We start from the raw sequence: 55,783 nt of genomic DNA on the forward strand, positions 1-55,783 counted from the left end.
GCTTCGGCCTGGCCTGCGTATCGGATATCGCCCTTTGCCAGCAGGACGCCAAATTCGGCCTGCCAGAAACCACGCTGGGCATTCTCCCGGCGCAAATCGCGCCCTTTGTGGTCAAGCGCATCGGCCTGACCCAAACCCGCCGGCTGGCCCTGACCGCCGCCCGTTTCAATGGCAGCGAGGCCGAACGCCTGGGCCTGGTGCATTTCAGCGAAGTTGACAGCGAGCACCTCGACGCCCGCTTACAGCAGGTACTGAGCCAGGTACGCCAGTGCGCGCCGCAGGCCAACGCACACACCAAAGCCCTGCTGCTGGCTGCCGAACACGAAGCCCTCGGCCCGCTGCTCGACCGAGCCGCCGAGCAGTTTGCCGCCGCCGTCACCGGAGCCGAAGGCATCGAAGGCACCATGGCCTTTATGCAAAAACGCCCACCGACGTGGGCCGCTGAATAAGCCCCTCTACAAATGACCTGATCGCCAGGCTTACTACCCAGCAGGAGCACCCAGATGCCCGCCTTCAATAAGATTCTGATCGCCAACCGCGGGGAAATCGCCTGCCGGGTGATGCGCACCGCCCAAGACCTCGGCTACCGCACCGTGGCTGTGTATTCCGAGGCCGACAGCGATGCGCGCCACGTGCACGTCGCCGACGAGGCGGTCTGCATCGGCCCGGCGCAGGTCAACCAGTCCTATCTCGTCATCAACAACATTATCAAGGCAGCACAAAAAACCGGGGCCGACGCGATCCACCCCGGCTACGGCTTTCTCTCGGAAAACGCCGACTTCGCCCGCGCCTGCGAAGCCGCCGGTATCGTGTTTATCGGCCCGACCGTGGAAGCCATCCACCTGATGGGCAGCAAGCGCCTGTCGAAAATCGCCATGCTCGAAGCCGGCGTGCCGTGCATTCCCGGCTACGAAGGGGCGGCCCAGGATGACGACACCCTGAGCCGCGAGGCCGAGCGCATCGGCTACCCGCTGATGATCAAGGCCAGCGCCGGTGGCGGCGGCCGTGGTATGCGTCTGGTGCATGAATCCAGCGAGTTGCTGGCGCAAATCCGCACGGCGCGCTCGGAGGCGCAGAACGCCTTCGGCAGCGGCGAGCTGATTCTCGAACGTGCAGTGATCCAACCGCGCCATGTGGAAATTCAGGTGTTCGGCGATCAGCACGGCCACATCGTCTATTTGGGCGAACGCGACTGCTCGGTGCAGCGTCGCCACCAGAAAGTGGTCGAGGAAGCGCCCTGCCCGGTGATGACGCCCGAGCTGCGCCAAGCCATGGGCGAGGCCGCCGTCAAAGCCGCCGCATCAGTGAATTATGTCGGCGCTGGCACCGTCGAGTTTCTGCTCGATCAGAGCGGCGAATTCTTCTTTCTGGAAATGAACACCCGCTTGCAGGTCGAACACCCAGTCACCGAACTGATCACCGGGCAAGACCTGGTCGCCTGGCAGATTCGCGTCGCCGAAGGCCAGCCGCTGCCACTCAAACAAGACGAAATTCGCCTGACCGGCCACGCCATGGAAGTGCGCCTGTACGCCGAAGACGCCGCCCATAATTTTCTGCCACAAACCGGCACCGCCCTGCGCTGGGAGCCGGCGCTGCGCGACAGTATTCGCATCGACCATGGTCTGCTTGAAGGTCAGGTGATAAGCCCGTTCTACGACCCGATGCTGGCCAAGGTGATTGCCTACGGTGCCACCCGCGAAGAAGCCCGGCGCAAGTTGGTGCGTGCGGTTGAGGATTGCGTGCTGCTGGGCGTCAACGGCAACCAGCGTTTTCTCGCCAACCTACTCAGCCACCCCGAGTTTGCCGCCGGCAATGCCACCACCGCGTTTATCGCCGAGCATTTCGCCAGCGACCCTAGCCTGAGCCCACAACCACCAAAGGTGGCCGAGTTAGCCACCGCCGCTGCCCTGCTGTTCCAGCAGTCGGCCAATGCCCGCGCCCACCAACCGGGCCTCTCCGGCTGGCGCAATGCCGGCAGCGCGCCCTGGCGCTTTCTGCTCAAGCAGGGCGAGCAGACCTTCAGCGTGGAGCTGCACGTGCAGGCCGACGGTCCACAGCCCAGCCTGCTGGCGAGCATTGCCGAGCAGCAGGTCAGCCTCAAACTGCTGGCCAGCGACGGCCGCTGGGTCACTCTGGAGCTGGATGGCATTCGCCAGCGCCTGGCCTACCACCTGGCCGGAGAACAGCTCTGGCTGTACGGCCATAACGGCAACCTGCAGCTCACCGATATCACCCACCTGCCCGTCAGCAGCGCCGCAGGTGCCGGCTCGGGCAGCGTGAAAGCACCGATGGACGGGGCAATTGTCGAAGTGCTGGTCGAAGAAGGCACCACGGTCAGCAAAGGCCAACTGCTGGTGGTGCTGGAAGCGATGAAGATGGAACACCCGCTCAAGGCCAGTATCGACGGCGTGGTACGCCGCATTGGCGTGAGCCGCGGCGATCAGGTGAAGAACCGTCAGTTGCTGGTGGAAATCGAAGCCAGCGAAAGCTGATCGCATCCCGTGGGAGGGGCTTTAGCCACGACTAATTAGTTACTTGTCGCGGCTAAAGCGGATCGCCGCCCGGCACCTCCCACAAAAACCATAAAAAGCGAGAGAACACATATGTCACTGCAAGGCAAAACCCTATTTATCACCGGCGCCAGCCGTGGCATCGGCCGTGAAATCGCCCTGCGCGCCGCGCGTGAGGGCGCCAATATCGTGATTGCAGCCAAAAGCGCCGAGCCCCACGCCAAACTGCCAGGCACCATTCACTCGGTAGCCGCCGAAGTCGAAGCTGCCGGCGGCAAAGCCCTGGCCCTGCAATTGGATGTGCGCGACGAGGACGCGGTAAAGGCGGCCATGGCCAATGCCTTCGAGCACTTCGGCAGCATCGATGCTGTCATCAACAATGCCGGCGCAATCAAGCTGATGGGCGTTGAGCACCTACCGCCCAAGCGCTTCGACCTGATGTTCCAGATCAACACCCGTGCGGTGATGGTCTGCAGCCAGGCGGCGTTGCCCTACCTTAAGCAGAGCAAGGGCCATATTCTCAGCCTGTCGCCTCCGCTTAACCTCGACCCCAAGTGGTTCGCCACCTACGGCCCCTATACCAGCACCAAATACGGCATGAGCATGCTGACCTTAGGTATGCATGAGGAATTCAAAAAGTACGGCATCAGCGTCAACTCGCTCTGGCCCAAAACGGTGATCGCCACCGCCGCCATCGAATTCGAAGCCGGCGGCCCGGCCGTGATGAAGGCCGCACGCCTGCCGGCGATCATGGCCGATGCCGCCCATGCCATCCTGTCCAGCAGCGAACGCAGCATCAGCGGGCGCCTGCTGATCGACGAAGAAATTCTCCGAGAGCAGGGCCAGCAAGACTTCGAGCAGTACCGCTTTGATCCGGCCGGCAAACTGATGAACGATCTGTTTGTCGACTGAGGCCTGCTGAATACACACCGGCCTCAAGGTCGGTGTGTGTTTCGCCTCGTACAGGGTTGAGCGTGTGGATAGCGGATACAACTGGAGATTCGGACGCGGCTCAACCCAATGTGTTGGCGTTGCACAAAGGGCTGTTCGCTTGAAGCCCGACTACCGCCCCATCGGCGAGCAGCACCTAGCCTCGCCTCTCCAAGGTTGCCTGAACGGGCAACGTACAGCTCGAATCATACCCGCAGGCCGCCAAACGCAGGCTAAGGCGGAAGCAGATGACCTCACCCCCGCCAAAACTAGTCAGCGTCGCATCGCCACCGTGAAGCTGAGCGATGCGTCGCACCATATACAACCCCAAGCCTGCCCCCGTCGTGCTCTGCGCATGGCGTCCACGGTAATACTTGTGGAAAAACCGACCACGCTCATCCTCGGCGATAAGCGCGCCAGGATGGCTCACACTGATCAGGATTACCCCGCCCTCTTCACGTACCACCAGCCTTACCGGTACGCCCTGGGGCGCATAGCGGTCGGCATTCGCCAGCAGGTTGCGCACCGCCACGTGTAACAGGCCCACATCACACCAGTAAGTCTCGGCGCTCAAACGCTGATCGAACAGAATACGCTCGGCTGGGAAATCGGCCCGTAGACCATTCAGCAGTGCCGCCAGGTCGCACGCTGCGAAGCGGGATATCGGCTGCGGCTCAGCCATACGGTCGTGGGTCAGGTAATCGTCTACCAGCGCCAGCAGGCGCGCGGCAGCATCGCGAATGTTCTGGCAACGGCGCAGGTTCTTTTCTGCAGGTGCATCCAGCTTGCGCCCCAGCTGCTGCGCAGAAGTGGCAATGATCGCCAGTGGCGTACGGAACTCATGGGAAACCATGGCGACGAAGTCGCTCTGCTCTTCACGCACTTGCTGTTCGCGCCTCAGCGTAGCGCGCAGTTCCTGTTCCAGTTGCTCGCGGCGCAGCAACTCCTGATTGAGTTCAAAGGTGCGCAAGGCAACCTGTGACTCCAAATGCGCATTCTGCTGCTGAATCAGCGCAGTGTTCTGCGCCTGAGCCAAGTGCTTGTCCCGCTTGAGACGGTTGTAATGACTGATGATGCGCAGGCTCATTGCACCCATGTGCAACAGCGTGCCAAGTGCCACCGCATGATCTGTCCATAAATTCGCCGGTACCACGCCGAAATTGCGCAAGAAGGCCACCAGGACGCCTGCATAAAAAACGCCGAAAGCCAGCAGGTAAAAGCGCGCCGGTCGATGACCGCGCCACAGCAGCCAGGTAGCGACTGTCACCATGAGAGGAATGCTTGCCAGCGAAACGCTCAGCACCACGGGCACCGCCTGGCGGAAAAAACCGAGCAGAACGGCTATGGCGGCCAAGCCGCCCAGCAGCCAGGATAAAGCGACCAACCCGTTAGCTAATCTGTTGTAAACCTGAGCCAAGGCTAATTGGCGACAGGCAAAAACAGTTCCGATCGGCAGACTCAGTGCCATTGCTACGCCCAGCAAGGGATCGCTCAGCTGAACCGGAATGCCAAGCAATTGCTGGGGCAAGCCTATCGTCAACCCCTCAATCCATACGCAACAGCCCACGTAGGCCAGATACCAGCCGCTCTCTGGCGCTTGAGTCATGCGCCAGAAAATCACATGAAAACCAAACAGCATGAGGTAAATGCCGAAATACAGCCCATAGGCAATGTACTCGCGCCGCCCGGCTTGGCCGAACTCCGTCGCCTCCATGAAGTCCAGGCTGACTGACAAGGCATTCTTGGTCTGCAAACGTAACAGCACCACCTCGTTCTGCTGACCTTGCAGGCGCAGGGGAAATACCGCTGAGCGATAGTCGATGGGCCATCGCTCACGCGCCAGGTTCTCGCCTGAACGCCTTTCCTGCCATGCGCCATCAGCACCGCGCTGATACAAACGCACATCGTCGAGCAAGGCATTACTCAGGCGCAGCATCCAGCGCTGCTCACCTGCATCGGTTGGCCTAACCTCCAGGCGTAACCAGACATAGCCGCTGGTGTAGCCGGCACTGAGGCTCGATGGCAGTGCCTGCCAGCCTTCGGCTTGCAAAGCCTGCTGCGCGCTCAACACGGCGTGGGGGTCATCCAGACGCTGCAGATAACCGCTGACCGGAATTGCACCGCCCCCCGTCTGCAATTGTAACGCCGCGGCCTGAACAAAACCCGGCAGCCCAAGCAGCCAGAAGAGGAGGAAATGCTGAATTGTTTTCATGGCGGGCGATGCTACCATGCGCCCGCTCAAGCGTTGTCAAGCCACCGACGCCCTGCCCCGAGATGCCTTGCGATGACCGGCCTGATCCTCCTCGAAGACGACCCCATACTGCGCCAGGAACTCTGCGAGTTTCTCGATGATTGCGGTTACACCACCACGGCAGCGGCCGATCTTGAAGCGTTTCAGCGTCTGTTTCAGCCCCAGCAGCACAAGCTGGCCGTGCTCGACCTAGGGCTGCCGGATGGTGACGGTCTGCACTTAATCCAGCGCCTGCGCCAGTCTGGCCACCGCTCGGGCATTCTCGTATTCACCGCCCGTGGTGGTGGTGCTGCCGCACGCATTCAAGGGTTGGACATCGGTGCCGACCACTACCTGAACAAAGGCTGCGACCTCGATGAACTGGCCGCCACCCTGGCTTCATTGCAACGACGCCTGGCGTTTGATGCCGAAGAGCAGTCCTGGACCTTGCAGCTTGGCCCGCGACGCCTTACCCCGCCCAATGCGCCACCGGTGCCACTCTCCCAGCAAGACCTGCGCGTGCTGCACTGTTTGATGGCGCAGGCCGGGGAATGCGTCAGCCGCCAGCAGATCGTCACGGCCCTGGGTGAGGACTTTCTTGCCTATGACCAACGTCGCCTCGACACGCAGATACGCCGCCTACGGCGCAATGTGGAACAGGCCAGCGGCCTGCCGCTGCCCGTCAAGACCCTGCGCAACCAAGGTTATTGCTTCTACGCCCAAGCCTGCCTGCTCGACTGAAAGCGGCCTATTTGCTCAGATTTGCTCAGTTTCGCCCTGTGCACTCACTGATAGCATCGCGCCATCTCAAACCGGTGCCCGCAACCTGACAATGCTGTGGGCACGCCTCTGACTGTCGATGGAATCACCATGAGCCGCACACTGTATCCGCTCTTTCAATTCAAGAAATGTGCCCTGGCCACAGGCCTGCTCAGCGCCTTGCTGCACGCGTCCATGAGTCATGCCACGCCCAGCGTTTACACCTTCAGCGTCAACGGGGCTACGGCCACCACCGGTACGATGCAGCTGACTCCGAATTCTCTGGGTTCTGGAGTACTTGCCAATCCCAGCGCCCTGACGAGCGGCGTCAATCCCTTCAACTATGCGGTGGCTTATTTCGTTCCGACCCTTAGCAGTGCCTCCTTTATTTTCGGTCAGAGCCAAGCGCCGATTGACTCGGTGATGATTGTGTACAGTGGCTTCTTCAACCCAAACACACCGGGTGCAGGTGCGTTGGCGGGTAACGACGATACCGTCTTGGGCGGCCATGAAAGCATTCTCGGTGCGGGTGCCAACGTCAGTTGTGGAGGCAGCCCTGACCTCTGCCCGCAAGTGGGTCTTAGCGTCACCGGTGGGCAGATTTACAGCATCGTCATTTCCACCTTTGGCACGGGCGATACTCTGGGCACCCCACTGAACCTGGTCTTTTACACCAATGGTGACGGCCAGTTCTATGCGGCACCGCCAGCACCACCGGCAACAGTCGGCGGAGTACTCAACTCTGCCACCCTGCAGGGTAACAACCCCGCTTTGGCTGGTGCCCGCGTGATTGATGCGACGCCGCAATTACTCGCCCTGTTCAGTGGCCTAAACACCAATCAACTGCGCTCCGACGCCGCCAGCCAGACCTTGCCGCTGCTAACCGGTGCCAGTACCAACGCCATCAGCAACAGCCTTGCCGCTATCAATGATGTGATTCAGGCCCGCCAGGGCAGCACCAGCGGCCTGTCTTCAGGCGATTCGCTGCTCAGCGAACAGCAGTTATGGATCAAGAGCTTCGGTTCTTGGGCCGACCAAAATCAGCGCAATGGCGTGGCCGGCTTCGACGCCGACAGCAAAGGTTTGGCGCTGGGTCTCGATACTGCTGTCTCGGACAATGCCCGCCTCGGGTTGGCCTTCGCCTATGCCACAACCGACATCAATAGCGACTCCACCATTGCCCCGCAAAGCGCCGAGATCGACACCTACCAGTTGATCGGCTACGGCAGCTACGCCCTGACGCCTGCCACCGAATTGAACTTCCAACTCGATGTTGGCCAGAACCGCACCGAGGGGCAACGCAGCATCGGCTTTGCCGGCACCACAGCCAAATCCGACTACGACGGCTACAGCGCCCATGCCGGCGTTGGCATTGCTCACGACCTGCGTCTGACCGAGCAGCTGACCTTCACCCCCTCGGCCCGCGTCGATTACACCTGGATCGGCGATGACTCCTATGCAGAAAAGGGCGCCGGACTGCTCAATCTGGATGTCAACAGCCGTGATACTGAAGCACTGCTTATGAGCCTCGACGGCAAGCTCGATTACGCCCTGAACAGCAGTACTGTGCTAAGCGCTAACCTGGGTGGCGGCTATGACGCCATCAACGAGAGCAACTCCATCACGTCTGCCTATGCTGGCGCAGCGACTGCCACTTTCAGCACTGAGGGGCTTGAACTCGAGCCTTGGCTGGCCCGTGCCGGTCTTGGCCTGAGCCACACCCTGCCCGGTGGCACCGAGGTCAGCCTGCGTTATGACGCCGAAGTTCGCAGCGACTTTACTAACCAGGGTGCATCGCTCAAGGCACGCTGGGCGTTCTAGGTCCGGTAACGTTCAAGGCCACTACATAATATGCCGTGGCCTTGATTTCCAAGGGCGTGAGCGAACATGACTCAACTATCCTGCCGAAACCGGCACGACCTTAAGCCCATCTGGTTACCGGGATTAGCCGCCATAGTACGGTTTACAGAGGCCAGCCCCTCTACACGCCCGGGACTTCGCCTTGCATGGTGCCTGGTGCTTCTGCTCACGGCCTGTAACACACTCCCCAGCCCAGAGGCGCGCCGCCAGAATGCCAATGCGCTGGCCAGCAGCCATCACTGGCAGGCCTCAGAATTGCAGGCTGGCGCCTTCCGCTTGCAGGCCTATACACCGCAGCGTCAAAGTGAAGAACTAACTCTATATCTGGAAGGTGACGGCCTGGCCTGGATCAACCGTCACCAACCCTCCGTCGATCCAACTCCGCTCGACCCACTAGCTTTGCGCCTGGCACTGGCCCACCCTGACGGCAACGCGGCCTACCTGGGTCGGCCATGCCAGTATCTGGGAGCCGCTCATTTACCCTGTCATCCAGATTACTGGACCGGAGCCCGCTTCGCCGAAGAGGTGGTACACAGCATCAATCTGGCCACCGAGCAACTCAAAGCCAGGGCCGGTGCACGACGCTTGGTGCTGGTCGGCTACTCCGGTGGCGGTGCCGTGGCTTTATTGTTGGCGGCACGCCGGGATGATGTCGTACGTGTAGTCACCGTCGCGGGCAATCTTGATCACGCGGCCTGGACAGCTCATCACCGGCTCACCCCCTTGCTGGAGTCACTCAATCCTGCACAGATGCGTCAACGATTAGCCGTGGTAGAACAGATACATCTGCTAGGCGAGCACGATCAGATCGTGCCACCCGAACTGGGCAAGGCCTTTGTTGCAGCTTCGTCTACCGCACATAAGTCCCGGATATGGGTACTCCCGCAGTATGACCATCACTGTTGCTGGGCCCAGAATTGGCAAGACCTCTGGCAACGGCTGGCAAACCCGCCCAAGTAAATGCCCCCACACACCCCGAGCACATTTGCGCAACAAGACTAAGGCAGCCTGTGCTGACGGAAGTCCTACTGTCCTATCACCTCAGTCTGCGCTTGCTCATAACGCTGCATATAGCGTTCAGCCGCTGAGCGGGAAAATGCGAATACAGCCGCATGTGTTCCTGGGGCAAAGGCAGCATAAGGATGCTGCCCTGCATACCCAGGTGCTGCACCTGATAGCGTACAGCCAGGCCATGGGGATGATAGAACGCCTCCAGACGCCCGGCCTGAAGCATTTTCAGGCTCTGGCTCAATACATTGCTGCTCAGGGTTTGCACCTATAGGCGCAGGTCTCGCAACATGGGTGAGCGGTAACCATCCTGCCAGGCACCTAAACGCAAGGGCAGCCGTTGTTCGACCAAGTCCACTTGTTGCAGGGGGCCCGCGGGCCACCAGCAACAGCGGCTGAACCACCACAAAGGGCTGCGCCGGTTAGACCAGCGTAGTTCCACGCTCCGGGGTCTTGGCCAGGATCCGTGCCATATCCAGCTGATGACGTTGCAGCATCTGCAATAGACGTGACACGGATAACGCTGATAACTCACCACACTGAGTTGCATGCGCTCGGCAATTTTCGCGAAGTAGGCTATAGCCGCCCCTTCAGTATCGGCCTGCCCTGGCAACCGCGTATGGGGAGGCCGATCGAAGTAGCCAACGCGCCGGTTGTCGGCACTCGCCAACAGGACCAGGGCAACGAAGATAAGTGCAAACGAGGCAGCTGAAATACGGCGAGTTGTTCTCTGCACAGACCTTTGGGTAAAACCTGTTGAACTGAATGCAGAGGGAGGGGCTAGCCGCAGCCCGCCTTCAGTGACCTGCAAACCAGCAAAAATCCCCCGACCTGGCGTGTCAGCTCAGCCGCCAGGGTGGATTCAGACGGTTGGCTCCGGCATGGTAGAGGCACAGCGGATTGCCGTCGGGGTCCTGTAAATAGGCTTCGCGCCACAGCCAGGGCTGATCAGTCGGTGGCATGCTGAACACGATGTCCAGAGCCTGCAGGCGGGCGACGGTCTGGTCCAGTTCAGCGCATTCGAAGTAAATCAGCGTCTGGCTGGCAGGCACCTGTTCGACCCGACTCAGGGAAAAACTGGACTGACCATCCGGGCAGCAGAACCGCGCATAGTCCGGCAGGCTTTCGACGATCAGTTGCAACCCCAGCTGCTGGTAAAAGCGGATCGCGCGCGGCACGTCGCTGACCGCGACAGTGACTTGATTCAGGTTCATCGCCGGCTCCATAAAAATCAGTGTTCGCTGTAATGCCACAACCCAAAGGGCCCGACAACCCGTCACAGTGGTATTTGCCGATCTGCCCTGTATCGCTTGCGCCAGAGTCATGGCAGGGATGCGCCCTGACAACTAGAGTTGCGCTTCGCCCCCGCATAACAACCATAAGCGCGAGAGCCATGAGCCAGACCGACCTGATTTCCCCACTGCGTTTTCTGACCCGCCTGCCCCAGCATCTGCCGCGTGTACCGCGCCTGTTGCGCGGCCTGTATTACGCCGGTATCCGCAACCGCGAGAAGAACCTCTCGCTGGCCTGGGCATTGGAGCGCGCGGCGCAGGAGCACCCGGAGCGCCCGGCGCTGCTCGATGAATCGCGCAGCCTCAGTTATGCGCAATTTAACGCTTGGGCCAACCGCCTGGCCTGGGCCTTCAAGGCTGAAGGTGTGCGCCATGGCAGCGTGGTGGCGGTGATGCTGGAAAATCGCCTGGAGTTGCTGGCCATTCTCGCGGCGTTGAGCAAGCTCGGCGCAGTCGGGGCGCTGGTGAATACCACACAGCGCGGCAAGGTGCTGGCGCACAGCCTGAATCTGGTCAAGCCGGGTTTTATGCTGATCGGCGAAGAACTGCTGGCCGCCTTCAACGAGGTTGCCGAGCAACTCAATAACCCGCAGACACCGCGTTACTGGGTGGCCGATCAGGACTGCCTGCAGGACGCCGGCCAGGCACCCGAGGGCTGGACCAATTTGATGCAACTGGCGCGCAGCCAGGCCAGCGATAACCTGCCCGACAGCGCCAAGGTGCAGATGAAGGACCCTTGTTTCCTGATCTACACCTCAGGCACCACCGGTCTGCCCAAGGCCTCGATCATGAGCCACGGCAAGTGGATCAAGGCCTATGGCGGCTTCGGCCACTCCGGGCTGACCCTGAACAACCTGGACGTGCTCTACCTGACGCTGCCCTGCTACCACAACAACGCCGTCACCGTCTGCTGGAGCGCCGCACTGGCCGGTGGTGCTGCCATCGCCCTGCGCCGCAAGTTCTCCGCCAGCGCCTTCTGGCCGGATGTGCAGCGTTATCAGGCCACCTGCTTCGGCTATATCGGCGAGCTGTGCCGTTACCTGCTTAACCAGCCAGCGACTCCGGCCGAGAAGAACAACAGCCTGCGCTGCATGATCGGCAACGGCCTGCGGCCCTCGATCTGGGCCGAGTTCAAGGCACGCTTCGGGGTCGAGCAGATCACCGAGTTCTACGCCTCCAGCGAAGGCAATATCGGTTTTACCAACGTGTTCAACTTCGATAACACCGTGGGGTTCTCCCCCGCCACCTACGCCATCGTGCGCTACGACTTGGAGAACGACCAAGCGGTGCGTGGCAAGAAAGGCTTTCTGGAAAAGACCAAGAAAGGTGAAGCGGGCCTGCTGATCAGCGAGATCAGCGCCAAATGGCCGTTCGACGGCTACACCGACCCAGCCAAGAGCGAGGCGGCGATCCTGCGCAACGTATTCAAAAAGGGCGATGCCTGGTTCAACACCGGCGACCTGATGCGCGATATTGGCTGCAAGCACGCGCAGTTTGTTGATCGCCTGGGCGATACCTTCCGCTGGAAAGGCGAAAACGTCTCAACTACCGAAGTGGAGAACGTCCTGGGCGCCTTCCCCGGCGTGGAAGATGCGGTGGTGTATGGCGTAGAAATCTCCGGCACCAATGGCCGTTGTGGCATGGCCGCACTACGCCTGAGCGAAGGCCAGCAACTGGACAGCGCCGCCCTCGCCGCGCACCTGGATGCCGAATTGCCGGTGTACGCCGCGCCGCTGTTTATCCGCCTACTCGGCGAGGTGGAAACCACCGGCACCTTCAAATACAAGAAGGCCGACCTCAAGCAGGCCGCCTACGATCCGAACCGGGTGCAAGAACCGTTGTGGGTGCGTCTGCCCGGCGAATCCTGCTTTACGCGGCTGGATCACAGCCTGTTCAATGCCATCAGTAAGCAGGCCTACCGCTTCTGATGGGCTGTGGCCGGCGAGTGTTGGCAGTCGCCGGCTATTGCTTGAACTCGAACTGCAACTGCGCCCCTTCAACCGACTGCCAATAGTCGTCACCGCGCTCGTTGGTGATCAGCTTACCGTTGAGCTGAAAGGGACTTTCCGGCTCAGTTTTCTCGACAAACAACGGCGGTAACAACGGCGTCGACAGGTCGTTGAGTGGTTCCAGCGGCTGCAGTGGATCGAATACATCAGGGCGCAGGCTCAACTCCAGTGGGGCTCTTTTCTCCGGCACCGGCTCAGCGGGCTTGGCTTTAACGAGAGCGGCAACTGGCTTGGCAGGCGCCGAGTTTCTCACCGGTTTGGGCGCCTCAAGTGGTTCAACCTGAGGCGCAGGGCTGACGGGGGCCGGCGGCGTCTGGGTACTCATGGGGGAATCGGGCTGCACGTGCACAGCCGGTGTTTTGGGAAGAACAGGCGGATTGGCAGGCTGCTCACAGGCTGCCAGTGACAGCAGGGTCAGTAGCAGCGCGCAGCGTTGAATAATGGTCATGGCAGATACGAAGGCAGCGTCATAAGCCGCTATGCTCGCCCCTGCCCAGGCCTCTGGCAACCCTGCAATCTGTACAGCAGGTAACCGCACGCGGCAAAAGCCCGCGGCAGCAGCGCATGCACTGGCACCGGGCGATCTGTGACACGGCTCAGTCGGGCGCCTGCAAATGCTGCAATTGCGCGTCGATATCCACTTCGGGGTGCTCACGCATCAGTTGCAGCAACAAGGCATCGGCCTCATCCGTCCAGCCATCACGGCGCAATTTCAACAGCCGCTGTAACTCGCTGCGCAACTGCTGCTCAGCTTGACTGCCAGTAGCGCCAGCCGCTTGCTCGGACGCTGACACCGCTGGCGCACGGGCAGCTTGTGGCTGTAATGCATCAACCGCAGACTCCTCACGCAACAGCTGATCAGGCGCAGCGACCGAAAGTTTTTCCTTCGCCTCGGCGCTATCGCTGCTGTAACCCTGGCTCACCGGAGCGGGTTGCGCCGCACGCGAGCGTTCGGCCTCATCCGCCACCCCAGCAGATTCTGCCAACGGCGCGGACATCGGCGCAGCTTGCGGCGCCGTCCACGCGGCAGCCGGCGACATCGGTGCGCCACTGGGCACGGCATCGAAGGCATCTGGAGCCTGCTCGAAGGTACGCCAGGTCAGGCTTACGCCAATCCCCAGGCAAGCAACCCCGGCCAACGCCACCGACCAGCGTTGCCGACCCCCTGCGCCGAACAGCCAGTTGTGCAAGCGCGCACTCAGGCCAGGTTTGACCTCAGCAGCGGGCACGCTCCGCGCTGCGGCACTGGCCGCCGCGAGAATCTGTGCATCCAGCTGCGCACTGGGCTCGCCGACGCTGTGCTGGCGGAAATGCTCAAGCATCTGCCGTTCCTGCTCATCGAGCCTATGTTGATCGTGGTTCATACGGACAACTCCTCGGCGGCCGAGTCAGCCAGCAGCCGACGTAACTTCTGCAGGGCATAGCGCAAACGGCTTTTCACTGTTTCAGCAGGGGTCTGGGTCAGCTCGGCAATCTCGGCCAACGCCATGTCGCCATGGGCGCGCAACAGAAACACTTCACGCTGCTCTGCCGGTAAATCCGCCAGGGCGGCCTCTAAACGCTGCTGATCGCGGCTCAGGCTGAGCTGTTGCTCAGGCCCCGGCTGCGGGTCGTGCGGGGCATGCTGCTGTTCATCGTACTCAGCATGCCCCGCCTGGTGCCGACCATGCTTGCGCCAGGTGTCGATCAAGCGGTTGCGGCCGATCTGGTACAGCCAGGTCTTGAACAGCACGCTATCGCGCTGCTCGCTCTGGCTGCGGATCAAGCTCATCCAGGTGTCCTGAAACACCTCCTCGGCCAGGGCGTGATCGCCACACAGGCCGAGCAGAAAGCGAAACAGGCCGAGCCGATGACGCTGGTACAACTCGGCGAAAGCCGCCGCATCACCGCGGCGGTAACGCCGCAACAAGGCGGCGTCGTCATCCGTGAGGGGTCGATTCACTGCTCTACTCGTGCGCTGGTTGAACGGTTTGTCGCAGTTTGCAGACTCTGCGCCAGTTGCACCAGCTGTACGAACTCGCCACGCAGGCCGAAGCGGTCATCGCCCTTGGCGGCACGCGCCAGCTCGGCACTGTCGGCCAGGCTGAAACGCCCGGTATAGGTATCGCCCTTGAGTTGCTGGGCGAAGGCAGCCACCGCTGCAGCAAAGCGCAGGTCTTCACTGACCTGGCTGATAGCACGCGTATGACTGGCCTGAATCGGTTGCTCCAGCAGCTTGCTGATGTCCTGCCCTGGCGCCTTGTAGCGAATGCGCAGCCAGGCCAGTTCGCCCGCCGGGCTGCCGGCCTTGGCCGCTTGCTGATAGCGCAGCGGCTCCAGCCAACCCTTGCCGCCCACTGGCACCACTTCATACAACGCAGTCACGGTATGGCCTGCGCCGATTTCGCCGGCATCGACCTTGTCGTTGCTGAAATCCTCACGTTTCAGCGCACGGTTTTCATAACCCAACAGCCGGTATTCGCTGACCTCGGCTGGGTTGAACTCGACCTGAATCTTCACATCGCGGGCCACCGTCGCCAGGGTCGAGCTGAGCTGATCGACCAGCACCTTGCGTGCCTCGCGCAGATTGTCGATATAGGCATAGTTGCCGTCGCCGGCATCGGCCAGCTGCTCCATCAGCTGTTCGTTGTAGTTATCAGTGCCAAAGCCCAGCGTGGTCAGCGATACGCCTGTTTTGCGTTTGTCCGCAGCCAATTGCTTGAGCGTTTCAAAATCGCTGATGCCGACGTTAAAGTCGCCATCGGTGGCCAACAGGATGCGGTTGATGCCGCCGTCGATAAAGCCCTGCTGCGCCTGCTGATAGGCCAGCTGAATGCCCGACTCGCCCGCCGTAGAACCGCCCGCCGCAAGCTGGTCGATAGCCGCGCGGATCGTGGCTTTCTCACTGCCGGATGTTGGCTGCAGCACCACGCTGGATGAGCCGGCATACACCACCAGCGATACGGTGTCCTGCGCACGCAGCTGCTCGACCAGCAGCTTCAACGTGCTTTGCACCATGGGCAGGCCATCGCGGCGATCCATCGAGCCGGAGACATCCACCAGAAACACCAGATTGGCTGGCGGCAATTCCTCTACCCGCAGATCCGAGGCCTTGATGGCGATACGCAGCAGGCGGCTCTCGGGGTTCCACGGCGTGACTGCCAGCTCAGTGTGCACGCCAAACGGCGCATCGCCCCTGGGCAGCGGATAGGCGTAGGGGAAGTAATTGACCAGTTCCTCCAGACGCACCGCATCCTGCGGCGGCAACTGCCCAGCATTGAGGAAACGCCGCACATTGGCATAGCTGCCGGTATCCACATCGATGCTAAAGGTCGACACGGGGGCCTCGACCACGGCATGCACCGGGTTGCTCACCAGCTTCTGATACTGCTCGCGGTTCTCATCACGGTAGCCCGGCGGCAAGGCATCGGCCTGCACAGACATCGGCATCGGCGCATAAGCCACGCTGGGCATCACCGCCCTGCCCGCCACCTGGCTTTTACGTTTCAATTCAGCAGGTGCCGCGGCCAGCTGCTCATGCAACTCGGCGCGTTCACGGTTGTGGGCCTCATCGCTGAGCTGCGGGCCGCCAACCTCGGTGGCAGGCGCTTCGGGGTTAGCGGCGCTGCAGGCACCAAGGCTGATCAATACGCCTGCGGCAAAACCGGCAAGCAGAGAACGGGTAAGCAATACGGGGTAAGCAGACATGAGGGCATCTCCTGGGCGAGCGGAACAGACCATTCGCTCAGGTAGACGCAGCCCTGCGGTGAGGCGGGTTAAACCCCGGATTAAAAACTTGCAGCGCCTTCCTGACATAGCTGCCCGGCCAGCATGCCCAAGGTCATCAAGGCACGCTCGGCTTCGCGATTCCACGGAATACCGCAGTTCAGGCGAATACAGTGGTTGAACTGCTCGGTATTACTGAAGATCAACCCCGGCGCAATGCTGATGCCCTGCTGCAGGGCGCGCACGTGCAGGTCCTTGGTGTTGACCCGCGCCGGTAGGCTAACCCACAGAATAAAGCCACCCTTGGGCCGGCTCATCTGCGTGCCTTCAGGAAAGTACTGCTGCACCGCCAGTTGGAAGGCACTGAGATTCTTGCGGTATTCCTGGCGGATAAAACGCAGGTGGCGGTCGTAACCGCCATTCTCCAAATAGGCCGCCACCGCCATCTGCGTGACGCTGCAGGCCGAATGGGTGCTGAACGTTTGCAGGCGCTGAATTTCATCCTGGTACTTGCCGGCGATGATCCAGCCGATACGCACCCCTGGCGACAGGGTCTTGGAAAAGCTCGAACAGTAGATCACCCGCCCTTCACGATCATGAGATTTGAGCGCCTTGGTCGGGCCCTGCTCGAACATCAGTTCACCGTAGATATCGTCTTCAATGATCTGGATATCGTAATCACCGGCCAGGCGCAGCAGCTGGCGCTGACGCTCTTCGGGAATGGTGCCGCCCAGCGGGTTGCTCAGCCGCGCAGTCAACACAAGCGCCTTGATCGGCCACTGGTTGGCCGCCAATTGCAGGGCTTCCAGGCTGATACCGGTGGTTGGGTCGCTGGGAATCTCGATAACTTTCAGACCGAGCAGATCAGCCAGTTGCAGCAGGCCGTAATAGGTCGGCGACTCGGCGGCGATCAGATCGCCCGGCTTGGTCAGCACGCGCAGGCTCATCTGCAGGGCATCCACACAACCATGGGTGATCACCACCTCGGTCGGGTCGACCACCACGCCGGCATCACGCATGCGAATCGCCACCTGACGCCGCAGCGGCTCAAAGCCCGGGCTGAACATATAGCTGAAGGCCCGCGCACTGTGAAAACGGGTGACCTTGGCCAACTGCTGGTGCAATGCCCGCACCGGCAGGTAATCCACATGCGGCACTGCCGCACCAAGGGGGAAAACGCCTTCGCGGCGCGACTCGGTGAGTACCTGATTGATGATGCTGCTGCGCGTCACCAGACCCGGGCGTTCTACGCGGGCGATATCCGGAGTGGGCGCGGTCAGGGCCGGGGTCTGGTGCACGTAAAAGCCGGACTGCGGGCGGGCACGAATCAGGCCCTGGTCTTCCAGGTTGGCATACGCCTGCAGCACGGTAGCGTGGCTGACACTCAACTGCGCGCTCATCTTGCGCACCGAAGGCACCCGCTCACCAGGCTGGTAAACGCCGCGGCGGATGTCTTCCGCCAGTTGCTGGGCAATGCGCTGATAAAGCAACAGATTGGTCATGACCATGTTCCTGCTTGACTGAACCGTAACAGTAAACCGGACATATACAATTGCACCGGTACAGCTCACTGAATTGTGGGCGATACAGTACAAAGCTGCCAGGACTGTAACGGTACAAGCGTACACAGCCCTGCTAGCTACTGAGCATATAAAGAAGGTGATGACGATGATCGACGGCGTAGCGGGCTAGAACGCAAGCCGCTCTGCAGCAGTCGCTGGCCATAGCAATAAGGGAGCCCAACATGGGCGCCTTGGCAAAGGCGCGCTAGGCGTTACCACTAAGTTTGAGGCGTGCTGCCTGGGTAAAGTCCAGCATGCGCTTGAGCGGCTTGATCGCCTTGGGAATCAGCGCCGGATCGACGAATATCTCGTTGCGGCCCTCGCGTAAGCATTCCAGGGTGCGCTGCAGAGTGTTCATTGCCATCCACGGGCAGTGTGCACAACTACGGCAAGCGGCACCGTTGCCAGCGGTAGGCGCGGCGACGAACTCCTTGCCCGGACACAGCTGCTGCATTTTGTAGAAAATCCCGGCGTCGGTGGCAACGATAAAGGTCTTGTTCGGCAAACGCTGCGCAGCAGCAATCAGTTGGCTGGTGGAGCCGACAGCATCGGCCAGATCGATCACTGCGGTCGGTGATTCTGGGTGAACCAGCACGGCGGCATCCGGATACAGGGCTTTCATGTCCGCCAGTTGCTTGGCCTTGAATTCTTCATGAACAATGCAGGCGCCATCCCACAGCAGCATGTCCGCGCCGGTCTTGTTCTGGATATAGCGCCCCAGGTGCTGATCCGGCGCCCAGATGATGCTTTCACCGTTGTCCATCAGATGCTCGACGATCTCCACGGCACAACTGGACGTCACCACCCAGTCAGCACGCGCTTTAACCGCCGCCGAGGTGTTGGCATACACCACCACGGTACGTTGCGGGTGCTGATCGCAGAACGCCGAAAACTCCTCGACCGGACAGCCCAGATCCAGCGAGCAAGTCGCCTCCAGGGTAGGCATCAATACGCGCTTTTCCGGATTGAGGATTTTCGCGGTTTCACCCATAAATTTGACACCCGCCACCAGCACCGTCTGCGCCGGGTGCTGATTACCGAAGCGTGCCATTTCCAGCGAGTCGGATACGCAGCCGCCGGTCTCTTCCGCCAGCGCCTGCAATACCGGATCGCAGTAATAGTGAGCCACCAACACAGCGTTCTGCTTTTTCAGCTCAGCGGCAATCTCGGCACGGTAAAACGCCTCCTGATCTGGCGTCAGCGGCGTGGGCTGCTTGGCGTCAAGGTGGGCTTGCACCAACAGGCGTTCGGAAATCTGGGTCATGTCATCAGGCTCTGAATATGCTCTCAGTGCAGCGAGTATACCCGCCTGGATGGTGCCGCAGCAGGCAGCGTGCAACCCCGTACGGCGGTAAAGTTACAGACAAAAAAAAGCCTGAAAATTCCATTGATCAGAACTTTCAGGCTTCTCATACCTTCAATGAAGGTCAATATGGTGGGTCGTGTAGGATTCGAACCTACGACCAATTGGTTAAAAGCCAACTGCTCTACCAACTGAGCTAACGACCCGACGCGGTGCGCATGATACTGATTTAATTCATAAATTCAACAGTGCGCGGAAAAAATTTAGCAGTAGCGGGTCGGATCAGTTAAACCGGCCGCACTGAAGCCCGCAGCACGCAGGCGGCAGCTGTCACATTTGCCGCATGCGCGGCCCTGCTGGTCAGCCTGATAGCAGGACACGGTCAATGCATAGTCAACACCCTGCTGCACACCTGCCTGCACGATCTCGGCCTTGCTCATGTTCTGTAGCGGCGCCTTGATGCGAAAGCCCTGCCCCTCGACACCGGCCTTGGTCGCCAGATTGGCCATGCGCTCGAATGCCCCGATGAACTCCGGACGGCAATCCGGATAACCTGAGTAATCCACCGCATTAACGCCGATAAAAATGTCACGCGCACCCAACACTTCGGCCCAACCCAGCGCGAGGGAAAGGAACACCGTGTTGCGCGCTGGCACATAAGTTACCGGGATGCCCTCGGTCGGGCTTTCCGGCACCTCGATGCTGACGTCGGTAAGTGCCGAGCCACCCATGCCGTTGAGGTTCAGACCAATCACCTTGTGCTCGACCACGCCCAGTTGCCGAGCCACCAATTCGGCCGCCTGCAACTCGGAACGATGGCGCTGGCCGTAATCAAAACTCATGGTGTAACAGCTGTAGCCATCGGCTTTGGCTAACGCCACCACGGTGGCCGAGTCCAGGCCGCCTGACAGCAGGATTACCGCTTTCTTATCGCTCATATCAATGTCCCGGCTCATCATTCCAGAGAATCTTGTGCAGCTGCATCTGCAGACGCACAGGCAGGTTGTCGGCAATGATCCACTCGGCGAGCGAGCGTGCATCCAACTCATGATGACTGGGCGACATCAGCACTTCGCTCACCCGCTCAGCCAGGCGGTACTGAATCAGCTTGCTTACCGCCCAGTCATAGTCCTCACGGGAACAGATGACGAACTTAACCTGATCATTGGGTGTCAGCAGATCGATATTTTCATAGCGATTGCGCGCGACTTCCGCCGAGCCTGGCGTTTTCAGGTCAAGGACCTTGCTTACCCGCGGGTCTACCGCCGATACATCCAACGCGCCACTGGTCTCCAGTGACACCTCATAGCCGGCATCACACAAACGCTTGAGCAAAGGAATGCAGTTGGGTTGCGCCAAAGGCTCACCACCAGTCACACAGATATAACGCGGCTTGTAGCCGGCAACCTGCTGGACAATGGCATCCAGCGACATGATTTCGCCGCCACTGAAGGCATAGGCGGTGTCGCAGTATTGGCAACGCAGAGGGCAGCCGGTCAGGCGAACGAATACCGTCGGCAAGCCGGCGGTGCGCGTCTCGCCCTGCAGCGAGTAGAAAATCTCGGTAATGCGCAGGGTATCTTGCATATCAGCCACGGGCGTGACAGCTAAACAGGCCGTCCGCCTCCGTTGCGGGAAAAGGGCCGCGGATTGTATACGAAAAAACCGCCAAAAGCAGTTTTTAACGACGCAAACGACGGCCCGGTGGGGACCGCCAGAGATGACTAGCCCTAAAACGGAGGAGTTTTTAAACGCTACGCCACAAGGCGAACACATAGGGATGACAGAACGCGTAAGGCGCGCCAGACATTTCCCGGACAAACAAACGACAGATACAAAAAACCCGCGTCAGGCGCGGGCTTCTAGACGGCTTAGCGCCTTACGGCAAGCGCTGCAGATCACGCTGCGCCAGTTGCGCAGCAGAACTGCCCGGATACTGAGCAATAACCTGCTGCAGAATGCCTTTGGCTTTATCGCTATTACCCAGACGCTGCTCGACATCCGCAAGCTTGAACAGCGAATCCGGCACCTTGGCGTGGCTTGGGTAGGTCTGGCTGACACGCGCAAAGGCCTGGCCGGCGCCCTGTAGATCGCCCTTGGCCAGATTCACTTCGCCCAGCCAATACTGTGCGTTGCCGGCATACTGGCTGTTAGGGTATTTGCGCAGAAAAGCTGTGAATGCCTGACTGGCCTTGTCAAAGTCCTTGGCCTTGATGAGGTCAAAGGCCGCTTCGTAAAACAGCTTCTCCTTTGCCGGATCGGCTGGTTCACCGCTTGCCGTTGCAGGCGCTGGCACTTGACCGGCTACTGGCGGAGTCGGCGTACCGTTGGCGTTGATCGCGCCAGCGGTTGAAGAATTCGGGTTGATTACAGCACCTGCTGCACCACCACTCAGACGCTTATCAAGATCCTGATAACGCTCCAGGCTTTCTTGTTTCAGACGCTGAATCTCGTTCTGTTGCTCTTCCAGCGTACCGCGCAATTGCGCGATCTCATCCTGCATCTGCTGCAGCTGGTTGAACAACATGCCCTGCGCCGAGACAGGGGCAGCAGCCCCTGTCACGACAGAGGTGCCGGACGTACCGTAACCAACAGGCGGGTAACTGCTGCCGTAACCGGCATTGTTATCCACCACGGGAACCTCAGCCACAGCCGCAAGGGGCAGGCTGAGCGCCAAAACGGTTAAAGCACGACGGCACGTACGCATATCGAATTACTTACGCAGTTCGACGCGACGGTTTTGAGCCCAGGAGGACTCGTCGTTGCCGGTAGCAATAGCGCGCTCTTCACCGTAGGAAACCAGTTCCAGTTGAGCCGGGGAAACGCCCTGCAGTACCAGGTAGCGCTGAACAGCTTTGGCGCGACGCTCGCCCAGAGCCATGTTGTATTCGCGGGTACCGCGCTCGTCAGCGTGGCCTTCCAGAACTACGCGAGCGCCATTGCCTTGCAGGTCTTTGGCGTGCACGTCCAGAGCGCGCATGGCTTCTGGTTTCAGGTCGGAGCTGTCGTATTCGAAGTAGAAGGTGGTGATAGCACGCAGAGCAGCTTCTTCGCTCAGGCTGCCATCGACGGCACCGTTGTTTGCACCGTAACCGGCGTTAGGATCAGTAGCGCCTTCGCCAGCAGCATCGCCGCCCTTCGAGGAGCAACCAACTGCAACGGCCAGAGCCAGGCTCAGAGCAGCAAACTTACCAAATTTCAGCATTTCCATCATGTAACTCCTAATGAACCCCAATGTGTTAAGCAGTATTTCAAGTAACAACGGTGTAGCGCCGCATCAGTTCAGGTAAGGGGACCAAGAAGGCTCTCGAACTTCGCCTTGAGCGGTAGGAAGAGGGAGCCTGACGCGACCATTGGTGGACGCTAATACCAAGACTCCCCGTCCCTGCTGGCGGGTGGCGTAGATTACCATGGTGCCGTTAGGCGCGACAGTAGGCGACTCATCCAGACTGGTATCTGAAAGTATCCGCAGATTGCCGCGCTGCAGGTCTTGCGCCGCCACTTTGAACACAGTGTAACCATCCTGGCGGTGAATCATGACCAGGGTCTTCTCATCAGCAGAGAGTTTCGGGTTGGCGTTGTAGTTACCGATAAAGGTCACACGCTCAGCCGAACCACCATTGATGTTGGTTTTATAGATTTGCGGCTTACCGGAACGATCCGAGGTGAAGTACAGGGTCTGACCGTCCTTACCCCAGAAGGGTTCGGTATCGATCGACGGCTGGTTGGTCACACGGCGCAGCTGACGCGTGCCCATGTCCATCACATAGATTTCCGGGTTGCCATCACGCGACAGCACAAAAGCCAGGCGATTGCCGTCCGGCGACCAGGCCGGTGCACCATTCAACCCTTCAAAATTACTGATTTGCTCGCGCCGACCTGTATCAATGTGCTGCACAAAAATGCGCGGACGCTTCTGCTCGAACGATACGTAAGCAATACGACGGCCATCCGGAGCGAACGATGGCGAGAGGATCGGCTCGCGCGACTGCAGCAGGGTCACTGCACGGGCGCCGTCATAATCGGAACGCTGCAGGGTGTAACGGGTGTTGTTGACCGCAAAACGCTCGGCAGTCACGTACAGCATACGGGTAGAGAACGCCCCCTTCACACCGGTGAGCTTCTCGAAGGACTGATCGGCGATATGGTGCGCCATGTCACGCAACTGATCGACACCCCCCCCCACGCTACCGGTCATGACCTGCTGCTGAGTGGTGACGTTGAACAAGGCGAACTGAATCTGCAGACGACCGGCGTTCGGCACAATACTACCGACCAGCACGTACTGCGCACCCAAGGCCTGCCAATCGCGGTAGATCACTTCAGTCGCCTGAGTCGGCAGGCTGATCATATTCTGCCGAGGGATCGGCTCGAATACGCCGGAGTTACGCAGGTCATTGCCGATGATTTCGGCCATATCCTCGGGCAACACGTTGCCACCTTGCCAGCCAAACGGTACCACGGCGATGGGCGTGGCACGGTCAGTGCCACTGCTGATCACCAGCGGATCAGCGGCCTGAACGGTACCGACCAACAGGGTCAGACCGAGCAGAACAAGACGCATCAGGGTATTCACAGACCTAAATCCTCCGGTTTGAAGACAGCGCGACGCTGCCGGTAAAGGCGATCAAAAGTGGCGCGATCCAGCTGTTGCATTTCGGCAATACGGCCGACGTTACGCACCGCTTGCACGGCCGAGTTATCAAATGGCGAGTCGCCACTGGAGCGCGTCACGCTGGCATTGGTAATGGTGCCATCGGGCAGCATTTCGATCAGTACTTCTACGCTCATTCCATTACGCGCCGATGGCGGTCGCCGCCACTGCTGGCTCACCAGCATAACAATCAGATCATCCAGGCTGCCGGCGACTTCATCGCCGACCGTATCAGCGATTGCCTGCTGACGACCAACATCATCGGACAGCAACTCAGCCAGTGCAGCAGCCTTCTTATCTTCTACCGCTTTACGCTGGGCCGCTTCTGCCGCCTTTTTCTTGGCGTCATCCGCTTTTTTCTGCTTCGCAGCGTCTGCGGCGGCTTTCTTTTTCGCCTCTTCTGCCGCTTTTTTCTTGGCGTCTTCGGCAGCTTTTTTCTTAGCCGCCTCGTCTGCCGCTTTTTTCTTGGCTACATCCGCAAGCTTCTTCTGCTCGGCGGCCTTTTTGTCGGCTTCGGCCTTTTCCGCGGCTTCTGCTTTCTGAGCCTCTTGCGCTTTCTTTTGTTCCGCAGCCTTGGCCGCTACTTTTTCCTGCTCGGCTTTTTTCTGTTCAAGCTGCTCGGTTTCATACACCGGTGCAGTTGTTTTAGGCTTTTCACCAGCGATTTTTTGATTGGTCTGGGTAGTGGCCTGGCTCTGCGACTGCAATTTGTACAGGGTCGCCTGCACCACCGGTTTGGCCGGCGGCAGATCCGGGGCAAAGGCGAAGCTGACGAACAACATGGCAAACATGATGGCATGCAGGCCTACAGCCCAGACAACCGGCCAGAACAGACTTTCCGAGGGCGAACGCTCGCGCTGGTCGTGCATCAGGGGGCCTCGGTAATCAGCCCGACGTTACCCACGTCAGCTTGCTGCAAGCCACCCATAGCCGCCATGATGGTGCCGTAATCGACGGTTTTGTCACCGCGTACGAACACCTGCACCTGCTTACCGGTTGCCCTGCTCTGGTTGATGATCGCCGTCACCGCGCGGGTCATTTCTTCCAGCGTCAGCGCCTTATCCTGCACCGTATCGACATCAACCTCGGTGCCCATATTCCAGTAATAGGTCTTGTCGGCCTTGATCGAAATGGTCAACACCTGAGCGTTATTGTCCTGCGGCAGGGCTTCACTGCTGACTTTCGGCAGATCGACCTTGACCCCTTGATTGAGCATGGGCGCGGTCACCATAAAGATCACCAGCAGTACCAACATCACATCGATGTAAGGCACCACGTTCATCTCGGCGACGGGCTTGCGTCTATTGCGAATTCTGGCCATGGCTTAAAACCTTTCGTAAAGAGTGCCTAAGGCTTAGTCGTCGCTGGTGTGGACTTTGCGGTGCAGAATCGCCTGGAACTCGTCGGCGAAGGTGTAGTAACGGCCAATCAGCATTTCGCCGCGAGCAGCAAAGCGGTTGTAGGCGATTACCGCAGGAATGGCGGCGAACAGACCAATGGCAGTGGCGATCAGGGCCTCTGCAATACCCGGCGCCACAGTGGCCAGGGTTGCTTGCTGCACCTGAGCCAGGCCACGGAAGGAGTTCATGATGCCCCACACGGTACCAAACAGACCAATATAAGGACTCGTGGAGCCCACAGTGGCAAGGAACGGCAGGCTCTGCTCAAGCTTCTCTTCTTCACGGGAAATCGCCACACGCATGGCACGCGCCACCGCGTCCATCACTGCATCCGGATCCACACCGGCCTGCTGCCGCAGACGCGAAAATTCTTTAAAACCGGCACGAAAAATCTGTTCCAGACCAGAATCCGGGTCCGGGTTGCTGCCCGCCTGGCGGTACAGCTTGGACAGGTCGATACCCGACCAGAAGCGCTCTTCGAAGTTGTCCAGAGCGCGCTTGGCCGCACGCAACAGCGCAGTGCGTTGAAAGATCATGACCCACGACATGACCGATGCTGCCACCAGGGTCAGCATTACCAGTTGCACCACCAGGCTGGCGTTGCTGATCAGACTCCACATCGACATGTGGTCAACGGCGTTGGCTTCCACGCTTACTCTCCTGCTCTAGATGTACCCGCGCCGCCCTGCCCGGCAAAGGCCGCATGCAGAGTTTGGGGAATGGCCCGGGGTTTCAAATTGTCGGCGCGCACACAGGCCACCATAAACTGCCCTTCACACAGCAACACATCATCCGCTGCCCGCCTGACCTGTTGACGAAAACGCAGGCTGGCGCGGTTCAACTCGATTACTTCAGCGCTTACCAGCAACTCATCATCAAGCCTGGCCGGAGCGTGATAACGCGCCTCGGCCGAATGCACAACGAACAACAGGCCCTCCTCGGCCAGCGTTGACTGGAGAAAACCCAGATCACGCAGACACTCGGTGCGAGCCCGTTCCATAAATTTGAGGTAATTGACGTAGTAGACGATGCCGCCCGCATCGGTGTCTTCGAAATAAACCCGACAACGAAGGGTGAACGGCTTAACTCCGTTTTGCGCGCGCATACTCTAGTGCCAGCTCCTGATCTTGCCAATCGCCTTGGCCAAGTATTTTTTCTCAATCATCGTCACGGGCAAACAGATCGGCAGTAGGCAACTCGCCCATGCGTTTGGGTATATTGAGACCGAAATGCAGGTAGGCATGCCGTGTTACCACCCGCCCACGCGGGGTGCGCATGATATAGCCTTGCTGGATCAAATAGGGCTCAAGAACGTCCTCAATGGTGTGACGCTCTTCACTGATGGCGGCAGCCAGGTTGTCGACCCCCACCGGGCCACCGTCGAACTTCTCGATCATGGTCAGCAGTAGACGTCGATCCTGGTGATCGAAGCCACGCTCGTCGACGTCGAGCAGGTTCAGCGCGAGATCGGCGATGGGACGTGTGATATCCCCCTGCCCGCGCACTTCGGCAAAATCGCGCACACGCCGCAGCAGACGGTTGGCAATACGTGGCGTACCGCGCGCCCGACGGGCAATCTCGAAGGCACCATGGGACTCGATGGACAGGCCGAGAATCCCCGCCGAACGCATGACGATGGTCGCCAGGTCTTCGGTGTTATAGAACTCCAGGCGCTGCACAATGCCGAAGCGATCACGCAGCGGATTGGTCAGCATGCCGGCGCGCGTGGTGGCACCGACTAGGGTAAAAGGCGGCAGATCGAGCTTGATCGAGCGCGCGGCCGGGCCTTCGCCGATCATGATGTCGAGCTGAAAGTCCTCCATGGCCGGGTACAGCACTTCCTCGACAATCGGTGACAGGCGATGAATCTCATCGATAAACAACACATCACCCGGCTCAAGATTGGTCAGCAGCGCCGCCAGATCGCCCGGCCGCTCCAGCACCGGTCCCGAGGTGCTCTTGATCGAAACATTCATTTCCTGCGCAATGATATTGGCCAAGGTGGTCTTGCCCAGACCGGGCGGCCCGAAGATCAGGGTGTGATCGAGCGCTTCGCTGCGCCCACGAGCGGCCTGGATAAACAGCTCCATCTGCTCGCGCACACTCGGCTGACCGATGTATTCGGCCAGTTTCAGCGGGCGAATGGCACGATCCACCTGCTCATCACGGTCGCGGGTGGTCGCGGTAATCAGACGATCGGCTTCTAACACTAGACCATTCCCTTCAGGGCTCGACGAATCATATCTTCACTGCTCAAACCGTCTTCCTTAATCGCTGAGACGGCGCGACTGGCTTCCTGGGGTTTGTAGCCGAGCGAAATAAGTGCACTGACCGCATCATTCTCCGCGCTTGAGACTGCACTCCCCCCACGAGGTTCAACCACCAGGGTCGACATGCCCGGTAGAGTTTCCCAGGCTTTGAAGCGGTCTTTCAGCTCAACCAGCAGGCGCTCGGCGGTTTTCTTGCCAACGCCTGGGATCTTCACCAGCACCGACGTGTCCTGCGCCTGCACACAACGCACTAACTCATCGACCTCAAGGCCAGACATCAGGGCCAGCGCCAGTTTCGGGCCAACCCCATTAAGGCGGATCAACTCGCGAAACAGCTCGCGCTCACGCTTTTCAAAAAAGCCATACAACAGATGCGCATCCTCGCGCACCACCAGATGGGTGTGCAGGGTCAACGGCTCACCGACGGCGGGCAAACGGTACAGGGTGGTCATGGGCACTTCCAGCTCATAACCCAAACCATTTATGTCAAGAATCACATAGGGCGGCTGCTTTTCCGCCAGGGTGCCACGCAAACGTCCGATCACCGCTGCTTTCCTTAAAAGTTACGTTACAACCGAAGGCGACCCGCGCGCCGCTTGGCCCCAGCCAGGCCATGGGGAATCAGACTCTGCCGGTGGTGCGCATGACAAAGTGCAATCGCCAGGGCGTCGGAGGCATCAATCTGTGGTTTTTGCACCAGTTTGAGCAGGTGCATGACCATCATCTGCACCTGCTCCTTATCCGCCCCGCCCGTGCCGGCAATCGCTTGCTTGACCTGGGTCGCGGTGTACTCGGCGATATCCAACCCCGCTTCCATTCCCGCGACGATGGCCACACCGCGCGCCTGACCGAGCTTGAGCGCGGAATCCGGGTTACGCGCCATAAACACCTGCTCGATGCCCATGGTCACCGGCCCGTAGGTTTCGATCACCTCGCGCACCCCGCGAAACACCACCTGCAACCGCTCTGGCATCGAACCGTTGCCCGTGCGAATGCAGCCAGAGGCCACATATTCGCAGTTACGCCCGGTATCACGCACCACACCGTAACCGGTGATACGTGAACCGGGGTCGATGCCAAGAATCAAGGTCATGCCTTACGCCCACTCAAGGCACCAGCCACTTAGCCAGCACACTGTCTATTTATCCAGCTCGCGAGTATAGAGCCGGCCTGAGCCTGCGTCACCCAGGCGCAGCCTATAAAAGTGACCGCACATCATTCATATAAGGTCACGGCGGCATACCGCATAGCCGTCATGGGCAGCCTCCATAAAAAAGCCGGAGCGCTCAGGCCAACGACCTGAATACCTCCGGCTCGGATACCCGCACACAATCAGCCAAGCTGCTCCATGAGCTCATCAGGAATCTCGGCGTTGTGATAGACCTCCTGCACATCATCAAGGTCTTCGAGCATGTCGATCAGTTTGATGAATTTCTGCGCCGTTTCCAGGTCGGTAATCGGCGCGCTGATCGACGGGATCATGGCGATTTCCGCCTCTGCAGCCTTGAAACCAGCCGCACTGAGCGCCTCGTTGACCCCATGAAAATCGGCAAAGCTGGTGGACACCAGTGCCGAGCCATCTTCAGCCATCTCAACGTCGTCCGCACCGGCTTCCAGCGCGGCCTCCATGAGTGCATCTTCGCTTACGCCAGCGGCAAAACTGATCTGCCCTTTACGGTCAAACATATAAGCCACAGAGCCATCCGTACCGAGATTGCCACCGCATTTCGTGAAGGCATGACGCACTTCGGCGGCGGTGCGGTTACGGTTGTCGGTCATGGCCTCGACGATAATCGCCACACCACCCGGCGCGTAGCCTTCGTAGCTCAGCTCAGCAACATTGTCGGCTTCGTTATTGCCTGCGCCACGCGCGATGGCACGGTCAATCACATCGCGCGACATGTTGTTGGTCAGCGCTTTATCCACGGCCAACCGTAAACGTGGGTTATCCGCCGGGATCGGGCCACCATGTTTGGAGGCGACCGTCAGCTCACGGATCAGTTTGGTGAAGATCTTGCCGCGTTTGGCGTCCTGACGCCCTTTGCGGTGCTTGATGTTGGCCCACTTGGAATGACCAGCCATAACGCACTCCGGTTTTTCACATTCGGTATCGCGGCGTGAGAACTCGAGTCTCTCCAACCGCCATTAAAGAAGAAGCCTGGTAAACCAGGCTTCTTGTGACGCTTTATTCCGCTTTCGGCTGCTCGCGCAGGCGAATATGCAGTTCACGCAGCGACTTGTTGTCCACCTCACCCGGTGCCTGAGTCATGACGCAGGCCGCGCTCTGGGTTTTCGGGAAGGCAATCACCTCACGGATCGACTGCGCGCCGGTCATCAGCATCACCAAACGATCCAGACCGAAGGCCAGACCACCATGGGGCGGCGCACCGAACTTCAGAGCGTCAAGGAGGAAGCCGAACTTCTCTTGCTGTTCGTCTTCGCTGATGCCCAGCACACGGAACACGGTCTGCTGCATGGCCTTGTCGTGGATACGGATCGAACCGCCACCCAACTCGGTGCCGTTCAAGACCATGTCGTAAGCGCGTGACAGGGCTGCCGAGGGGTTGGCTTCCAATTCAGCCGGCGTGCACTTCGGCGCGGTGAACGGGTGGTGCATCGCGGTCAGGCTGCCGTCATCGTTCTCTTCGAACATCGGGAAGTCGACGACCCACAGCGGCGCCCACTCGCAGGTCAGCAGGTTGAGGTCATGGCCCAGCTTGATGCGCAGAGCACCCAGTGCCTCGCTGACGATCTTGGCTTTATCAGCACCGAAGAACACGATGTCGCCATCGACAGCGCCGACGCGATCGAGGATCACATTAATGTTGTCCAGCGGAATGTTTTTGACGATCGGTGACTGCAGGCCGTCCACACCATTGGCGCGCTCATTGACCTTGATGTAGGCCAGGCCTTTGGCACCGTAGATGCCAACGAATTTGGTGTACTCGTCGATCTTGCTGCGCGGCATGCTCGCCCCGCCCGGAACACGCAGCGCGGTCACGCGGCATTTCGGATCGTTGGCCGGGCCGGCGAAGACCTTGAAATCGACGTCTTTGAGCTGGTCAGCCACATCCACCAGCTCCAGCGGGTTACGCAGGTCCGGCTTGTCTGAGCCGAAACGACGCATGGCTTCGGCCAGGGTCATGTGCGGCAGCTCACCAAACTCGACGTTCAGCACTTCTTTGAAGAGCTGGCGAATCATCTTCTCGGTGATGGCCATGATGTCGGCTTCATCGAGGAAACTGGTTTCGATGTCAATCTGGGTGAATTCCGGCTGGCGGTCAGCACGCAGATCTTCGTCACGGAAGCACTTGGCGATCTGATAGTAGCGGTCGAAGCCCGCCACCATCAGCAGTTGCTTGAACAGCTGTGGCGATTGCGGCAAAGCAAAGAAGCTGCCCGCGTGGGTGCGGCTCGGCACCAGGTAATCACGCGCGCCCTCAGGGGTGGCACGGGTGAGGATCGGCGTTTCCACGTCGAGGAAGCCGTTGTCATCCAAATAACGGCGGATGCTGCTGGTGATGCTCGAACGCAGCTTCAGCTTGGCCGCCATTTCCGGACGACGCAGGTCGATAAAGCGGTAGCGCAGGCGGGTTTCTTCGCCGACGTCGGTGTATTCGTTGAGTGGGAACGGCGGGGTTTCCGCCTCGTTCAGCACTTGCAGCTCGTAACCCAGCACTTCGATGGCGCCGGAGGCCATGTTGGCGTTGCCGGCACCGGCCGGACGCAGACGCACCTTACCGGTGATTTTCACCACATATTCACTACGTACTTTGTCGGCAGTGGCAAATGTCTCGGCACGATCCGGGTCGAATACCACCTGGGCCAGACCTTCACGGTCACGAATGTCGAGGAAAATCACCCCGCCATGGTCACGACGGCGATGTACCCAACCGCAAAGGGTGACTTCCTGGCCGTCCAGGCTCTCGTTCAGTTGGCCGCAATAATGGCTGCGCATCATGGTGGTAGTCGCTTCTCTTGAGTCTTGAATTCGTTGGGCCGCAGTGACTGCGACGCTCGTTGGCCGGACAACCGGCTGGCGCAGGCGCCATTTTCTGCAATTGCGCTGCCTTTCAGGGGCGGTAACGACCAGCGGCGCATGCACAACCGCCCGCCAAACCCCACAAAACGCGGCAAAGCGCGGGATTATATATGGTTAGACCGCCACTTGCAGCCGCCGGCCCACGCGCTTTTGCCAGCCCTTCTATACTCAGGCATGCAGCGCCCTGACCACAGAGATAGGGAGAGGCTTATGGCCACGCCGAATCTGGCTGAAATACCCAGCGACTTACTGGCCGATTTTCGCCTGGAGTCCAGCGAACAGTTCCAGCGCTGCGAGCAGTTGCTGATCGAACTGGAACGCACGCCCGATGACAGCGAACGCCTACGTGAGCTGTTTCGCCTGGTACACACCCTCAAGGGCAACCTCGGCTATATCGGCCTGGACGCATTGATGAAGGTGCCGCAGGCCATGGAAGATGTACTCGCGCGCCTGCGCGAAGCTCAACTCGATTTCGACAGCCTGCTCGGCGATATCCTGCTGCTGACCCTCGACCACCTCAAAGAGCAGATCCGCCACGCCCTTGGCGGCCCCAAACCGCAACTAAGCACCGCGCAAAGCCAGGCACTCAGCCAGGCACTCAGCGCCCTGGCACTCGCCCCCAAAACGCAGCAAATTGGTATTCGCAGCGCTCTGTTGCAGCAACTTGACCCCAGCTCACGGCCGCCCGCACGTATCGTCACGAGCGAAACGGAAGCCACCGAACTGCTCAGACGCTACGGCATCGAGCCAGACGCCGACCTGCTGTTCTTTGTCGACCTGATGCAAGCCAGCGAACGCCGCTCGCATTTCTGGCAAGGACGCGGCCTGCGCCAACTGGACCTGGGCCTGGCGATCAACCAACACGGCGGCAGCCCCGAGCAACCCGCACAGCTGGCCGCCGCCATCTGCCTGCATGATCTCGGCATGGCCTTTCTGCCGCTGGACATGCTGCACAAAGATGCGCATTTCAACCGTGAAGAACGCCGACAGATGCAGTCACACCCGCGCCTGGCCTATGACCTGCTCAAACGCATGCCGCGCTGGGACGCAGCGGCAGAAATCACTCTGCAGCACCAGGAGCATGCCGACGGCAGCGGCTACCCCAAAGGACTCAAGGAAATTGAAACCAGCCCCGGCGCCCTGATCATCAACATCGTCGACACCTTTGACGCCCGCACCCATGAGCGCGCGCATCAAACCTTGAACAAACGCCCACTGCTACGCGCCATTCTGGAAATCAACAACCTCGCCGGGCGACAGTTCAGCGCTCATTGGGTTGAGCTCTTTAACCAGACGCTGCAGCAATACCCAGAGTTGGCGCACCGCTGATCCCTAGAACAATTGAACCCATGCCAAGCAATAGCCTCCAAGCATCACTTTCATTGATATAAACCACGATAAAGATCGGTAAAACCCATGGTAGTCTCTACCTATTAGCGGGCAGCCAAGCCCCGAGCCACCTGAGAGGAGAAATGGTATGGAAATCAATATCGGAATTGCCGAGCAAGACCGCGCTGCCATCGCCGAAGGCCTTTCGCGCCTGCTTGCCGACACCTACACCCTGTACTTGAAAACACACAATTTTCACTGGAACGTCACCGGCCCGATGTTCAACACCCTGCACCTGATGTTTGAAGGCCAGTACACCGAACTGTCGCTGGCTGTCGACCAGATTGCCGAACGCATCCGCGCCCTGGGCTTCCCGGCACCCGGCACCTACGCCGCCTACGCCCGCCTGTCATCGATTAAAGAGGAAGAAGGCGTGCCTGCCGCCCAGGACATGATCAAACAGTTGGTGCAAGGCCAGGAAGCAGTCGTCCGTACCGCGCGTGGTATTTTCCCGCTACTGGACAAAGTCAGCGACGAACCGACCGCAGACCTTCTGACCCAGCGCATGCAAGTCCATGAAAAAACCGCCTGGATGCTACGCAGCCTGCTCGCAGCTTAGGTAAATCATGGAAAAGGCCCGTTTCTACGGGCCTTTTCCTATGCGCCAGGCAGCTGCTGTTCTATGCTTTGGCCAATTGCAACTTGATCTGTGACATGCATGAACAACCCGAAAAAAGCCCCCAGCATTCTTGAGCTGTACCCCGAGGAAACCCGCGATGCTGCGGCACTCCTGAAAAAGGCGGTACCGCTGATGATGCGCCATGACATTCCACCGACCCCCGTGCATTACGCCCTCTGGTACACCTATAGCAAAGGGCTGGAGCCTGAACTCAATCGCCGCCTAGACAAGACCGTCGCCGACTTTGACTGCTTCCCCCCTGAAACAGCAGCCAAACTCTTTCGTGACTACATCATTCACGGCGAACTCGAAGAAGCACGCGCAGGCCAGCAACAGGTCATCGAACTGGTCGATGACATCGAAGGAAACGTATCGCGCAGCATCATTGGCAGTCGCAACTATCAGCTCAGCCTGGAGCACGGCCTCGCCGCCCTGCAGGAACCCATCATTGATGACCTGCCCAACGTACTGACAGAACTGCAGCAAAGCACCCAACTGATGCAGGACCAGCAGGATAAATTCCTCTATCGCCTGAATGCCGCCCAGCAGGAAATCAAAAGCCTGCGCAGCCAACTTGAGCGCGCGCATATTGCAGCCACCCTGGATAGCCTGACCCAGGTATTCAATCGCAATGCATTCAGCCGACTACTGGAACAAACACTGAGCAGCGAACACGATGGCGTAGCCCTCGTCATGCTGGACATCGATCACTTCAAGCAATTCAACGATCAGTACGGCCACCCGCTGGGTGACCGCGTCCTACAACATGTTGGTCAACTGCTGCGCGACTTACTCCCCGCACGTGCGATTGCCGCACGATACGGCGGCGAAGAATTTTGCATCATCCTGCGCGACTGCTGCGATAACGCAACGGCTCATGCCTTTGCAGAACAGCTTCGTTTAAAGATCCAGTCATTGCGCATCAAAGTGCGTCGTACCGACGAGGTTCTTGACAGCATTACCGCCTCATTTGGATATGCACTCGCAATTCCGGGAGACACCCTGGAAACACTGCTGACCAGAGCTGACGATGCGCTCTACCAAGCCAAACGCGAGGGTCGCAACCGAGTCAGCCCTTCGACCGACCAAACAGCGCTAAGGGCTTGATTGAGAACCCCTCTTCTTTACTGTTAAATACGCCCGCGTGACTGGGTTCTGTCCATACCCAAGCGCACGAGCTGGCATCTAGCGTCCTTCTGCAGGCAACATACCGACGCAACCCGCTCTTTTCTGATGGTTATTGAAATTAAGTGAGCTCACTGAACATGTTGAAAATTGTCCACCTTCTGACGGGCGTCTTAGCCCTGCTGCTGTCCTTCGCGCCATCCTTCACTTCCGCTGCCGCATCGTTAGTGCAACACCCTGAAGCCCTCAGTCTTGCGCTGTTCGGCTTCCTTAACCTGCTGCTCGCACCACAACTTCCAATCTGGCATGCAGGACTACGCCACCCCGCACAAAACCTGGTCTCAGCCCTTCTGGTACTGGGCACACTATTGCAAGCACTGATCCTGCTCGCCCCGCTACCCGTAATCGCCGAACACCCGTCAAGCGCCTTTAGCCTCACTATCATCGCAGTTGCAGTCGCAATCCACCTCGCGACCAATCTGCGCCTTAAATCGCGCAGCAGCACAGCCCAGCACGACCTCGGAGACCGCGAGACCGGCACTGTAAAGTGGTTTAACACCTCTAAAGGTTTCGGCTTTATCTCCCGCGACTCGGGTGACGATATCTTCGTGCACTTTCGCGCCATTCGCGGTGAAGGTCACCGTGTACTGGTCGAAGGCCAACGCGTTGAGTTCGCCGTCATGCAACGCGACAAAGGCTTGCAAGCCGAAGACGTCATCGCCGCACTGCCTGCACGACGTTAATCGCATAAACGCAAAAGGCCCGCACACTGCGGGCCTTTTGCGTTTTACAGCTAATCAATAATGGGGCGGCGGCGCCTCATCCTCAGCCATTCCGAACTGCGAACTCACCTCATCTTGGCGCTTGATCAATGCTGCGACCTGCAACTGCAAGCGTTCCAGAAGACGCTGCTGCGCCACCAGCGCATCATTGAGCGCCTGAATAGTATCGTCCTGAAAAGCCAACCGGCTTTGCAAGTCGTTGATGCGCTCTTCTACTTCCACCGGTCAACTCTCAGCAAAACAAAAATCCCCGGTCAAAACCAGGCGTAAACGGGCTTTCAGCGCGGCCAATTGCTCAGGCGTGTAGGCCTGCGCCGGATGCTTGCCCCACACGGGCGCCGGCCAAGCCGCATCCTCGCGACGCCGCACGATGACATGCATGTGCAGTTGACTGACCATATTGCCCAAGGTCGCGACATTCATCTTGTCTGCCGCAAAACAGTCCTTGAGCACCTCGGCAAGGCCGCTGGTTTCCCGCCAGAGCTGCAGCTGATCAGCCGCATCCAACTGAAACAACTCGCTGACATCTTCACGACGCGGCACCAGGATAAACCAAGGGTACTGCACATCATTCATCAACAGCAGGCTGCATAACGGGTAATCACCCATCCAGACAGTGTCCTGCTGCAAACGCGAATCCAGAATAAACATAACGACCTACCTTTAAGAAACCCCACTAACTCAGTTCAGGCTGAAATCGAACGAGCCAAGCGGCGGTGCCTGAAACCTGAGCAGCCAACTGACTACCAAACCAAAGCCAATAAACACTGCCTGCGCAGGATACGCCGAAGCCGAAAACACAGCACCCACGATCAACCCTACTGCCACGCACCAATACACAGCACCCACCAAAGCCACCCCAGGCGCACGCACCAAAACTGTTCCTTTCGGTAATCCTCATGCAGCAGCCAAATGCCACACAACCGCTATATGACAGCAAGCAACTGAAAACAGAGCAGAAAGCGACCGCAAAAATACCTTTCACCGACCATAAAAATAGGAAAAAGCGCTAAAAAACCACCCATAAACCAACGCAAACCCCGAAACCCTCGGCCACACAGGTCATTCGAGGATAAAAAATTGGCTTTCAGGATTTTGTGCACGACTATTGCTAAGCAATCCATGACGAATCGCACTGCACCGTTTGGCTGCCGAAGGCAACCTGCCAGCAGGCACAATAATCCGTCAGCATTGACTTCAAGCACGCCAGCAGCATCTACAAAAATGCGACACGATTCATAATGTTTTGCGACACAGCCGTGAAGAAATCGTAATGAATAGATTGCAACTATCGCCAACATCGACAGCGTGCTATAAGTTACCGCCGACACAAAAAGAAAGAGTCACCGCTATAACAAGTAGCCGGATGACGCAACTTTTCTAAACCAAGGAGCAATCACGATGCAAGTGATGAAGTGGAGCGTAATCGCCCTCGCAGTAGCAGCGGGCACCACCCAAATGGCCGTGGCTTCCAGCCAGTCCGAATCCAAGGGCTTTATTGAAGACAGCAGCCTGAATCTGCACAATAAAAACTACTTCTTTCACCGCGATTTTCGCAACAATAGCTCTGATCGTCAGAACTACCGGAACGAATGGGCTCACGGCATAAGCACGACCTTCGAGTCAGGCTTTACCGAAGGCACTGTAGGTTTTGGTGTTGACGCTCATGGCATGCTGGGTCTCAAGCTGGATAGCGGCAAAGGCACAACTGGGACTGGCTTGCTACCACAAGGCAGCGATGGCAGAGCAGACGATGACTACTCCTATGCTGGCGGCGCTGTTAAGCTGCGCGTGTCCAACACTGTACTGAAGTACGGCGATCTAATGCCTACTGCTCCAGTATTTGCTACAGGTACCGCTCGCCTATTTCCAGGTTCGGCTACCGGCTTCCAACTTCTGAGCAGTGAAATTGAAGGTCTGAACATCGATGCAGGCCACTTCACTGCAATCCGTGACGGCAGCGCCTCGACAAACAGTGACGGCGAGATCACTCTTGCTTATGGTGGCACAGCTACTAAAACTGCTGACTATATCGGTGGCTCATACGCTGTAAATGATAATTTGAGCGTCAGCCTTTATGGTTCTGAGCTCGAAGATATCTGGCGTCAGTACTACAGCAACGTCAACTACACCATCCCGTTCAGCGATACACAATCACTGAATCTTGATTTTAATATCTACCGCACTACCGACAAAGGTAATGCTAATGCTGGCGAAATAGACACTACTGCTTTCTCGATGGCAGCAGCCTACTCTATTGGCGCTCACAAGATCACCCTTGCACACCAACGCATTAATGGCGATGAAGCCTTCGACTATATTGCAATGGATGGCGGCAACGCTGGGGATTCGATTTTCCTGAATAACTCGGTTCAATACTCCGACTTCAACGGCGCTAACGAGAAATCCTGGCAGCTTCGTTATGACCTCAACATGGCTGAGTTCGGTGTCCCAGGCCTGAGCTTCATGGCTCGTTACATCACTGGTAGCGATGTTGACGGAACCAAAGCCGATCCTAACGGCCCATACGCAGGTCTGGGTGGCGAGGATGGTAAAGAGTGGGAGCGCGACCTCGAAGTTAAATACGTAGTACAAGAAGGCGCAGCGAAGGATCTTTCCTTCCGTGTTCGCCACGCCACATGGCGTGCAAACAATGACATGGCTGGCTTCGGCTCTGGTGGCGCAACCGCCCTGGACGAAGTACGACTGATTACTGAGTACCCCTTGGATATTCTGTAACATTCGCAGCAATAAAAAGCCCGACCTAGGTCGGGCTTTTTATTGCCTGCTGAAAACTTACAACGGCAACGCATAAGTCCCCGTCACATGCGCCACCAACTCATCTTCATTACCCAGTGAGTACACAGATACTTCGCAAACAGCCTGGCGACGGCTCAATCTCAATATCCGCGCCTCCGCCAATAGATCAACTGGTTTGGGTTTAACCAGAAAGTTGATATTCAAATTAGACGTCACAGCCATTTCCACCCGACCGAGACTGCCCAGCACCACCGCATACATCGCTGCATCCGCCAGCGCCATAATGGTTGGTCCGGACAAGGTGCCGCCGGGGCGAATCAGCTTGCTGTGAAATGGCACCCGGGCGAGCGCCCCATCGCCGTCCAGCCGATCGATACACAAGTTGATATCTTCCGCCATCGGCAACCCTGTTCGAATCAGCGCCTGCACCTGTTCCGCCGTCAAAATCGACACACTCCCCTCCTTTTATAAGCACACACCAGCATCCTGTACGCATCTGTATAGGCACCGTACAATGCGGGCCATTCAAAATCTCTTGCAACCGACAGAACAGCCAAATATGCGTACCAGCCAGTTCCTGCTCTCGACCCTGAAAGAAACCCCATCCGATGCCGTGGTGATCAGCCATCAGCTGATGCTGCGTGCCGGCATGATCCGCAAGTTGGCTTCCGGCCTGTACACCTGGTTGCCCATGGGCCTGCGCGTGCTGCGCAAGGTTGAGAAAGTCGTCCGCGAAGAAATGAATGCCGCTGGCGCCCTGGAAGTGCTGATGCCCGGCATTCAACCGGCAGAGCTGTGGCAGGAGTCCGGCCGCTGGGAGCAGTACGGCCCAGAGCTGTTGCGCATGAAGGATCGTCACGGTCGCGATTTCTGCGCAGGCCCAACCCATGAAGAAGTGATTACTGATCTGGCGCGCAATGAGCTGAACAGCTACAAGCAGTTGCCGATCAATCTGTATCAGATCCAGACCAAATTCCGCGACGAGATTCGCCCGCGCTTCGGCCTGATGCGTGGCCGCGAGTTCATCATGAAGGACGCCTACTCCTTCCACGTCGACCAGGCATCGCTGCAAGAAACCTATGACCGCATGCACCAGGCCTACTGCAACGTATTCACCCGCCTGGGCCTGAACTTCCGCCCTGTGCAGGCAGACACCGGCTCCATCGGTGGTACTGGCTCCCATGAGTTCCACGTACTGGCCGACTCCGGCGAAGACGATATCGCCTTTAGCGACAGCTCTGACTACGCCGCCAATATCGAAAAAGCCGAAGCCGTTCCGCGCGAAAGCAGCCGTGGCGCAGCGACTGAAAACATGCGCATGGTCGAAACCCCGGACACCAAGACCATCGACGCACTGGTACAAGGCTTTGGTCTGGCCATCGAGAAAACCATCAAGACCCTAATCGTCCACGGCGCGAAAGAAGGCACCCTGGTCGCCTTGATTGTCCGCGGTGATCACGAACTCAATGAAATCAAGGCCGCCAATCTGGAACAGGTAGCCAGCCCGCTGGTGTTTGCCAACGAAGCTGAGATACGTGCAGCTGTCGGTGCCGGCCCGGGCTCGCTCGGCCCGGTAAATCTACCGATCACTTGCATCATTGATCGCTCGGCTGCCCTGATGAGCGACTTCGCCTCTGGCGCCAATATCGACGACAAGCACTACTTCGGCGTCAACTGGGAGCGTGACCTGCCCCTGCCGGAAGTTGCCGATTTACGCAATGTGGTGGCCGGCGACCCGAGCCCGGACGGCAAAGGCAACCTGGAAATCAAGCGCGGCATCGAAGTCGGGCACATCTTCCAACTCGGCACCAAATACAGCCAAGCGCTGAACTGCCAGGTATTAGGCGAAAACGGTAAGCCGGTGATCCTGACCATGGGCTGCTACGGCATCGGTGTTTCTCGCGTGGTGGCAGCCGCCATCGAACAGAACAACGACGACCGCGGCATCCTCTGGAATGATGCCCTAGCGCCTTTCCAGATCGCCCTAGTGCCACTGCGTTACGAAACCGACGCGGTGCGTGAAGCCACCGACAAGCTGTATGCCGAACTCACGGCGGCGGGCTTCGAAGTACTGCTGGACGACCGTGACAAAAAGACCAGCCCTGGCATCAAATTCGCGGATATGGAACTGATCGGCATCCCGCATCGCATCGTCGTCAGCGACCGTGGACTGGCAGAAGACAACCTGGAATACAAGAGCCGCCAGGAAACCGAAGCACAGGCCGTGCCTGTGGCCGATATCCTGAGCTTTATTCAGGCCCGCATCAGCCACTGATATCAGCCCTTTTAGCAAGAGTCGTCATGTTCAAGCGAAGCACCCTATGCCTCATCGCCACCCTGCTGGGTGGCTCCCTGCTACTCAGCGGTTGCGCCAACCAGTTGCCGCAACGCAGCGAGCATGAGGAACGCGTCGAGCGTAAGTTGCTCGATCATAGCCTGCAGATTGATGTCGGTGAGCCACGTGTCCTGGAGTTGCCACAACGCCGCGTACGCGTGCATGAGCAGAAAACATTTGAAGTTACTGCCTTTGATGTGACACGCCGTTACGATCGCTACACGCCCTACCAGCCCTGGCGTGAACTGTATGAAGTACCACTCGGGGCACTGGCGATTGTCGGCGGCATTGGCGCCAACGTGCTTAACGTGGTGCTGCTGGGCAGCCTGCCGGATACCGTCACCAAGGACTGGATCAGTTACGGCTTTGCTGGCATCAACCCGGCAATGAATGTCGAATCCAATGGCCGCTCGCAGCAGAACCTCGCCAGCCTCGAAGAACGCCGCCAGGATGCACGCATGGAATACTCCAGCCTGCCCTGGGCGGAACGCCCCGTGCAGGTCAAGGCGGGCGAGCAGACGCATGAGCTGCTCACTGACCGCAACGGCATCCTGCGCCTGAATCTGCTCGACAGCCCATTTGCCGAACAGGATGTCGCACGCATCAGCACGCTACTACTGACCGTCGAAGATGACCAGGGCTCAGCCCGCGCCGACGCCTCCCTGCTGGTCAGCCGCACCTTGCGCGGTAAGCTGCAGGAAGCCCATGAGCTGATCTACGCCGACCTTGAAGGTGACGACGTGGCCCAGTGGGTACACCGGGTCAAACGCCTGTCGGAACTTGGCCTGGAGGAAGAAGCCAGCGAGCTGGAACAGAGCCTGATCGAGCTGACGCGCAACGATCCAGAGCTACAGAAGATCTTCCTGCTAGCCCTGACCAGAGATGCCGGACGCCTGGTCGCCGATCCCGGCCACGACTGACCACTCATGCGGCAACGCTTGATCTGTGCCCTCCTAGGCCTACTGTGGTGGGGGATGAGCCAGGCAGACGTGCGCCAGGCACCTGAACCGGAACTGCGCCGCTTATTGCAGCAGGCAGTGGTGCAGGCCGACAGTTTTCAGGATCGCTTCGATGCCGAAGTCTGGCTGTTGGATATGTCGACGCGCATGCGTCGCTATGTTCCAGATGCAGAGGACCGCTTGAGCCTGCTACGGCTCGTACATCGCGAAGCCAGCAAGGCTGGTTTGCGTCCTGATTTGGTGATTGCCCTGATCCATGCCGAGAGCCATTTCGATCGCTTCGCCATTTCTTCAGTCGGCGCTCAGGGCATGATGCAGGTGATGCCGTTCTGGAAAGCCGAGCTGGGACGGCCGCATGACAACCTCACAGACAATGCCACAAACCTGCGCTACGGCTGCACCATCCTCAGTTTCTATCTGCGCAAGGAAAACGGCGATCTGCATCGCGCGCTGGCACGCTATAACGGCAGTCTCGGCAAACATGCCTATCCGGCCAAGGTGGTCGGTTTCTGGCATGACTTCTGGTACGTCAAACCCTGAGTGGACTAACGCCGCACAATAAACCCGGCAATCCCCTGGACGGCCTGCTCATGCAGTTCCAGACCTGTGACCCGCGCGGCTTGCGGCCCGCTCTGCAGCCAACTGGCCAATTCGCTCACAGCGGCGTCATCACCCTCAAACAGCACTTCAACCCGACCATCCTCCAGGTTGCGCACCCAGCCACTTAGCTCAAGGCGTTCGGCCTGCTCCGCTGTCGTTTGCCGAAAACGCACACCCTGAACATCCCCACTGACATAGCCATGCATGCAAACATGCGCCATCACCTACTCCTCAGCCTTGAGCGCGGCCAGACGTGTTAGTAAACCGGCGGCCGTCTGCTCGCCCAGCAAACGCTCGCGCATCCGCCCTTGGGGATCGACGAGATACGTCACGGGCAGCACCTCTGCACGTGGCAACTGATAACGTTCGGCCGGGTCCCGTGCCAGTACCGTGAAGGTAATGCCCATGTCCTGGGCCGCCCGGCTCAGCTTCTCACCCTGCAGCCCATCGAAATTCACACCGAGCACCTGCACGGATTGCGCCTTGAGCTGCATTTCCAGGGCATTGAGCTCAGGAATCTCGGTACGGCATGGCGCACACCATTGCGCCCAGTAATTAATCACTAACCACTGGCCTTCCAGGCGCTCAACCGCTACCTTTCGTCCATATTGATCGACGCCTATGTCTTCAGCACACCCGGCCAGAATCAGACCCATGCCTACGCCAGCCACAGCACGAATGATCGCCTGGAAACGCATTCCCATGCATTCGCCCCCTGATTCCATAAGGTTGATATGACATTAGATGCCTTGCGCCTGGAAGTGCCAGACATCCTCGAGACCGACGTCGCGCCCCTGGCGGATCTTAACGAGCAACTGGCGCAGGCCCGCCTGCAACCTGCCGAGCAAGCTCTACAACAGGTACTCGGCTTGCTTTTCAGGCTGAACCGCAGCGCCATGACCTTACTCGAAAGGCAACGCGCACTGCAAAGCTTCAGCGATCAATACCGCCATTACAGCAAAGCCTATCAAGGCGAAACACCACCAAGCACATTGTTTGTGCACCTGTGCAGCGAACTGGCTGCAGGTTTCAAGCGCTTGCTGTTGCAAATTCTTCAAGGCCGCCAACCATCACGCCCGCACCTGGCCTGGTGTTTGTATATGGCCCAGCACTTTCTTGCGCAGAGCCTGCTGCGCCACTACCAGCTCTATCAGGAGCCACCACCCAGCCTGTGGCGCGACAGCCACTTGCTGTATTGGATCGGCGAGCACCAGGACTGCCTTGATGAGCCAGTTGCCGCAGCATTTCTGCCGCAACCAGCCTGCACCCTGCGCGGTATCTACCAGCAGATGCTACTCCTGGCATTAAGTAACCCGTTTCACCTGGCCGAAGGTGAGTGCGCCCTGCTGTTTGGCGCCCTCTCCCCTCTATCGGGCTTGGCTCGCCTGTTGCCTTGGGATGAAGAGGAAGATGTCGAGGGTCCGACGATCGACCTGACGGAGTCTCAACCCTGCTTGAGTTACGCCCAGGTTGCCGAAGGCAGCCCGGCCTATTTGCGCCGTTTCGAACTGGGCGCTCTGCTGGTCGCCCTGCATGAGCCCGCGCCGCTGCAAAGCCAGGCTGAGCGCCAGGTACTGGAGCGCGTGCAGCAGCACTGGTTGGGACGCCAACAACGCCGCCATACCCGTGCCGATCACAGCTCAGCATGTGAACTGGTCATAGGCCTGGCCAGCATTCACGCGCAACTGTTAGAGCAAAGACCAATCCGTACTGCTGCGCAGATGCTTGATGGCAGCCCTGGCGGCGCACGCTTGCTGTGCAATGCCGACCAGGCTGCTCAGCTCTCGGTTGGACAACTGATCCTGCTGCTCACCAGCAGTGAAACCCCGACGCTGGCCCTGGTCCGCTGGCGCCACCTGAACAGTGAAGGCCTGCACCTCGGCCTACGTTATTTGAAAGGCCTACCACGCCCCGTGTGGTTGCGCCGTGCGCCCAGCGCACAAACCCACCCAGGGGTTTTGCAGAGCACACCAGAACCAGGAAATGGCTGGCATCACGGGTTGTGGCTGCCCAATGGACAATTCGTCGAAGGAGAAAATGTTTGGCTGCAACTGGCCAGCGCGCACAATCAGGCTATTTTGCCGCTGCCCGCTGCCAATCTGATGACCGCGTCGGTAACCCGCTACCCGATGCAACTGGCCTAGTTACAGTTGTCGTCACGCTAAAACTGCGAGAAAAATCACGCCCAACATCGGCCAAGCGCACAGTTTCATCGGACAGGGCCCACTTATAATTAATCGCACTTACGCTTGATACGACCTGTTATTACCCTGGAACGCAACCATGAGCCAAGCACTGGATAAGTTAGTCGGCCAAGTACCTGCTGGCATCATCAACCTCGCCCGCTTACAGGTCACCCCCTACGAAGGGCGCGTCGCCGAGTTCAACGTAGCCGCCTGGTTGCACTTGCCCGGACTGGCCAACCTGCCAGTATCACTGCTGATCAGCTACCGTGACGGCGCTAACTCGCGCGAAGTAATGGTCGACCACGGCATGCTCAATCAACACAGCAAGATCCTGCTTTCCGGTGTAGCGCGCCTGCCGGTCAAACAGAAAATTGAAGACATGCAGGTACGCGTGCGCTCGGCCGTATCGGCAAGCAGCCTGATCGTCGAAGAGTTATTTGTGCAGGCGGTGGAGCTGGCGCAAACGGATAGCCGCCAAGCACTTGCCTGAGCAACCGCGAAACACCACAGAACCCCGCGCACTGTCGCGGGGTTTTGCATTAGCCTGAGACCACACCACTGGGCGAAGTGGTTATTTGCACCTCAGGTAGCACTAAAGCTGATGAGTCATCGACAGGCGTATCTATATTGACCAAGGACTGTGGCCAGCTGCTGAAACGCAACCCGGTAATACGGTTGAGGCGTTCGAGAGCCTCTTGGGGATCACGTTGATACAGATGAATCACTTTGCCTTTGCTGGCTGTCATAACGTCTTCACACTCCGCCAATCCCTGCCCTGCTGGCAACCTGATTGCTATCTGCCATTGCGATAGCCAGAAGCGTGCCAGCGTCCCTTTAAGCTTATTTGGCGACCTTCATGGTCACCGCTGTGATCATGCGTGGGCAGCACCACGCCGAAAACTGACGTTTTACGTCACTCGACAACGCCTGTCTGGGGCTGCAGCCACTGCGCAAGGTCTTCCGCGAACAGCTGCGCCTGCTCTTCCTGCAAACGCTCCAGACTACTGCGCAGTGCCGGATACCAGGGTTCTTCAAGCTGCGCGGGCAAGAGCTCCACCCGAGGCAGCGGCCACGGGCTGCGGGTCAGCAGTTGCTGCACAGGGTAATGGCTGAGGTCGCGGCTCAGCACCCAAGCACCGGGGCCGGTCGAGGCAACCAGTTTCTGCTGCTCAAGGAATGCCAAAATCTCTTCCCACTCGTGCTCAGCCAATTGCCAGCCTTGGCGCTGCACATCACGTAAACGCACCTTCAGGCCTGATTGCTGACGCTCATAAAACACCCGAAGCACGCCGAAGACAGTCAGCAAGGGTGGCATGGCGCGCCGGCGCCATTGCTGGGAAATTCCCAAGTTGCACACCAACTCCGCGCCAAACAAGACGATCAACCAAGACAGATAGATCCACAGCAGGAAAAGCGGCACCGTGGCAAAAGCGCCATAAATCAGCTGATAGCCCGGAAACAGGCGCACATACAGGCCAAACAGCATCTTCGCCACTTCAAACAGGACGGCCGCAAACAAGCCACCCAATAACGCATGCCGCAGCGGTACCTGAGCATTCGGCACCGTGGCATAAAGCAGGGTGAAGGCCGCCACGCTGAACAGCAGTGGCATGAATTTCAGCAGTGCCTGCATGCCGAGCAAGGCATCCGGCCCGGAGATCAGCGACAGCGACGTGATATATGTACTGATGGCAAAGCCACCGCCCAGCAGCAACGGCCCCAGGCTGAGAATCGCCCAATACAGCAGAAAACTGGAAACGCCACGCCTTGGCTGGCGTACACGCCAGATGATGTTGAACGTTTTTTCAATGGTGACCAGCATCCAGAACGCCGTAGCCGCCAGCACCACTACGCCCACCCAGGTCAGCTGCCGCGCCTGGGTGGTGAAATCACGCAGGTATTGCTGCAGGGTTTCACCAGCTGAGGGCACGAAATTGCGGAAAATGAAGCTCTGGATTTGCTCGCCGGTATCCTGAAATGCCGGGATGGCCGACAACATGGAGAACGTCACAGTCATCATTGGCACCACCGCAAACAGAGTGGTGTAGGTCAGCGCCGCCGCATTGTTGGTACCTTGATCAGCGATAAACCGCTGCAACAGGAAACGCCAGAACTCCAACACATTATTTACGCGCTGCCGCATGCACTCTCCTTAGCCACTCGTACTCAGCAAACCTTTGTAGACGCAGGCGTAAATGCCGTTAGCGGGTAGAATAGCCGCCATCGATGGCTACAGGCGACTCGAACATGACCGATCTGACGCTCTACCATAACCCGCGCTGCTCGAAATCGCGCAGCGCCTTGCAACTGCTCGAAGAACGCGGACTCAACCCAGCCATTGTGCGCTACCTGGAAAACCCGCTGAGCACCGCCGAACTGCACGAACTGCTGCGTAAGCTGGGCATGCCCGCCCGCCAACTGCTGCGCACCGGGGAAGACGAGTACAAGGCACTCGGCCTGGACGACCCACAATTGACGGATGAGCAGTTGATCGCCGCCATGGTCAGCCAGCCCAAACTGATCGAGCGACCCATCCTGGTTGCAGGCGACAAAGCCGTGGTCGGTCGCCCACCGGAAAACATTCTGGAGATCCTGCCGTGAGCGCACCCTACATTCTGGTGCTGTATTACAGCCGCCATGGCGCTACAGCCGAAATGGCCCGGCACATTGCCCGCGGCGTCGAAATGGCTGGCCTGGAAGCGCGGCTGCGCACGGTGCCGGCTATTTCCGCCGAATGTGAAGCCACTGCCGCCGAGATACCGTTGGAGGGCGCGCTGTACGCCAGCCTGGATGACCTGAAACACTGCGCCGGCCTGGCGCTCGGCAGCCCGACTCGTTTCGGCAATATGGCCGCACCACTGAAGTACTTCCTCGATGGCACCAGCGGCCTGTGGCTGACCGGCGGCCTGGTCGGCAAACCAGCGGGGGTATTCACGTCCACGGCCAGCCTGCATGGCGGCCAGGAAAGCACCCTGCTGTCGATGCTATTACCGCTGTTGCACCACGGCATGCTGATCACTGGCCTGCCCTACAGCGAAGCCGCACTGCTGGAAACCCGCGGTGGCGGTACACCCTACGGTGCCAGTCACCATGCCGGCGCCGACGGTAAACGCGCCCTGGATGAACATGAAACAGCCCTGTGCCGCGCGCTCGGCCAGCGCCTGGCACATACGGCGATCAAACTGGAGAGTGCCCGTGGCTAGAACCGCCAAACCGTTACCCAGCCTGGAATGGCTGCAACCGCGCCTGAACATCAGCCGCGCCGCCAGTCTGTTGAGCTTCTTCAGCCTCGCCGCTCTGCTGCTGGTGTGGAACCTGCACTACGCCAACATCCCCGGCAAACTGCTTTGGGTCATCCTTGGCCTGCAATTGACACCGCTGCTACTGCTCGCACCGGGCCTGCTGTTGGGCAACGCGCGCGCGCATGCCTGGGCCTGCTTCGTGGTTAACCTGTACTTTATCCAGGGCGTGCTCGCCGCTTTCGACCCGAGCAAAGCGCTGTATGGCTGGCTGCTCACCCTGCTCAGCTTCAGCCTATTCTGTACGGCGCTGATGTTCACCCGCTGGCGCTTTCAGTACGAACGCAAGCTGGCCGGGGAATAACTGTAAATACGCGCTCAACGAACCCGAGCCTCAACACAGCGTAAGCACAGTGATGTTGAGGCTCGGGTTACCAGCCCAGAGTTTCTTTCAGGAAGGGAATGGTCAGTTTGCGTTGGGCCTGCAACGAGGCCTGATCCAGGCGCTCAAGCAATTCGAACAGCGCACTCATGCTGCGCTCACCGCGAGTCAAGATAAAGCGCCCAACCTCATCACTGAGGTGCAGGCCACGCCGCGATGCGCGCAGCTGCAATGCACGCAGCTTGTCCTCGTCAGAAAGCGACTGCAGCTGAAACACCAGCGCAAGGGTCAGACGCGATTGCAGATCCGCCAACTTGATTGGCAGCTCGCGCGGCGAAGTACCCGCCGCCAACAGCAGACGTCGACCGCTGTCACGCAGGCGATTGAACAGGTGGAAGAGCGCTTCTTCCCACTCACTGTTGCCAGCCACGGCATCCAGATCATCCAGACAGACCAGCTCGCACTGCTCAAGGTTATCCAGCAGCGCCGGGCCATACTCGACCACCTCGGCCAACGGCAGATACACCGCCGGCTCGCCACGCTGCTCAAAACGCAGACACGCCGCCTGCAGCAAATGACTGCGGCCAACGCCCTCACCGCCCCACAGGTAGATCAGGCTCTCGGTCCAGCCGGCATCCGCTTCACACAAACGCTCGACATAACCCAACGCCGCAGCGTTGGCTCCGGGGTAGTAGTTGGCAAAAGTGGCGTCATCACGCAGACGCACACCTAAAGGCAGTTGTATGGGTGTCATGCTGGGTTGGGCGGCTCGTCGGAACCACTGGCTGGCTCACCGTAAAGATCGGAAAGTTTATAGCCTTCTTCGCGCTAAGTCATTGATGGATAAAGCTAGTCTTTACTGACGTTCCCAGCCCCCTGCCCGTCCGGCTCTGGGCTATATCGACCAACGCTGGTAAGTGATTTCGGCACATAACTGTGAAACAGCATGGAAAACCCGTTTCAGAACCCTCCCGCCCAATGGAAAGCTGGTCGGGGATCTCGCAGGTGCTTACTCACGCCGCATCAACATTCAGCACCGTCTGGTCTACATGGCGCTGCAAGATGAACAGGTGGTGAAGGTTCCGCGGCTCTGGTCGCACTTCGAATAAACCAGCCTTTTCGACACTTCATCGACACCACCGAACGCCAGAAATCAAAAAGCCCCGACAACTCATGAGTTATCAGGGCTTTAACTGTATCAATCTGGCGGTGAAGGTGGGATTCGAACCCACGATACGATTTCTCGTATACACACTTTCCAGGCGTGCTCCTTCAACCGCTCGGACACTTCACCGGGTCTCAACAATCATTGCTGTCTGTCGAGGCGCGCTAATCTAGCCGAACAGCCCGCCAAAGGCAAAATATTTTTTCAAAAGATTCATGTGCTTATACCAGATGCTGGTCCTCGGGCGAGGTCGTGGCAGGAGCCGTGTCAAGGCGCTGCTGGCCGAACAGGATAAAGCCTAGGGAAATGAACAGACTAAAGACGAACAGCCCTAGCACGCCATCCGGACTTTGGCTGTGTGGGTTACTGGCCAGCCAGAGCAACCCGAGCAATAACAGTAAAGCCAATGCAGCGCGCCAGAATGTGCTCAGGTGGATTAAGCCACGCATACCGCCCCTCCAAATGAAGCGGTGACGGTAATCGCGCACCAATCGCTCTGACCAATTGCCGATATTGATCGCCCTCATAGCCGAATCGCCCAACATCACTGACCAGTCAGTCAGCCATCGTGCTTTACCTGATCGATGCGGATGAGTAACGTCTGCTGCACTTCAGCACAAGGAATTCGACCATGAGCGACCTGATCAGCTATCAACTCGACGATGGCATTGCCACCCTGACTCTGAACAATGGCAAAGTAAATGCCATCTCCCCGGATGTGATCACGTCCTTCAATGCCGCCCTGGATCGTGCCGAACAGGACAGAGCGATCGTGATCATCACCGGCCAGCCAGGCATCCTGTCCGGCGGTTATGACCTCAAGGTAATGACCTCCGGCCCGCAGAACGCCATCAACCTGGTTGCCGCTGGCTCGACCCTGGCGCGCCGCATGCTCGCCCACCCCTTCCCGATCATCGTAGCCTGCACAGGCCATGCGGTCGCCAAGGGTGCCTTTATTCTGCTTTCGTCCGACTACCGCATTGGCGTTGATGGCCCATTCACCATTGGCCTGAATGAAGTACAGATCGGCATGACCATGCATCATGCAGGTATTGAGCTGGCGCGTGATCGCCTACGCAAATCGGCCTTCCACCGCTCAGTGATCAACGGCGAGATGTTCGACCCGCAAAGCGCCGTGGATGCAGGCTTCCTCGACAAGGTGGTACCGGCCGAACAGCTACACGCCACAGCCCTGGCGGTTGCCCAGCAGATGAAGAAGATCAACATGACCGCGCACAAAAACACCAAGCTGAAAGTGCGTAAGGCGTTGCTCGAAGCCCTCGATCAGGCAGTCGAACTGGACAAGCAACACTCGCTGTAAAACACGAACAACACTGAAAAAGCCCGGCCTTACGCCGGGCTTTTGCATTTAATAGCCAATCAGCGGGCAATATTTCCAGCCTGTATTACTTTTAGAGGGTAGGCCACGGAATAAGGCGCCCACCGATCTATTCGATATTGCCGCGGGAGCGTGCCATGAAGATTGTCCACAAGGTTGGCTTGGCGGCAGCCATTGTCCTATTTCTAACCACTAGTCTGTTGTCATTAGCGCAAGTCAGCCAAGTCCGTAGCACCCTGCACAGTCAGGTAGCCGCAAGCATCGCTGAATCCAGCAACGCACTGGCGCGACAAATAGAGAACTGGCTCAACGCCAAACTCAAGCTGATGGATTTGATGGCGCAAAGCCTCGACAGCAATTACAGCTCCGAAGAAACCCAGCGCATCGTCAACACACCCATGCTGAAAAATGAGTTCATCCTGGTCTTTGGCGCATTGCAAAGCGATGGAAAACCCATCAAGAACAGTGACGATTGGAAACCCGCCCCGGAATGGGACGGTCGTCAGCGTCCCTGGTACGCAACCGGTAAAGACGCTTCACAAGCAGTGTTGACTGAGCCCTATGTAGACTCCACCACTGGAGAAATCCTGATTTCAGCGGTTACCCGCATAACCAATGGCGGCGAGTTTCTAGGCGTAATGGGGGGGGACATTCGCCTGAAAACTGTTGCCGATGCGGTCAACACGCTGGATTTCAACGGCGCGGGCTACGCTTTTCTGCTGACCCGCAACGGCAACATCATTTCTCACCCCAACACCGACCTCAACGGCAAGAGCTATAGCGAGCTGTTCGCCGGTCAGAGCCCTATACTAAACAAGGACTTGCAAAATATCAGCGGTGGCGACAAAGACCTGCTGGTGTCCTTTACCCCATTGCCCAACCTCAAGGGTATGGACTGGTATATCGGTGTGGTGCTGGATAAGAGCATTGTGATGGCCGAAGCCAACGCCCTGAGCTGGCGGGCGGTGATCGGCACCGTACTGGGGGTGATCATCAGCCTGATCGTGCTTGGCGTGTTGATGAACAGCCTGCTCAAACCCCTCGACCACCTGCATAACTCTCTGCATGAGGTGAACAGCGGTGAAGGCGACCTGACCCGTCGTCTACCGGCCACCGGCAACGATGAAATCGCCCTGGTATCCAAGGAATTCAACAGCTTCCTGCAAAGCCTGCAGAACCTGATCAGCGAGGTGATGGGCAGCTCCAGGCAAGTACGGGAAAGCACCACCCTGACCTCCAGCGAAGCCAACCAGGCCGCCAACCGTCTGCAGCAGCAACTGCAGGAGCTTGATCAACTGGCTACCGCCATGCAGGAGATGGCCTCGACTGCGGAAGAAGTGGCGCGCAACGCCCAGGCTGCAGCGCAGGCCGCCTTGGCTGCCAACGAAGAGACCGAAAACGGCGTGCGGGTGGTCTCGCGCTCCACAGAAGCAATCAAGCACCTGGCTGAGGAAATGGACGAGACCAGCCATGCAATCAACGAGCTGGCCAAGCTCAGCCACAACATCGAGTCGATTCTCTCTGTGATCACCAGCATTGCCGACCAGACCAACCTACTCGCCCTCAACGCCGCCATCGAGGCCGCCCGTGCCGGGGAGTCTGGCCGCGGCTTTGCCGTGGTCGCCGATGAAGTGCGCTCACTGGCCTCGCGCACCCAGCAATCGACTCAGGAAATCCGTCAGATGATCGACCAGCTGCAATCCGGGGTGAAACAGGCCGAGTCACGCATGCAGCAAAGCCGTGATACTGCCAGCAAAACAGCCGAGGATGCCGGAGCGGCCAACGATATGTTAGGGCGCATCCGCGATGCGATCACCCGGATCAACGACATGAACCTGCAGATTGCCACAGCCGCCGAGCAGCAGAGCGCCACCACCGAGGAGATAAACCGCAACACCACCAACATTCGCGACATCAGCCATGAGGTCGCCGCAGGGTCCGAAGAACAGGTGCGCCAATGCGCCGTGATGGTTGATCAGGTGGGCCAGCAGGATCACTTGCTTGGTCGCTTCAAGGTCTGACCGGCTTTACATCGGGCCGCGCACCACTGCGCAGCCCGCGCCAACCGATAAGGAGACTGGGCATGCGCATACGCCTAAGGTGGCGACAGTGTGACGCCAGTTACCCGCCCTGCCGCTACGCCGAAACGGTGAAGCCAAAGCCGTATACAGCGACATCCTGCGTGCAGGCTTTGCGCAGATGCCGGATTATCGCGTCAGCATTCACCCGGTTGGCCTGTGCACCGGAAAAAAGGCACAGCGTTGGCCTTGCTCCCGCCTATTACCGCTCCGTGAACACCCATATGGATCGAGTACTCACGGCCGCTCCTGAAACCAGGCGTGGTAGCCTCCAGGCGCAGTGAACTGGCCCTTCAGCGATCCTTCGAAGATTTCCCGGCGGTCTATGCGGTGCTGCGTATTGACCTCAACAGAGGCTTCAACATCATCACCGCCCCGGTTACAAACGCATGCTTGCAACAGAGCTACGCCAACGATAACCGTACCAACCTGCAGCAACTCAAACGTCAGCGCATGGACGTATACATCCATGATCGCCTATCGATCCTCTGGGAGCCGCAACAGATGCGAGAGCAAGGCCTGCTGGCCAACGCTGGGCGGGTCATCTCGGTTATACCCGAATCAATTAACAAGCCCTACAAGCAGGACTTTATGCTGCGCCTGGGTCCGGCCCTACGAAGTCTTGAAGCAGATGGCAGCATTGATCGCCTTGCTGCTCGCTACAGCACCATCAACATGTTGCCGGCCAGAGGCCTGGGCTACACCAGCGGTAACAACCTCTGATCAGCATCAATTGCTGAAAGCAGTGCACGCCCGTACACTGCGCGCCTTTTTCTTACGACGGGCGTACCAAATGCTATTTATTCTGCGCATGCTGGCGATGGGCGTGCACTTTATCCTCGCCGGTACCCTGGGCCTGCTGCTCGGCATTTGCCGCCCATTCAATCCGGACAACAGCCGCCTGTGCGCGCGCCTCTACAGCATACCGGCACAATGGCTGCTGCGTTGGAAACTCAAGACCGACGCACAACCACTGCTCAACCACCAACGCTCATGTGTGATTGTGGCCAACCACCAATCCAACTATGACCTCTATGTACTCGGCCGGGTGGTTCCCGAGCGCACTGTCAGCATCGGCAAGAAAAGCCTGAAATGGGTGCCCTTCTTCGGTCAGCTCTACTGGCTGGCCGGCAACGTGCTGCTCGACCGCGGTAACGCGATTCGCGCCAAGCAGGCCATGCTCACCACCACCGACACCCTGAAGCACAAAGACACCTCGATCTGGGTGTTCCCTGAAGGTACGCGCAACCTGGGCAAAGGCCTGTTGCCATTCAAGAAAGGCGCCTTCCAGATGGCCATTGCTGCCGGCGTGCCGATCATCCCGGTGTGTGTCAGCACCTACATCAACCATATCCAGCTCAATCGCTGGAACAGCGGCGAAATCATGATCCGCTCGCTGCCGGCCATCCCCACCGCCGGCCTGAGCCAGGATGATCTGCCACAGTTGGTCGAAACCTGCCGCACGCAGATGCAGCAGTGCATCGAGGCGATGGACCAGCAGTTGACACAGCGCGCCTGATTATTGCCCGGTGCAAACAAGCCCAGCCCCGCGCTGGGCTTTTTATTAGCATGCACACCGACCACGGCGAAGCCGCTAAGCTGCGTGCTGAAACCAGCCAATAAGGGACGCATCATGGGTCGAGTTGTTGCCGCAGCTGTTTACAGCAAGGGGCTGAAAGTCAGCAATATCAGCCTTGATGAGGGTAGGCAGTGGGCGAAAAAGCCGGGCCACTTTGTCTGGATCGGCCTGCACGATCCCGGCAGCGATGAGCTAAGCAACCTGCAACGGCAGTTCGACCTGCATGAGCTGGCCCTGGAAGACGCCTTACAGCGGCACACCCGGCCCAAACTGGAGACTTTTGGCGATGCACTGTTTCTGGTGCTCTACTCGCCCGTTCGCGCCAACGGCGAGCTGACCTTTGTCGAAACCCAGTTGTTTGCTGGCAGCGGCTACATCATCAGCGCCCGCTACGGTGACTCGGCGCCCTATTCGCAGGTTCGCCAGCGCTGCGAGGCACGCCCACTGCTGCTTGAGCACGGAGAAGATTTCGTGCTCTACGCCCTGCTCAGTTTCGTCATCGAGAACTACCGGCCGCTGATGGACAACTACCACAGCGAACTTGAGGAGGTGGAACAGCATGTGCTGAAACACCCACTCAGTCAGGCCGACGTCGAACGCATCCAGGGGCTGCGCCGCGATCTTCTGCGCCTGCGCCGCTATATCGGGCCGCTGGCGGAAATCTGCCAGGAGCTACAGCGCCTGGAGTTCCCATTTATCGACAAAAACATGCGCCCCTACTTCCGCGACGTGGCGATTCACGTCAACCGCCTGCTGGAAGACCTCACCGCCCTGCGCGAAATGGCCGACCACGCCATCGAGATCGGCCTGCTGCTGGAGTCGTCCCGGCAAAGCGTCACTCAGCGCAAGTTCGCCGCTTGGGCGGCAATACTCGCCTTCCCCACGGCAGTGGCCGGAATCTACGGGATGAACTTCCAAAACATGCCCGAACTGACCTGGCAATACGGCTATTTCGCCGTGCTCGGCGTCATCACCACCGGCTGCCTCAGCCTGTATGCCAGCTTCAAGCATTACGGCTGGCTATAAAAAATCGCCTGGAACTATTTTAACGGCGCAGAACGGCAGTCCAGGGGGCGGCCATGGATAGCACGCCATAAAAAAGCCCGGTCATTGACCGGGCTTTTTATCTGCCAACATTTATTCGACTAGACCTGCACGACCGTGAGCGACAAAACGCATCATCCACTCGGCGACCGTATGGCCCTGGTGGTCATGCTGCAGGCTGTCAACGCCGCGGGTATACGCCGGCTCGCCAATATGCTGCTGACGCAGGTCAAGCAACGCGCGCGAGTAGTCATGCACAAACTCGGGGTGCCCCTGGAAGCACAATACCTGATCACCAATGCAGTAAGACGCAATCGGGCAGAACTCGCTGCTGGCCAGCAAGGTAGCGTTCTCCGGCAATTGGGTGACCTGGTCCTGGTGGCTGATCAGCAGCGTAAGGTCTTCCAGATCTGGGCTCATCCAGGCCGGTCTGTTCTCCATACGGTACTGATGGATACCCACACCCCAGCCTTGCACGGCACGCTCGGCTTTGCCGCCCAGCAACAGCGCCAATAGCTGATGACCGAAACACACCCCCAATAGCTTGTCGCCACGGGCATAACGCTCCAGCAGGTAGGTTTTCAACGTCTGGATCCAGGCGTCGCTACCAAAGGAATCTGCCTTGCTGCCCGTCACCAGATACGCATCGTAGCGCTCGCTGTCCGGCG

At 58.8% G+C, this 55,783-nt stretch carries 56 protein-coding genes, 2 tRNA genes and 4 pseudogenes (1 of these 62 cut by a window edge); 28 read left to right on the forward strand and 34 right to left on the reverse strand.

The genetic code is table 11. From position 1 onward, the window contains the following. The 3 genes from DBR00_RS21065 to DBR00_RS11965 all read left to right on the forward strand — a co-directional run. A partial coding sequence (locus tag DBR00_RS21065; protein ID WP_256582997.1) for an enoyl-CoA hydratase-related protein occupies nucleotides 1–449 on the forward strand: 449 nt, incomplete at its 5' end. 54 nt (nucleotides 450–503) lie between these two features. Beyond that, a complete protein-coding gene (locus DBR00_RS11960) occupies nucleotides 504–2,492 on the forward strand; it encodes an acetyl/propionyl/methylcrotonyl-CoA carboxylase subunit alpha (RefSeq protein WP_108486552.1) in 1,989 nt (662 codons plus the stop codon). Nucleotides 2,493–2,603: 111 nt separating this feature from the next. Further along, nucleotides 2,604–3,422, forward strand: coding sequence for an NAD(P)-dependent oxidoreductase (locus tag DBR00_RS11965; protein WP_108486553.1), 819 nt, complete (start codon nucleotides 2,604–2,606; stop codon nucleotides 3,420–3,422). A 175-nt stretch (nucleotides 3,423–3,597) separates the two neighbouring features. Here the strand turns inward: DBR00_RS11965 and DBR00_RS11970 are convergent, their stop codons facing one another. Further along, nucleotides 3,598–5,652, reverse strand: a complete 2,055-nt coding sequence (locus DBR00_RS11970; RefSeq protein ID WP_158271566.1) for a sensor histidine kinase — start codon at nucleotides 5,650–5,652, stop codon at nucleotides 3,598–3,600. A 72-nt stretch (nucleotides 5,653–5,724) separates the two neighbouring features. Between DBR00_RS11970 and DBR00_RS11975 the strand changes: the two genes are divergently transcribed. The 3 genes from DBR00_RS11975 (at nucleotide 5,725) to DBR00_RS11985 (ending at nucleotide 9,249) form a co-directional block, all read left to right on the forward strand. Next, nucleotides 5,725–6,411, forward strand: coding sequence for a response regulator transcription factor (locus DBR00_RS11975; RefSeq protein ID WP_108486555.1), 687 nt, complete (start codon nucleotides 5,725–5,727; stop codon nucleotides 6,409–6,411). Between the two features lie 129 nt (nucleotides 6,412–6,540). Next, nucleotides 6,541–8,250: an autotransporter outer membrane beta-barrel domain-containing protein gene (locus tag DBR00_RS11980; RefSeq protein WP_108486556.1), complete on the forward strand. Its 1,710-nt coding sequence runs from the start codon at nucleotides 6,541–6,543 to the stop codon at nucleotides 8,248–8,250. Between the two features lie 195 nt (nucleotides 8,251–8,445). Then, nucleotides 8,446–9,249: an alpha/beta hydrolase gene (locus tag DBR00_RS11985; protein ID WP_256582998.1), complete on the forward strand. Its 804-nt coding sequence runs from the start codon at nucleotides 8,446–8,448 to the stop codon at nucleotides 9,247–9,249. Between the two features lie 887 nt (nucleotides 9,250–10,136). Here DBR00_RS11985 and DBR00_RS11995 read toward each other — a convergent pair. Beyond that, the gene (locus DBR00_RS11995; protein ID WP_108486558.1) at nucleotides 10,137–10,511 is read right to left on the reverse strand and encodes a VOC family protein; all 375 of its coding nucleotides are present in this window, start codon (nucleotides 10,509–10,511) and stop codon (nucleotides 10,137–10,139) included. Nucleotides 10,512–10,690: 179 nt separating this feature from the next. Here DBR00_RS11995 and DBR00_RS12000 point away from each other — a divergent pair, with 179 nt between their 5' ends. Further along, the gene (locus tag DBR00_RS12000) at nucleotides 10,691–12,517 is read left to right on the forward strand and encodes a long-chain-acyl-CoA synthetase (protein ID WP_108486559.1); all 1,827 of its coding nucleotides are present in this window, start codon (nucleotides 10,691–10,693) and stop codon (nucleotides 12,515–12,517) included. Between the two features lie 34 nt (nucleotides 12,518–12,551). Here DBR00_RS12000 and DBR00_RS12005 read toward each other — a convergent pair whose 3' ends face one another. The 21 genes from DBR00_RS12005 to aspS all read right to left on the reverse strand — a co-directional run bounded on the left by DBR00_RS12005 (nucleotide 12,552) and on the right by aspS (nucleotide 31,453). Continuing rightward, complete coding sequence (locus DBR00_RS12005) at nucleotides 12,552–13,046, reverse strand: hypothetical protein (RefSeq protein WP_256582999.1); 495 nt, start codon at nucleotides 13,044–13,046, stop codon at nucleotides 12,552–12,554. Between the two features lie 148 nt (nucleotides 13,047–13,194). Beyond that, nucleotides 13,195–13,962, reverse strand: a complete 768-nt coding sequence (locus DBR00_RS12010; protein ID WP_108486560.1) for a hypothetical protein — start codon at nucleotides 13,960–13,962, stop codon at nucleotides 13,195–13,197. Then, nucleotides 13,959–14,540 carry an RNA polymerase sigma factor gene (locus tag DBR00_RS12015; protein WP_108486561.1) on the reverse strand — a complete coding sequence of 194 codons (582 nt, stop codon included), beginning with the start codon at nucleotides 14,538–14,540 and terminating at the stop codon, nucleotides 13,959–13,961. The genes DBR00_RS12010 and DBR00_RS12015 overlap by 4 nt, the downstream gene beginning before the upstream one ends. Next, nucleotides 14,537–16,285, reverse strand: a complete 1,749-nt coding sequence (locus tag DBR00_RS12020) for a VWA domain-containing protein (protein WP_108486562.1) — start codon at nucleotides 16,283–16,285, stop codon at nucleotides 14,537–14,539. Before DBR00_RS12020 ends, DBR00_RS12015 begins: the two co-directional genes overlap by 4 nt. Nucleotides 16,286–16,365: 80 nt before the next feature. After that, entirely contained in the window at nucleotides 16,366–17,805 is a 1,440-nt protein-coding gene (locus tag DBR00_RS12025; RefSeq protein ID WP_108486563.1) for a PLP-dependent aminotransferase family protein, read from the reverse strand. A 265-nt stretch (nucleotides 17,806–18,070) separates the two neighbouring features. Continuing rightward, a complete protein-coding gene (gene nadA, locus DBR00_RS12030; RefSeq protein WP_108486564.1) occupies nucleotides 18,071–19,129 on the reverse strand; it encodes a quinolinate synthase NadA in 1,059 nt (352 codons plus the stop codon). A gap of 169 nt (nucleotides 19,130–19,298) precedes the next feature. Further along, nucleotides 19,299–19,374: transfer RNA gene (locus tag DBR00_RS12035), tRNA-Lys, on the reverse strand. A gap of 57 nt (nucleotides 19,375–19,431) precedes the next feature. Next, on the reverse strand, nucleotides 19,432–20,106 hold the full coding sequence (queC, locus tag DBR00_RS12040) for a 7-cyano-7-deazaguanine synthase QueC (RefSeq protein WP_108486565.1): 675 nt from the start codon (nucleotides 20,104–20,106) through the stop codon (nucleotides 19,432–19,434). Nucleotide 20,107: 1 nt separating this feature from the next. After that, nucleotides 20,108–20,755, reverse strand: coding sequence for a 7-carboxy-7-deazaguanine synthase QueE (gene queE / locus DBR00_RS12045; RefSeq protein ID WP_108486580.1), 648 nt, complete (start codon nucleotides 20,753–20,755; stop codon nucleotides 20,108–20,110). A gap of 292 nt (nucleotides 20,756–21,047) precedes the next feature. After that, complete coding sequence (gene ybgF, locus DBR00_RS12050; protein ID WP_108486566.1) at nucleotides 21,048–21,875, reverse strand: tol-pal system protein YbgF; 828 nt, start codon at nucleotides 21,873–21,875, stop codon at nucleotides 21,048–21,050. Nucleotides 21,876–21,881: 6 nt separating this feature from the next. Then, entirely contained in the window at nucleotides 21,882–22,379 is a 498-nt protein-coding gene (pal, locus tag DBR00_RS12055) for a peptidoglycan-associated lipoprotein Pal (RefSeq protein ID WP_108486567.1), read from the reverse strand. A 66-nt stretch (nucleotides 22,380–22,445) separates the two neighbouring features. Beyond that, nucleotides 22,446–23,744 carry a Tol-Pal system beta propeller repeat protein TolB gene (gene tolB, locus DBR00_RS12060; RefSeq protein WP_108538062.1) on the reverse strand — a complete coding sequence of 433 codons (1,299 nt, stop codon included), beginning with the start codon at nucleotides 23,742–23,744 and terminating at the stop codon, nucleotides 22,446–22,448. Then, nucleotides 23,741–24,691: a cell envelope integrity protein TolA gene (tolA, locus tag DBR00_RS12065; protein ID WP_108489819.1), complete on the reverse strand. Its 951-nt coding sequence runs from the start codon at nucleotides 24,689–24,691 to the stop codon at nucleotides 23,741–23,743. Before tolA ends, tolB begins: the two co-directional genes overlap by 4 nt. Beyond that, nucleotides 24,691–25,143, reverse strand: coding sequence for a protein TolR (gene tolR / locus DBR00_RS12070; protein WP_108489820.1), 453 nt, complete (start codon nucleotides 25,141–25,143; stop codon nucleotides 24,691–24,693). The genes tolA and tolR overlap by 1 nt, the downstream gene beginning before the upstream one ends. 33 nt (nucleotides 25,144–25,176) lie before the next feature. Continuing rightward, a complete protein-coding gene (tolQ, locus tag DBR00_RS12075) occupies nucleotides 25,177–25,872 on the reverse strand; it encodes a protein TolQ (RefSeq protein ID WP_090252616.1) in 696 nt (231 codons plus the stop codon). Between the two features lie 2 nt (nucleotides 25,873–25,874). Next, the gene (ybgC, locus tag DBR00_RS12080; protein ID WP_108489821.1) at nucleotides 25,875–26,327 is read right to left on the reverse strand and encodes a tol-pal system-associated acyl-CoA thioesterase; all 453 of its coding nucleotides are present in this window, start codon (nucleotides 26,325–26,327) and stop codon (nucleotides 25,875–25,877) included. 52 nt (nucleotides 26,328–26,379) lie between these two features. Continuing rightward, the gene (gene ruvB / locus DBR00_RS12085) at nucleotides 26,380–27,432 is read right to left on the reverse strand and encodes a Holliday junction branch migration DNA helicase RuvB (protein ID WP_108489822.1); all 1,053 of its coding nucleotides are present in this window, start codon (nucleotides 27,430–27,432) and stop codon (nucleotides 26,380–26,382) included. After that, nucleotides 27,432–28,037 carry a Holliday junction branch migration protein RuvA gene (ruvA, locus tag DBR00_RS12090; protein WP_108489823.1) on the reverse strand — a complete coding sequence of 202 codons (606 nt, stop codon included), beginning with the start codon at nucleotides 28,035–28,037 and terminating at the stop codon, nucleotides 27,432–27,434. Before ruvA ends, ruvB begins: the two co-directional genes overlap by 1 nt. A 23-nt stretch (nucleotides 28,038–28,060) precedes the next feature. Continuing rightward, nucleotides 28,061–28,585, reverse strand: coding sequence for a crossover junction endodeoxyribonuclease RuvC (ruvC, locus tag DBR00_RS12095; RefSeq protein ID WP_108489824.1), 525 nt, complete (start codon nucleotides 28,583–28,585; stop codon nucleotides 28,061–28,063). Nucleotides 28,586–28,824: 239 nt separating this feature from the next. Next, complete coding sequence (locus DBR00_RS12100) at nucleotides 28,825–29,574, reverse strand: YebC/PmpR family DNA-binding transcriptional regulator (RefSeq protein ID WP_108489825.1); 750 nt, start codon at nucleotides 29,572–29,574, stop codon at nucleotides 28,825–28,827. Between the two features lie 103 nt (nucleotides 29,575–29,677). After that, on the reverse strand, nucleotides 29,678–31,453 hold the full coding sequence (gene aspS / locus DBR00_RS12105) for an aspartate--tRNA ligase (RefSeq protein ID WP_108489826.1): 1,776 nt from the start codon (nucleotides 31,451–31,453) through the stop codon (nucleotides 29,678–29,680). Nucleotides 31,454–31,744: 291 nt separating this feature from the next. On the opposite strand from aspS, the gene DBR00_RS12110 reads away from it, so the two are divergent. The 5 genes and pseudogenes from DBR00_RS12110 to DBR00_RS21070 all read left to right on the forward strand — a co-directional run bounded on the left by DBR00_RS12110 (nucleotide 31,745) and on the right by DBR00_RS21070 (nucleotide 35,410). Beyond that, nucleotides 31,745–32,863: an HD domain-containing phosphohydrolase gene (locus tag DBR00_RS12110; protein ID WP_108489827.1), complete on the forward strand. Its 1,119-nt coding sequence runs from the start codon at nucleotides 31,745–31,747 to the stop codon at nucleotides 32,861–32,863. A 148-nt stretch (nucleotides 32,864–33,011) separates the two neighbouring features. Further along, nucleotides 33,012–33,482: a Dps family protein gene (locus DBR00_RS12115; protein WP_108489828.1), complete on the forward strand. Its 471-nt coding sequence runs from the start codon at nucleotides 33,012–33,014 to the stop codon at nucleotides 33,480–33,482. A 99-nt stretch (nucleotides 33,483–33,581) separates the two neighbouring features. Continuing rightward, nucleotides 33,582–34,649, forward strand: coding sequence for a GGDEF domain-containing protein (locus DBR00_RS12120; protein ID WP_108489829.1), 1,068 nt, complete (start codon nucleotides 33,582–33,584; stop codon nucleotides 34,647–34,649). A 158-nt stretch (nucleotides 34,650–34,807) separates the two neighbouring features. Next, nucleotides 34,808–35,128 (forward strand): annotated as a pseudogene (locus tag DBR00_RS21280) (cold shock domain-containing protein membrane protein); the annotation flags it as partial. Nucleotides 35,129–35,146: 18 nt separating this feature from the next. Then, complete coding sequence (locus DBR00_RS21070) at nucleotides 35,147–35,410, forward strand: cold-shock protein (RefSeq protein WP_256583005.1); 264 nt, start codon at nucleotides 35,147–35,149, stop codon at nucleotides 35,408–35,410. A gap of 54 nt (nucleotides 35,411–35,464) precedes the next feature. On the opposite strand, the gene DBR00_RS12130 is transcribed toward DBR00_RS21070, so the two are convergent. After that, entirely contained in the window at nucleotides 35,465–35,671 is a 207-nt protein-coding gene (locus DBR00_RS12130) for a SlyX family protein (protein WP_108489831.1), read from the reverse strand. 3 nt (nucleotides 35,672–35,674) lie between these two features. Then, complete coding sequence (locus tag DBR00_RS12135) at nucleotides 35,675–36,100, reverse strand: HIT domain-containing protein (protein ID WP_108489832.1); 426 nt, start codon at nucleotides 36,098–36,100, stop codon at nucleotides 35,675–35,677. A 750-nt stretch (nucleotides 36,101–36,850) separates the two neighbouring features. On the opposite strand from DBR00_RS12135, the gene DBR00_RS12145 reads away from it, so the two are divergent. Beyond that, nucleotides 36,851–38,188, forward strand: a complete 1,338-nt coding sequence (locus tag DBR00_RS12145; RefSeq protein WP_108489834.1) for an OprD family porin — start codon at nucleotides 36,851–36,853, stop codon at nucleotides 38,186–38,188. 57 nt (nucleotides 38,189–38,245) lie between these two features. On the opposite strand, the gene DBR00_RS12150 is transcribed toward DBR00_RS12145, so the two are convergent. Then, complete coding sequence (locus tag DBR00_RS12150) at nucleotides 38,246–38,653, reverse strand: PaaI family thioesterase (protein ID WP_108489863.1); 408 nt, start codon at nucleotides 38,651–38,653, stop codon at nucleotides 38,246–38,248. Nucleotides 38,654–38,768: 115 nt separating this feature from the next. Between DBR00_RS12150 and DBR00_RS12155 the strand changes: the two genes are divergently transcribed. From DBR00_RS12155 to DBR00_RS12165, 3 genes are read left to right on the forward strand one after another with little or no spacing between them, the layout of a single operon-like run. Next, entirely contained in the window at nucleotides 38,769–40,484 is a 1,716-nt protein-coding gene (locus DBR00_RS12155) for a proline--tRNA ligase (protein WP_108489835.1), read from the forward strand. 26 nt (nucleotides 40,485–40,510) lie between these two features. After that, a complete protein-coding gene (locus tag DBR00_RS12160) occupies nucleotides 40,511–41,464 on the forward strand; it encodes a hypothetical protein (protein WP_108489836.1) in 954 nt (317 codons plus the stop codon). Between the two features lie 54 nt (nucleotides 41,465–41,518). Continuing rightward, nucleotides 41,519–42,043 (forward strand): lytic transglycosylase domain-containing protein, encoded by a 525-nt coding sequence (locus DBR00_RS12165; protein ID WP_256583000.1) that lies wholly within the window; start codon nucleotides 41,519–41,521, stop codon nucleotides 42,041–42,043. 5 nt (nucleotides 42,044–42,048) lie between these two features. Here DBR00_RS12165 and DBR00_RS12170 read toward each other — a convergent pair whose 3' ends face one another. After that, nucleotides 42,049–42,324, reverse strand: a complete 276-nt coding sequence (locus DBR00_RS12170) for an acylphosphatase (protein WP_108489838.1) — start codon at nucleotides 42,322–42,324, stop codon at nucleotides 42,049–42,051. Nucleotides 42,325–42,327: 3 nt separating this feature from the next. Beyond that, nucleotides 42,328–42,807: a TlpA disulfide reductase family protein gene (locus DBR00_RS12175; protein WP_108489839.1), complete on the reverse strand. Its 480-nt coding sequence runs from the start codon at nucleotides 42,805–42,807 to the stop codon at nucleotides 42,328–42,330. 30 nt (nucleotides 42,808–42,837) lie between these two features. Here DBR00_RS12175 and DBR00_RS12180 point away from each other — a divergent pair, with 30 nt between their 5' ends. Together DBR00_RS12180 and DBR00_RS12185 are read left to right on the forward strand one after the other, a co-directional pair. After that, the gene (locus DBR00_RS12180; RefSeq protein WP_108489840.1) at nucleotides 42,838–44,247 is read left to right on the forward strand and encodes a PilZ domain-containing protein; all 1,410 of its coding nucleotides are present in this window, start codon (nucleotides 42,838–42,840) and stop codon (nucleotides 44,245–44,247) included. A gap of 139 nt (nucleotides 44,248–44,386) precedes the next feature. Beyond that, the gene (locus tag DBR00_RS12185; RefSeq protein ID WP_108489841.1) at nucleotides 44,387–44,779 is read left to right on the forward strand and encodes a hypothetical protein; all 393 of its coding nucleotides are present in this window, start codon (nucleotides 44,387–44,389) and stop codon (nucleotides 44,777–44,779) included. 139 nt (nucleotides 44,780–44,918) lie between these two features. Here the strand turns inward: DBR00_RS12185 and DBR00_RS21075 are convergent. After that, nucleotides 44,919–45,035, reverse strand: a pseudogene (locus DBR00_RS21075) (hypothetical protein); the annotation flags it as partial. A 167-nt stretch (nucleotides 45,036–45,202) separates the two neighbouring features. Continuing rightward, a complete protein-coding gene (locus DBR00_RS12195) occupies nucleotides 45,203–46,432 on the reverse strand; it encodes a virulence factor BrkB family protein (protein ID WP_108489843.1) in 1,230 nt (409 codons plus the stop codon). Between the two features lie 104 nt (nucleotides 46,433–46,536). Between DBR00_RS12195 and arsC the strand changes: the two genes are divergently transcribed. Genes arsC through DBR00_RS12210 form a run of 3 tightly spaced genes read left to right on the forward strand, consistent with a single transcriptional unit; the run spans nucleotide 46,537 to nucleotide 47,892 of the window. Next, nucleotides 46,537–46,890 carry an arsenate reductase (glutaredoxin) gene (arsC, locus tag DBR00_RS12200; RefSeq protein ID WP_108489844.1) on the forward strand — a complete coding sequence of 118 codons (354 nt, stop codon included), beginning with the start codon at nucleotides 46,537–46,539 and terminating at the stop codon, nucleotides 46,888–46,890. Further along, entirely contained in the window at nucleotides 46,887–47,492 is a 606-nt protein-coding gene (wrbA, locus tag DBR00_RS12205; protein ID WP_108489845.1) for an NAD(P)H:quinone oxidoreductase, read from the forward strand. Before arsC ends, wrbA begins: the two co-directional genes overlap by 4 nt. Then, nucleotides 47,485–47,892, forward strand: coding sequence for a DUF2069 domain-containing protein (locus DBR00_RS12210; RefSeq protein WP_108489846.1), 408 nt, complete (start codon nucleotides 47,485–47,487; stop codon nucleotides 47,890–47,892). The genes wrbA and DBR00_RS12210 overlap by 8 nt, the downstream gene beginning before the upstream one ends. Nucleotides 47,893–47,959: 67 nt before the next feature. Here the strand turns inward: DBR00_RS12210 and hda are convergent, their stop codons facing one another. Then, entirely contained in the window at nucleotides 47,960–48,664 is a 705-nt protein-coding gene (hda, locus tag DBR00_RS12215) for a DnaA regulatory inactivator Hda (protein ID WP_108489847.1), read from the reverse strand. 205 nt (nucleotides 48,665–48,869) lie between these two features. On the opposite strand from hda, the pseudogene DBR00_RS12220 reads away from it, so the two are divergent. Next, nucleotides 48,870–49,019 (forward strand): annotated as a pseudogene (locus DBR00_RS12220) (type II toxin-antitoxin system YoeB family toxin); the annotation flags it as partial. Nucleotides 49,020–49,114: 95 nt separating this feature from the next. On the opposite strand, the gene DBR00_RS12225 reads toward DBR00_RS12220, so the two are convergent. Beyond that, nucleotides 49,115–49,204: transfer RNA gene (locus DBR00_RS12225), tRNA-Ser, on the reverse strand. 92 nt (nucleotides 49,205–49,296) lie between these two features. Next, on the reverse strand, nucleotides 49,297–49,524 hold the full coding sequence (locus tag DBR00_RS12230) for a hypothetical protein (protein WP_108538063.1): 228 nt from the start codon (nucleotides 49,522–49,524) through the stop codon (nucleotides 49,297–49,299). Nucleotides 49,525–49,706: 182 nt separating this feature from the next. Between DBR00_RS12230 and DBR00_RS12235 the strand changes: the two genes are divergently transcribed. The 6 genes and pseudogenes from DBR00_RS12235 to DBR00_RS12255 all read left to right on the forward strand — a co-directional run bounded on the left by DBR00_RS12235 (nucleotide 49,707) and on the right by DBR00_RS12255 (nucleotide 55,097). Then, nucleotides 49,707–50,396 carry a crotonase/enoyl-CoA hydratase family protein gene (locus tag DBR00_RS12235; protein WP_108489850.1) on the forward strand — a complete coding sequence of 230 codons (690 nt, stop codon included), beginning with the start codon at nucleotides 49,707–49,709 and terminating at the stop codon, nucleotides 50,394–50,396. A gap of 155 nt (nucleotides 50,397–50,551) precedes the next feature. After that, nucleotides 50,552–51,577, forward strand: a pseudogene (locus DBR00_RS21485) (cache domain-containing protein); the annotation flags it as partial. Between the two features lie 30 nt (nucleotides 51,578–51,607). After that, the gene (locus DBR00_RS21490; RefSeq protein WP_371920656.1) at nucleotides 51,608–52,435 is read left to right on the forward strand and encodes a methyl-accepting chemotaxis protein; all 828 of its coding nucleotides are present in this window, start codon (nucleotides 51,608–51,610) and stop codon (nucleotides 52,433–52,435) included. Between the two features lie 318 nt (nucleotides 52,436–52,753). Then, nucleotides 52,754–53,215 (forward strand): hypothetical protein, encoded by a 462-nt coding sequence (locus DBR00_RS12245; RefSeq protein ID WP_108489852.1) that lies wholly within the window; start codon nucleotides 52,754–52,756, stop codon nucleotides 53,213–53,215. Nucleotides 53,216–53,285: 70 nt separating this feature from the next. Then, a complete protein-coding gene (locus tag DBR00_RS12250) occupies nucleotides 53,286–54,011 on the forward strand; it encodes a 1-acylglycerol-3-phosphate O-acyltransferase (protein WP_108489853.1) in 726 nt (241 codons plus the stop codon). 114 nt (nucleotides 54,012–54,125) lie between these two features. Continuing rightward, nucleotides 54,126–55,097, forward strand: coding sequence for a magnesium and cobalt transport protein CorA (locus tag DBR00_RS12255; RefSeq protein ID WP_108489854.1), 972 nt, complete (start codon nucleotides 54,126–54,128; stop codon nucleotides 55,095–55,097). 111 nt (nucleotides 55,098–55,208) lie between these two features. Here DBR00_RS12255 and DBR00_RS12260 read toward each other — a convergent pair whose 3' ends face one another. Next, a protein-coding gene (locus DBR00_RS12260) for an amidotransferase (protein WP_108489855.1) crosses the window boundary here: on the reverse strand, nucleotides 55,209–55,783 show its 3' portion. The gene runs 154 nt beyond the window's last position; 575 of the gene's 729 nt are visible here — the last part of the coding sequence; its start codon lies beyond the right edge, outside the window; it ends in the stop codon at nucleotides 55,209–55,211.

The organism is Pseudomonas sp. HMWF032 (genome assembly GCF_003060885.1).
Classification (GTDB): domain Bacteria; phylum Pseudomonadota; class Gammaproteobacteria; order Pseudomonadales; family Pseudomonadaceae; genus Aquipseudomonas.

What these genes read in the sequence shown, in the direction of transcription:
- DBR00_RS11960 (WP_108486552.1), top strand. Translation starts at nt 504, where the DNA reads ATGCCCGCCTTCAATAAGATTCTGATCGCCAACCGCGGGGAAATCGCC.
- DBR00_RS11965 (WP_108486553.1), top strand. Translation starts at nt 2,604, where the DNA reads ATGTCACTGCAAGGCAAAACCCTATTTATCACCGGCGCCAGCCGTGGC.
- DBR00_RS11970 (WP_158271566.1), bottom strand. Translation starts at nt 5,652, where the DNA reads ATGAAAACAATTCAGCATTTCCTCCTCTTCTGGCTGCTTGGGCTGCCG.
- DBR00_RS11975 (WP_108486555.1), top strand. Translation starts at nt 5,725, where the DNA reads ATGACCGGCCTGATCCTCCTCGAAGACGACCCCATACTGCGCCAGGAA.
- DBR00_RS11980 (WP_108486556.1), top strand. Translation starts at nt 6,541, where the DNA reads ATGAGCCGCACACTGTATCCGCTCTTTCAATTCAAGAAATGTGCCCTG.
- DBR00_RS11995 (WP_108486558.1), bottom strand. Translation starts at nt 10,511, where the DNA reads ATGAACCTGAATCAAGTCACTGTCGCGGTCAGCGACGTGCCGCGCGCG.
- DBR00_RS12000 (WP_108486559.1), top strand. Translation starts at nt 10,691, where the DNA reads ATGAGCCAGACCGACCTGATTTCCCCACTGCGTTTTCTGACCCGCCTG.
- DBR00_RS12005 (WP_256582999.1), bottom strand. Translation starts at nt 13,046, where the DNA reads ATGACCATTATTCAACGCTGCGCGCTGCTACTGACCCTGCTGTCACTG.
- DBR00_RS12010 (WP_108486560.1), bottom strand. Translation starts at nt 13,962, where the DNA reads ATGAACCACGATCAACATAGGCTCGATGAGCAGGAACGGCAGATGCTT.
- DBR00_RS12020 (WP_108486562.1), bottom strand. Translation starts at nt 16,285, where the DNA reads ATGTCTGCTTACCCCGTATTGCTTACCCGTTCTCTGCTTGCCGGTTTT.
- DBR00_RS12025 (WP_108486563.1), bottom strand. Translation starts at nt 17,805, where the DNA reads ATGACCAATCTGTTGCTTTATCAGCGCATTGCCCAGCAACTGGCGGAA.
- nadA (WP_108486564.1), bottom strand. Translation starts at nt 19,129, where the DNA reads ATGACCCAGATTTCCGAACGCCTGTTGGTGCAAGCCCACCTTGACGCC.
- queC (WP_108486565.1), bottom strand. Translation starts at nt 20,106, where the DNA reads ATGAGCGATAAGAAAGCGGTAATCCTGCTGTCAGGCGGCCTGGACTCG.
- queE (WP_108486580.1), bottom strand. Translation starts at nt 20,755, where the DNA reads ATGCAAGATACCCTGCGCATTACCGAGATTTTCTACTCGCTGCAGGGC.
- ybgF (WP_108486566.1), bottom strand. Translation starts at nt 21,875, where the DNA reads ATGCGTACGTGCCGTCGTGCTTTAACCGTTTTGGCGCTCAGCCTGCCC.
- pal (WP_108486567.1), bottom strand. Translation starts at nt 22,379, where the DNA reads ATGGAAATGCTGAAATTTGGTAAGTTTGCTGCTCTGAGCCTGGCTCTG.
- tolA (WP_108489819.1), bottom strand. Translation starts at nt 24,691, where the DNA reads ATGCACGACCAGCGCGAGCGTTCGCCCTCGGAAAGTCTGTTCTGGCCG.
- tolR (WP_108489820.1), bottom strand. Translation starts at nt 25,143, where the DNA reads ATGGCCAGAATTCGCAATAGACGCAAGCCCGTCGCCGAGATGAACGTG.
- ybgC (WP_108489821.1), bottom strand. Translation starts at nt 26,327, where the DNA reads ATGCGCGCGCAAAACGGAGTTAAGCCGTTCACCCTTCGTTGTCGGGTT.
- ruvC (WP_108489824.1), bottom strand. Translation starts at nt 28,585, where the DNA reads ATGACCTTGATTCTTGGCATCGACCCCGGTTCACGTATCACCGGTTAC.
- DBR00_RS12100 (WP_108489825.1), bottom strand. Translation starts at nt 29,574, where the DNA reads ATGGCTGGTCATTCCAAGTGGGCCAACATCAAGCACCGCAAAGGGCGT.
- aspS (WP_108489826.1), bottom strand. Translation starts at nt 31,453, where the DNA reads ATGATGCGCAGCCATTATTGCGGCCAACTGAACGAGAGCCTGGACGGC.
- DBR00_RS12110 (WP_108489827.1), top strand. Translation starts at nt 31,745, where the DNA reads ATGGCCACGCCGAATCTGGCTGAAATACCCAGCGACTTACTGGCCGAT.
- DBR00_RS12115 (WP_108489828.1), top strand. Translation starts at nt 33,012, where the DNA reads ATGGAAATCAATATCGGAATTGCCGAGCAAGACCGCGCTGCCATCGCC.
- DBR00_RS12120 (WP_108489829.1), top strand. Translation starts at nt 33,582, where the DNA reads ATGAACAACCCGAAAAAAGCCCCCAGCATTCTTGAGCTGTACCCCGAG.
- DBR00_RS12135 (WP_108489832.1), bottom strand. Translation starts at nt 36,100, where the DNA reads ATGTTTATTCTGGATTCGCGTTTGCAGCAGGACACTGTCTGGATGGGT.
- DBR00_RS12145 (WP_108489834.1), top strand. Translation starts at nt 36,851, where the DNA reads ATGCAAGTGATGAAGTGGAGCGTAATCGCCCTCGCAGTAGCAGCGGGC.
- DBR00_RS12155 (WP_108489835.1), top strand. Translation starts at nt 38,769, where the DNA reads ATGCGTACCAGCCAGTTCCTGCTCTCGACCCTGAAAGAAACCCCATCC.
- DBR00_RS12160 (WP_108489836.1), top strand. Translation starts at nt 40,511, where the DNA reads ATGTTCAAGCGAAGCACCCTATGCCTCATCGCCACCCTGCTGGGTGGC.
- DBR00_RS12165 (WP_256583000.1), top strand. Translation starts at nt 41,519, where the DNA reads ATGAGCCAGGCAGACGTGCGCCAGGCACCTGAACCGGAACTGCGCCGC.
- DBR00_RS12170 (WP_108489838.1), bottom strand. Translation starts at nt 42,324, where the DNA reads ATGGCGCATGTTTGCATGCATGGCTATGTCAGTGGGGATGTTCAGGGT.
- DBR00_RS12175 (WP_108489839.1), bottom strand. Translation starts at nt 42,807, where the DNA reads ATGGGAATGCGTTTCCAGGCGATCATTCGTGCTGTGGCTGGCGTAGGC.
- DBR00_RS12180 (WP_108489840.1), top strand. Translation starts at nt 42,838, where the DNA reads ATGACATTAGATGCCTTGCGCCTGGAAGTGCCAGACATCCTCGAGACC.
- DBR00_RS12185 (WP_108489841.1), top strand. Translation starts at nt 44,387, where the DNA reads ATGAGCCAAGCACTGGATAAGTTAGTCGGCCAAGTACCTGCTGGCATC.
- DBR00_RS12195 (WP_108489843.1), bottom strand. Translation starts at nt 46,432, where the DNA reads ATGCGGCAGCGCGTAAATAATGTGTTGGAGTTCTGGCGTTTCCTGTTG.
- arsC (WP_108489844.1), top strand. Translation starts at nt 46,537, where the DNA reads ATGACCGATCTGACGCTCTACCATAACCCGCGCTGCTCGAAATCGCGC.
- hda (WP_108489847.1), bottom strand. Translation starts at nt 48,664, where the DNA reads ATGACACCCATACAACTGCCTTTAGGTGTGCGTCTGCGTGATGACGCC.
- DBR00_RS12230 (WP_108538063.1), bottom strand. Translation starts at nt 49,524, where the DNA reads ATGCGTGGCTTAATCCACCTGAGCACATTCTGGCGCGCTGCATTGGCT.
- DBR00_RS12235 (WP_108489850.1), top strand. Translation starts at nt 49,707, where the DNA reads ATGAGCGACCTGATCAGCTATCAACTCGACGATGGCATTGCCACCCTG.
- DBR00_RS21490 (WP_371920656.1), top strand. Translation starts at nt 51,608, where the DNA reads ATGGGCAGCTCCAGGCAAGTACGGGAAAGCACCACCCTGACCTCCAGC.
- DBR00_RS12250 (WP_108489853.1), top strand. Translation starts at nt 53,286, where the DNA reads ATGCTATTTATTCTGCGCATGCTGGCGATGGGCGTGCACTTTATCCTC.
- DBR00_RS12255 (WP_108489854.1), top strand. Translation starts at nt 54,126, where the DNA reads ATGGGTCGAGTTGTTGCCGCAGCTGTTTACAGCAAGGGGCTGAAAGTC.